48 protein-coding genes (1 of these 48 running past the window's edge) are annotated in these 57671 nt (G+C 51.5%); 32 read left to right on the top strand and 16 right to left on the bottom strand.

The features are described from left to right. Positions 1–139 carry the 3' end of a cupin domain-containing protein gene (locus LK536_RS44340; protein WP_025486145.1) on the top strand. 239 nt of this gene lie to the left of the window's left edge, so the window shows 139 of its 378 coding nt (coding positions 240–378); its start codon lies off the left edge, out of view; it ends in the stop codon at positions 137–139. A gap of 50 nt (positions 140–189) precedes the next feature. Here the strand turns inward: LK536_RS44340 and glgD are convergent, their stop codons facing one another. Together glgD and LK536_RS44330 are read right to left on the bottom strand one after the other, a co-directional pair. Further along, positions 190–1335, bottom strand: coding sequence for a glucose-1-phosphate adenylyltransferase subunit GlgD (glgD, locus tag LK536_RS44335; protein WP_008718864.1), 1146 nt, complete (start codon positions 1333–1335; stop codon positions 190–192). Next, on the bottom strand, positions 1329–2537 hold the full coding sequence (locus LK536_RS44330; RefSeq protein ID WP_227796284.1) for a glucose-1-phosphate adenylyltransferase: 1209 nt from the start codon (positions 2535–2537) through the stop codon (positions 1329–1331). The genes glgD and LK536_RS44330 overlap by 7 nt, the downstream gene beginning before the upstream one ends. 526 nt (positions 2538–3063) lie before the next feature. Between LK536_RS44330 and LK536_RS44325 the strand changes: the two genes are divergently transcribed. Continuing rightward, positions 3064–6939 carry a doubled motif LPXTG anchor domain-containing protein gene (locus tag LK536_RS44325; RefSeq protein ID WP_227796285.1) on the top strand — a complete coding sequence of 1292 codons (3876 nt, stop codon included), beginning with the start codon at positions 3064–3066 and terminating at the stop codon, positions 6937–6939. A gap of 323 nt (positions 6940–7262) precedes the next feature. Here the strand turns inward: LK536_RS44325 and LK536_RS44320 are convergent, their stop codons facing one another. Continuing rightward, the gene (locus tag LK536_RS44320) at positions 7263–8138 is read right to left on the bottom strand and encodes a LysR family transcriptional regulator (RefSeq protein ID WP_227796286.1); all 876 of its coding nucleotides are present in this window, start codon (positions 8136–8138) and stop codon (positions 7263–7265) included. 187 nt (positions 8139–8325) lie between these two features. Here LK536_RS44320 and LK536_RS44315 point away from each other — a divergent pair, with 187 nt between their 5' ends. The 17 genes from LK536_RS44315 (at position 8326) to LK536_RS44235 (ending at position 25773) form a co-directional block, all read left to right on the top strand. Continuing rightward, positions 8326–10101 carry an ABC transporter ATP-binding protein gene (locus LK536_RS44315; protein WP_227796287.1) on the top strand — a complete coding sequence of 592 codons (1776 nt, stop codon included), beginning with the start codon at positions 8326–8328 and terminating at the stop codon, positions 10099–10101. After that, positions 10101–12041, top strand: coding sequence for an ABC transporter ATP-binding protein (locus LK536_RS44310; RefSeq protein ID WP_227796316.1), 1941 nt, complete (start codon positions 10101–10103; stop codon positions 12039–12041). Before LK536_RS44315 ends, LK536_RS44310 begins: the two co-directional genes overlap by 1 nt. 158 nt (positions 12042–12199) lie before the next feature. Next, on the top strand, positions 12200–13330 hold the full coding sequence (locus tag LK536_RS44305; RefSeq protein WP_330507642.1) for a hypothetical protein: 1131 nt from the start codon (positions 12200–12202) through the stop codon (positions 13328–13330). Then, entirely contained in the window at positions 13327–13986 is a 660-nt protein-coding gene (locus tag LK536_RS44300; RefSeq protein ID WP_227796288.1) for a response regulator transcription factor, read from the top strand. The genes LK536_RS44305 and LK536_RS44300 overlap by 4 nt, the downstream gene beginning before the upstream one ends. Continuing rightward, positions 13983–15392 (top strand): sensor histidine kinase, encoded by a 1410-nt coding sequence (locus LK536_RS44295; RefSeq protein ID WP_227796289.1) that lies wholly within the window; start codon positions 13983–13985, stop codon positions 15390–15392. The genes LK536_RS44300 and LK536_RS44295 overlap by 4 nt, the downstream gene beginning before the upstream one ends. Position 15393: 1 nt before the next feature. Further along, positions 15394–16221: a hypothetical protein gene (locus LK536_RS44290; protein ID WP_227796290.1), complete on the top strand. Its 828-nt coding sequence runs from the start codon at positions 15394–15396 to the stop codon at positions 16219–16221. A 156-nt stretch (positions 16222–16377) separates the two neighbouring features. Continuing rightward, on the top strand, positions 16378–17463 hold the full coding sequence (locus tag LK536_RS44285) for a polysaccharide deacetylase family protein (protein ID WP_227796291.1): 1086 nt from the start codon (positions 16378–16380) through the stop codon (positions 17461–17463). Between the two features lie 153 nt (positions 17464–17616). Beyond that, positions 17617–18021, top strand: coding sequence for a hypothetical protein (locus LK536_RS44280; protein WP_025486161.1), 405 nt, complete (start codon positions 17617–17619; stop codon positions 18019–18021). Continuing rightward, the gene (locus LK536_RS44275) at positions 18021–18356 is read left to right on the top strand and encodes a phosphoglycerate mutase (protein WP_227796292.1); all 336 of its coding nucleotides are present in this window, start codon (positions 18021–18023) and stop codon (positions 18354–18356) included. Before LK536_RS44280 ends, LK536_RS44275 begins: the two co-directional genes overlap by 1 nt. After that, positions 18328–19146 (top strand): CheR family methyltransferase, encoded by an 819-nt coding sequence (locus tag LK536_RS44270; protein ID WP_130789736.1) that lies wholly within the window; start codon positions 18328–18330, stop codon positions 19144–19146. The genes LK536_RS44275 and LK536_RS44270 overlap by 29 nt, the downstream gene beginning before the upstream one ends. A 17-nt stretch (positions 19147–19163) precedes the next feature. Next, on the top strand, positions 19164–19529 hold the full coding sequence (locus LK536_RS44265; RefSeq protein WP_008718835.1) for a response regulator: 366 nt from the start codon (positions 19164–19166) through the stop codon (positions 19527–19529). Between the two features lie 19 nt (positions 19530–19548). Then, positions 19549–21225 (top strand): methyl-accepting chemotaxis protein, encoded by a 1677-nt coding sequence (locus tag LK536_RS44260; RefSeq protein WP_120057830.1) that lies wholly within the window; start codon positions 19549–19551, stop codon positions 21223–21225. Positions 21226–21248: 23 nt separating this feature from the next. Continuing rightward, positions 21249–21860, top strand: coding sequence for a chemotaxis protein CheC (locus LK536_RS44255; protein WP_120057831.1), 612 nt, complete (start codon positions 21249–21251; stop codon positions 21858–21860). Positions 21861–21864: 4 nt separating this feature from the next. Continuing rightward, positions 21865–22341 carry a chemotaxis protein CheD gene (locus LK536_RS44250; RefSeq protein WP_008718832.1) on the top strand — a complete coding sequence of 159 codons (477 nt, stop codon included), beginning with the start codon at positions 21865–21867 and terminating at the stop codon, positions 22339–22341. 17 nt (positions 22342–22358) lie between these two features. Then, positions 22359–23303 carry a GGDEF domain-containing response regulator gene (locus tag LK536_RS44245; RefSeq protein ID WP_330507645.1) on the top strand — a complete coding sequence of 315 codons (945 nt, stop codon included), beginning with the start codon at positions 22359–22361 and terminating at the stop codon, positions 23301–23303. A 15-nt stretch (positions 23304–23318) separates the two neighbouring features. Continuing rightward, positions 23319–25355, top strand: a complete 2037-nt coding sequence (locus LK536_RS44240) for a chemotaxis protein CheA (RefSeq protein ID WP_227796294.1) — start codon at positions 23319–23321, stop codon at positions 25353–25355. Continuing rightward, positions 25336–25773, top strand: a complete 438-nt coding sequence (locus LK536_RS44235) for a chemotaxis protein CheW (protein WP_227796295.1) — start codon at positions 25336–25338, stop codon at positions 25771–25773. Before LK536_RS44240 ends, LK536_RS44235 begins: the two co-directional genes overlap by 20 nt. A gap of 100 nt (positions 25774–25873) precedes the next feature. Here the strand turns inward: LK536_RS44235 and LK536_RS44230 are convergent, their stop codons facing one another. Together LK536_RS44230 and LK536_RS44225 are read right to left on the bottom strand one after the other, a co-directional pair. Beyond that, on the bottom strand, positions 25874–26212 hold the full coding sequence (locus tag LK536_RS44230; protein ID WP_008718828.1) for a hypothetical protein: 339 nt from the start codon (positions 26210–26212) through the stop codon (positions 25874–25876). A 23-nt stretch (positions 26213–26235) separates the two neighbouring features. Further along, positions 26236–27009, bottom strand: coding sequence for an SDR family oxidoreductase (locus LK536_RS44225; RefSeq protein WP_008718826.1), 774 nt, complete (start codon positions 27007–27009; stop codon positions 26236–26238). Between the two features lie 299 nt (positions 27010–27308). On the opposite strand from LK536_RS44225, the gene LK536_RS44220 reads away from it, so the two are divergent. Next, positions 27309–28019: a response regulator transcription factor gene (locus LK536_RS44220; RefSeq protein WP_008718823.1), complete on the top strand. Its 711-nt coding sequence runs from the start codon at positions 27309–27311 to the stop codon at positions 28017–28019. After that, the gene (locus LK536_RS44215; RefSeq protein ID WP_227796296.1) at positions 27991–30516 is read left to right on the top strand and encodes a sensor histidine kinase; all 2526 of its coding nucleotides are present in this window, start codon (positions 27991–27993) and stop codon (positions 30514–30516) included. The genes LK536_RS44220 and LK536_RS44215 overlap by 29 nt, the downstream gene beginning before the upstream one ends. 106 nt (positions 30517–30622) lie before the next feature. Here LK536_RS44215 and LK536_RS44210 read toward each other — a convergent pair whose 3' ends face one another. Continuing rightward, a complete protein-coding gene (locus LK536_RS44210; RefSeq protein ID WP_025486171.1) occupies positions 30623–32200 on the bottom strand; it encodes an SPFH domain-containing protein in 1578 nt (525 codons plus the stop codon). A gap of 608 nt (positions 32201–32808) precedes the next feature. On the opposite strand from LK536_RS44210, the gene LK536_RS44205 reads away from it, so the two are divergent. The 4 genes from LK536_RS44205 to LK536_RS44190 all read left to right on the top strand — a co-directional run bounded on the left by LK536_RS44205 (position 32809) and on the right by LK536_RS44190 (position 39149). Beyond that, positions 32809–33324 carry an NADH-quinone oxidoreductase subunit NuoE family protein gene (locus LK536_RS44205; RefSeq protein WP_008718813.1) on the top strand — a complete coding sequence of 172 codons (516 nt, stop codon included), beginning with the start codon at positions 32809–32811 and terminating at the stop codon, positions 33322–33324. Continuing rightward, positions 33324–36419 (top strand): NADH-quinone oxidoreductase subunit NuoF, encoded by a 3096-nt coding sequence (gene nuoF, locus LK536_RS44200; protein WP_227796297.1) that lies wholly within the window; start codon positions 33324–33326, stop codon positions 36417–36419. The genes LK536_RS44205 and nuoF (LK536_RS44200) overlap by 1 nt, the downstream gene beginning before the upstream one ends. Before the next feature lie 20 nt (positions 36420–36439). Then, positions 36440–38248: an NADH-dependent [FeFe] hydrogenase, group A6 gene (locus LK536_RS44195; protein WP_008718810.1), complete on the top strand. Its 1809-nt coding sequence runs from the start codon at positions 36440–36442 to the stop codon at positions 38246–38248. A 424-nt stretch (positions 38249–38672) separates the two neighbouring features. Then, positions 38673–39149: a CDI toxin immunity protein gene (locus tag LK536_RS44190; RefSeq protein ID WP_227796298.1), complete on the top strand. Its 477-nt coding sequence runs from the start codon at positions 38673–38675 to the stop codon at positions 39147–39149. On the opposite strand, the gene LK536_RS44185 is transcribed toward LK536_RS44190, so the two are convergent. After that, the gene (locus LK536_RS44185; RefSeq protein WP_227796299.1) at positions 39124–40371 is read right to left on the bottom strand and encodes an MFS transporter; all 1248 of its coding nucleotides are present in this window, start codon (positions 40369–40371) and stop codon (positions 39124–39126) included. The genes LK536_RS44190 and LK536_RS44185 overlap by 26 nt on opposite strands. Positions 40372–40507: 136 nt before the next feature. Here LK536_RS44185 and LK536_RS44180 point away from each other — a divergent pair, with 136 nt between their 5' ends. Beyond that, a complete protein-coding gene (locus tag LK536_RS44180) occupies positions 40508–40891 on the top strand; it encodes a nuclear transport factor 2 family protein (protein ID WP_227796300.1) in 384 nt (127 codons plus the stop codon). 68 nt (positions 40892–40959) lie between these two features. Here the strand turns inward: LK536_RS44180 and LK536_RS44175 are convergent, their stop codons facing one another. Genes LK536_RS44175 through LK536_RS44160 form a run of 4 tightly spaced genes read right to left on the bottom strand, consistent with a single transcriptional unit; the run spans position 40960 to position 46003 of the window. After that, a complete protein-coding gene (locus tag LK536_RS44175; protein WP_227796301.1) occupies positions 40960–42099 on the bottom strand; it encodes an iron-containing alcohol dehydrogenase in 1140 nt (379 codons plus the stop codon). 32 nt (positions 42100–42131) lie between these two features. Beyond that, entirely contained in the window at positions 42132–43322 is a 1191-nt protein-coding gene (locus LK536_RS44170) for an MFS transporter (RefSeq protein WP_227796302.1), read from the bottom strand. 33 nt (positions 43323–43355) lie between these two features. Next, complete coding sequence (locus LK536_RS44165) at positions 43356–44303, bottom strand: amidohydrolase family protein (RefSeq protein ID WP_227796303.1); 948 nt, start codon at positions 44301–44303, stop codon at positions 43356–43358. Between the two features lie 17 nt (positions 44304–44320). Continuing rightward, the gene (locus LK536_RS44160; protein ID WP_227796304.1) at positions 44321–46003 is read right to left on the bottom strand and encodes an amidohydrolase; all 1683 of its coding nucleotides are present in this window, start codon (positions 46001–46003) and stop codon (positions 44321–44323) included. A 242-nt stretch (positions 46004–46245) separates the two neighbouring features. Here LK536_RS44160 and LK536_RS44155 point away from each other — a divergent pair, with 242 nt between their 5' ends. Then, on the top strand, positions 46246–48672 hold the full coding sequence (locus LK536_RS44155; protein WP_506092160.1) for a LuxR C-terminal-related transcriptional regulator: 2427 nt from the start codon (positions 46246–46248) through the stop codon (positions 48670–48672). Between the two features lie 100 nt (positions 48673–48772). Here LK536_RS44155 and LK536_RS44150 read toward each other — a convergent pair whose 3' ends face one another. From LK536_RS44150 to LK536_RS44130, 5 genes are all read right to left on the bottom strand, one after another. Next, positions 48773–50563 (bottom strand): NADH-dependent [FeFe] hydrogenase, group A6, encoded by a 1791-nt coding sequence (locus LK536_RS44150; protein WP_008718808.1) that lies wholly within the window; start codon positions 50561–50563, stop codon positions 48773–48775. Between the two features lie 18 nt (positions 50564–50581). Further along, positions 50582–52372 (bottom strand): NADH-quinone oxidoreductase subunit NuoF, encoded by a 1791-nt coding sequence (gene nuoF / locus LK536_RS44145; protein WP_227796306.1) that lies wholly within the window; start codon positions 52370–52372, stop codon positions 50582–50584. A gap of 17 nt (positions 52373–52389) precedes the next feature. Beyond that, the gene (locus tag LK536_RS44140; protein ID WP_008718805.1) at positions 52390–52767 is read right to left on the bottom strand and encodes a (2Fe-2S) ferredoxin domain-containing protein; all 378 of its coding nucleotides are present in this window, start codon (positions 52765–52767) and stop codon (positions 52390–52392) included. A gap of 68 nt (positions 52768–52835) precedes the next feature. Next, on the bottom strand, positions 52836–53393 hold the full coding sequence (locus tag LK536_RS44135) for an ATP-binding protein (RefSeq protein ID WP_008718803.1): 558 nt from the start codon (positions 53391–53393) through the stop codon (positions 52836–52838). 4 nt (positions 53394–53397) lie between these two features. Next, a complete protein-coding gene (locus tag LK536_RS44130) occupies positions 53398–53892 on the bottom strand; it encodes an NADH-quinone oxidoreductase subunit NuoE family protein (protein ID WP_008718801.1) in 495 nt (164 codons plus the stop codon). A 225-nt stretch (positions 53893–54117) separates the two neighbouring features. Here LK536_RS44130 and LK536_RS44125 point away from each other — a divergent pair, with 225 nt between their 5' ends. Genes LK536_RS44125 through LK536_RS44105 form a run of 5 tightly spaced genes read left to right on the top strand, consistent with a single transcriptional unit; the run spans position 54118 to position 57465 of the window. Continuing rightward, complete coding sequence (locus LK536_RS44125; protein WP_008718799.1) at positions 54118–54465, top strand: DRTGG domain-containing protein; 348 nt, start codon at positions 54118–54120, stop codon at positions 54463–54465. A gap of 29 nt (positions 54466–54494) precedes the next feature. Then, entirely contained in the window at positions 54495–54917 is a 423-nt protein-coding gene (locus LK536_RS44120) for an ATP-binding protein (RefSeq protein WP_008718797.1), read from the top strand. 24 nt (positions 54918–54941) lie between these two features. After that, entirely contained in the window at positions 54942–56342 is a 1401-nt protein-coding gene (locus LK536_RS44115) for a [Fe-Fe] hydrogenase large subunit C-terminal domain-containing protein (RefSeq protein ID WP_008718795.1), read from the top strand. Further along, the gene (locus tag LK536_RS44110; RefSeq protein ID WP_227796307.1) at positions 56339–56746 is read left to right on the top strand and encodes a hypothetical protein; all 408 of its coding nucleotides are present in this window, start codon (positions 56339–56341) and stop codon (positions 56744–56746) included. Before LK536_RS44115 ends, LK536_RS44110 begins: the two co-directional genes overlap by 4 nt. After that, complete coding sequence (locus LK536_RS44105; RefSeq protein WP_227796308.1) at positions 56743–57465, top strand: PHP domain-containing protein; 723 nt, start codon at positions 56743–56745, stop codon at positions 57463–57465. The genes LK536_RS44110 and LK536_RS44105 overlap by 4 nt, the downstream gene beginning before the upstream one ends. The last annotated feature ends 206 nt before the right edge of the window (positions 57466–57671 follow it).

The raw sequence follows: 57671 nt of genomic DNA, 5'->3' as shown, positions 1-57671 counted from the left end.
GGACTGTATCTTCATCCCAAGTAATTTAAAACACGCCCTGCACAATACAGGAGAGGATGAACTTCACATGATGTTTGTCTATGCTCCCAGTATTGTTGTAGACCATTGGGCTAAAGAACAGAGCGGAGAATTGAAGTAAGGTTATGGAAAGGGGGCTGTTTTTGTGAACAGCCCCCTTGGTTCATGCTTTTAAACCCTCTGGTACTTAGCCACATAAACCGGGAATGTATCCGCTCCCTTCAGTTCCTTACCCGCCGTAATGGTCACATCCTTGTCCGTGACGACATATTCAATCTCTGCCCCGGCTTCCACGACCGTATCCTGCATGAGCACGCAGTTCCTGACTTTGGCGCCCTTGCCAATCTTGACTCCGCGGAACAGGATGCTGTTTTCAACCTCCCCTTCAATGACGCATCCGTCTGCGGCCATGATATTGGCGGCCTTGGAACCGTTTATGTAACGGGCCGGGTGGTCATCGCGGATTTTGGTGTAGATGGGGTTTCCGCCGGAGAACAGCGCGCTTACGTTGGCATCGTCCAGCATTTTCATGTTCTCATCAAAATAACTCTTCATGCTGCTGATGCGGGCCACATAACCGTCATAGCGGTAGGCGCGCACATCCAGCTTACTTAACTGGGGCGCAAGTATATCCCGTTCAAAGTAAACGTATCCGCGGACAAAGGCGGTGTTGATCTGGTCAATGAGAAGCTCGCGGTCCATGATGTAAATATTCATGGAGAAGTTCTGTATGCCTTCGTCACGGGCATTAATCTTCATCTTGGCCACGCGTCCGTCTTCAATGCCAAGGGTGTAATAGAAGTTGGTCCCTATGTTCTGGGCTTCCATGAAGCTTTTCGGAAGTTCGGCCTCCTGATAGGCAATGGTCACATCGGCGCCGCTTTCCATATGGGCGTTAATCAGCGCCTTGAAATCAAAGTTAACCGCCAGGTTGGTGTCTGCCATGACAACATATTGTTCCTTCTGTTCCTTCAGGAAATCCAGGATACTGGCAAGGGCCTCCACACGTCCGTTATAAATCTTAACTGTTTTTTCCGCAAAAGGCGGAACCAGGTTTAATCCGCCGTTCTTGCGGGTCAGATCCCATTCGCGGCCCGAACCCAGGTGGTCCATGAGCGAGTGATAATTCTTACGGACAATCACGGAAATATTGTCAATCCCGCAGTTTACCATGCTGGAAAGGATGAAATCCACCAGGCGGTAACGGCTTGCAAAGGGAATGGAAGCCATAAGACGCTCGCCTACCAGGTCGGGTACCAGGGAATCATAGCTGTTTGGGAAAAGGATGCCCAGGGCATTTGCATTGGAATTTACCATTGTTCTTCACCGCCTTTTACATTATTGTTAACCATGGCATTGGGACCGATTTTGGCGCCGGCTCCGATTGTAAGGCCGGAACCGATGGTAGCCACCCCGTTCTCATCACCGGAAGGCATGGCGCCTACCACGGCTCCTTCGCCGATCTGGACATTCTCAGCCACGATGCAGTGCCGGATTACGGCTCCTTCCTTAATGGTGGTGCCTCCCATGATCACGGCGTCCTCCACCACGGCTCCGGTCTCCACCTTGACGCCGGCGAACAGGATGGAGTGCCTGACCTGTCCGTCAATGCGGCAGCCGTCGGTAATCATGGAATTCTCCACCGATGCCCCGGCGCTGATCTTGTGTCCGGTCATACCGCTGTTGCGGCTGTAAATCTTCCAGTTCTCATCAAACAGGTTGATGCCGCTGTGTTCCGGGTCCAGGACTTCCATGTTGGCTTCCCATAAGGAGGAGATGGTTCCCACATCCTTCCAGTAACCGCTGAAATGATAGGCGTACATCCTGCGGCTGTCACGCAGCAGGTTGGGGATGATGTTGTTGCCGAAGTCATTTTCCGAGTCAGGGTCTTCCTCATCCTCAATGAGGTACTGTTTCAGGATGTCCCAGTTAAATATGTAGATTCCCATGGAAGCCAGGTTGGACTTGGGGTTCTTGGGCTTTTCCTGGAATTCCGTGATGCGGTCATCCTCATCCGTTACCATCAGGCCGAAACGGGGCGCCTCTTCCCACGGAACTTCCATGACAGCCACGCTGAACTCAGCCCCTTTTTCCTTGTGGAACCGGAGGAAGTCGCTGTAATCCTGCTTGCATATCTGGTCACCGGAAAGGATGATGACGTACTGCGGGTCATACCGCTCGATGAATGAGATGTTCTGGTAAATCGCATTGGCCGTACCCTTATACCAGTCAGAGCCGGAGGCTTTCTGGTAGGGCGGAAGCACATGTACCCCGCCGTGCAGGCGGTCCAGGTCCCACGGCTGGCCGTTGCCGATATACTCATTGAGTACCAGCGGCTGATACTGGGTCAGGATTCCCACGGTATCAATCCCTGAGTTTACGCAGTTGGACAGCGGGAAATCGATGATACGGTATTTGCCGCCAAAGGGAACTGCTGGTTTTGCCAGTTTCTGGGTCAATGCATAGAGACGCGACCCTTGTCCGCCGGCAAGAAGCATTGCAATCATTTCTTTTGCCATAGTATTACTCCCCCTAGATGATATTGGATGTATATGTTCAAATTGTACCATAAACAGGTAGAAAATGGTATCCAATTGTGCAGAATGATTGAAAGTATATTAGGATATCAGTATATTAATTTAATAGGCGCCCAATTCTGCTCCTGTGGGTATTTTAAGCTACTGGTTCAATGACATGGTTAAAGGCCCCAGGGCAATTCGAAGTAATGATATCATTCAATAAGGACTGTACTGGATGAATCTGCTATAACGGAATGATGTGCAGATTATAAAAAAATAAATAAAATAACATAAAAATGTAAAAAATGACCATCTGAAATCTAAAATAACGCATCACGTAACGCTTTGTATGTTATTATGTAATCATAATGGAAAAATAGACGATGGTTATAATTCGAAATATGTTAATTATTTAAAACAGGAAAATGTAACCAAAGTATATTTATTTATGATATAATCTTGTTAAAACTAATCATGATGCAACTGCACCTGGTTGGCAGGGGAGTTTATGAAAAGGAGAACGATTATGGAAAGACGGAGAAAATCCGGTACAATAACGAAATCCATGTATTACAGCCAGAAAAGGATTCTGGCATTTTTGCTGACAGCAGCCATGGTTTTCACGAATATAGGAACGGGCCTGAATGTATCCTATGCCGGTACGGCAGACCAGGTTACGTTTCAGATGAAAGGTGCAGATTTGGTAACTGCTGTGGAGGAGGCCATTGAAAGTGGCCATGAGATAACAGCAGATGATTTAGGGTTTACCAATGGCAGGACGGCCAAATTTGAAACGGTATTTTTTGGTACGAAAGGTGCCGTATATGAGGTGTATCCGGAGGTGGAAGGAAGCAGCATGGAAGCTGAACTGCGTGTGTTTGTGCGTCTTCCGGAGGATGCGGATGACATGTATATGGTAAGCGGGGATGAGGAAATCATCCTGCTCTATGTGAATAATGGCGAGGATAGCATAAGCTGCACCACTGAAATCATCAGGATGGATGATGGCGTGGAGAAGGTCAAGAAGACAAAACGTGTCACTATCAGAAGTTATGAGGATGCGTTTGGCGATGAGGAAGTAGATATCCTATCGAAGCCCGCCCAGGAGGAGACAGCAGCATCTGAGTCCGAGACCGCAGGTGAGAACGAGACAGAGGGAACTGCTTTGCCGGATGCCGGTATGACCGGCAGTACGGCAGATGATACGGCAGATGATACGGCCGGCAGTATAGCAGACGATGCGGATGACACCATGACCGACATCAGATTGATGCCGGCGGATAGCTCCCGGGAAGCTTCCGGGGAGGACGGTAATGCTACCGACACAAAGCAGGGTGTTTCTGTAAATGACGGTGATTCCGATGAGCAGGAAGAAAAAGACATAAAGCGGGAAAAAGAAGAGAAATCCGAAAAGGAAGAAGCGCCTGAAAAGGAAGAAAAATCGAATCAGGATAAGGCGGAAGATGACGCTGTACCGGTTGCCGCCATTACACGTCATGATGTGCCGGTGGTATCTGAGAAAGAGGATGGCGGACAGGCGGATTCTGTGGATGTAGATGAGAAGACAGATGTGCCGGAGAAGAAAGAGACACATGAGGAGAAGGAAACTGAGCCGAGGGAAGAAGTAAAGACCGGGGAAGAAGAGAACAAGGAAACCTTAGACCGGGAAACCTCAGATCAGGAAACATCAGGCCAGACAACAGAGCAGACCACCCGGACGGATATGACGGATACGGACGAAACCCATACAACGGAAGCCGTGGACGAGGGCAGTGTGCCTGAGGGTGCGGATGAAACTGGAGATATAGATAAGGACGAAGATGTATTTTTCGGGTCTTCAGAGGAAGTACCGTCAACCGACCCGTCCCAGCCGTCGGAGTCAGAACTGGAGATGACACAGGCGGCGGTGCCGGAAGACAACACTCAGAAGGCAAGTACCTCCGACCTGGTGGGGATAGGATATTGCTCCACTGCAAAGGTGTATACCACAAGTCTTAATCAGTTAAAGGCATTGGAGGATTTCGATGGATATAAGGTGACTTATGCCAGCTTCCCGGAGGCCAGCGCCCGCATCATGGAAGGCGTCAGAGGCGTGAAGGAGGGCGAAAGCCTGACCTTTGGTGTCAAGACCCAGGTGGGATATACAATCGACAACGTGACGGCCAATGATGAAGAGGTGGAAGCAGACTCAGTCACGGATGATCTGGACGGGTCACAGACAGCATGGTATACCATATCCGAGGTTTATGAGGAGCAGGACATACAGGTGTATACTCTGGAGACAATGGAACATCCTGCTTTTGACAAGTCGGTGGAGGTCAATGGGGTTACAATCAGGATAACCGCACCGGAAGGAGTGCTGCCTGCTGACACAGAGATACAGGCGGAAGAGATAACAGGGCAGGTGGAATCAGCGCTGACAGAAAAGGTGGCCGCTGAGTCAGATGACGGAGCAATGGTCAGCGCCATCATTGCATATGATATCAACCTTATGTATGATGGTGTGAAATTAGATAACAGCTGGGCGGAGGATGGCAGTAATCTCGTCACGGTATCGTTTAGCGGAGAACGGATTGAGAGGGCCAGCATGGAGGCGGATCAGATTGAAATTCTTCATTTGGAGACACCTACCCAGGAGGTCCAGGCAGTATCTGCAAAGGCGGAACTGGAAGGCAGCGGGGAAACAGAAGCCGTAGCCCAGGTGCCTGTACTGGACGGTATTTCAGCAAACGACATCACTGTTGACAGCGAAGGCCGTCAGGAACTGGATGTGAGCGGAAATGCGTCCATTGGACAGATTCATTTCCAGACCGACCATTTCTCAGCCTTCACGGCTATATTTAAGACATCTCCTTATCTGGTCATTGCCAATGAACGGCAGGAAGACAGCATAGGCACTGATGATAAATATACCTATGAAGTCAGCATCACGGACAGCAGGCCGGATAAGAATGAGAAGCTTTATCTGCTGACAGAAGATGGCGGGGCAGAGGAATACCAAAAAGCCGTTCAATTGAGTGATGGTGACACCAATACCTATACCTTTGAGTTACATCCTAACGGAAAAATGAAGATTGGAAATGTGGGGCCATCGGCAACCTATACAGTTACTCAGAAGGATAGATTGGATGAACTGGAGCGTGTAAGCAGGAAGAAGATTCTGTTTGATGGAGTATACCAGGAGGAATCGGAATCAGGCAATGGAGGCAATGAGGAAGAAAAGTTCCCTTATGGCTACGATTATAGTCAAGATGCATATGGAACACTGATGGAACGCGCTGCGGCATTGTTAAGGGCATATGGGAAATGTAAAAGCTGGGATGAAAGAAAAAGCATCACTCCCAATGCAATTGCAAATTATGCCAATAATGACAGGGTTATATCACAGCTTTTGTATGATCACACAGGTGGAGGTGATCAATGGCCCTTAGCTGAGGAGGAAGGCTTTGGGGATGTGGCGGATAAACTTAAGAATGCCCTCAAGGAAGCAGGGCTTGATGAAAAAAAATATAATCAAGAGTTTTATCTCCATATTTACTTTAAAGTTAATCATAATCAAGATACAAAGCTTGAGTGTGTGCCATATCTGACTACGAGCAATAAGTTGAAAGATTGGGCGGCATATGCTGTATATAATAGTGACAGTTCGGATAGCGGCTGGTTCCGCTATTATGAACCAAAGAATGGAGGAACCGTACAGTTATCATCTTCCATAGCTGGTTTAAACACGGATTCCACAAATATTGCTACGTATGTTACAAATAATTCCAACTGGATAAAGTTTATTAATGTGTCATTGGATATCCAAGTCGAGGAAGATTTAAACAATAAGGAGCTGGGAGGTTCATTCACCGAAACAGGCATTACTTGCGGAACAGAAGTTACCTTTGAAAATGTTTATAACAGTGCTTCCACAGGCGATGATTCCACAGGCGATGCTTCTACAGGCGATGATTTCACGGGTGATGATTCCTCAGGAAGCGATTCCACAGAAACGCCAGAGGAACCAGGCGGCGGTTCAACCAGCGGAAATGGAAATGAATCTACTGGCGATACCTCTAATATTTCTGGAGGTTCCGATGACTCCGGCAGTTTAGGCGGAGGCGGCACCACTGCAACGACTGGCGGCACAGGCAGATATCAGGCTGATGATGCCCAAAGCGGACCAGGCGTACAGCAGAATGTGATTGAGTCTTCCCAGGTTCCCCTTGCATCCCTTCCAGCGGATGCATCAGCAGCATTCAGCCAGTCAATGACCATCATAGACGATGGGGAGATACCGTTGGCTGCCATACCGAAAACCGGTGACAGAGGTAGCAGCGCCCATGAATTGTCATTCATACTTTCGGGGATGTTGATGGCAGTGTATATGGTTCTTGGAAAGAAAAAGAAGGAATCCTAAAAATTGTAACAGAATTGCGTAAGGACACTGTCCTATGATGGAGTTTCAGGAGCAGATTCAATGCCTGAATCACACATTATAGGATATTGTCCTTTTCTGGTTATGGCCATGATGTTCCCATGCAGGTCATATGAAGTATTTCATTATAGTGGTACAGATTGCATAAATGCGTTTTTTTTATTAAAAAATACCATACCCCCTCACTGGTTTATAGTAAAATTGAATTATTGGGAAACAGATTCACCATATCCATCAGAAAGATCATACCTATCATGAAGCTGACCAGGGACTAGGGATTGGTGCGCCATACATGCGGATGGTTCCTAAAAACCGCCTTCTGTATCCATCAGGCGTATGAATTCCTTTAACACCGGATTATCCTTCAGACTTTTGTAATACATACCAAAATGAATCGGGGACAGATCCTCCACCGGTATATACACCAGCCCGTCCTGGGCGCACCGGGGATAGGCAGGAAGCAGGGAACATCCAAGCCCTGCCTTTACCATGGCTAATATACTTTCATAGCTGTCCACAAAATAAAGCTCTGACGGATGGCAGGAAGATGAAATGCGTATCTGGGACTGGAGTATGGGCTGGGGCAGTCTCTGAGGGTCACAGAGGACCAGCGGCCCAACCAGATCCTCCGCGCAGAGTGTGGTCCGTCCGGTGAAGGGGTGATTGGCCGGGCACACACAGCATACGTTTAGCCCGCCCAGTTCATGGTATATGCCGATGGGCTTTTTCTGGTCATCATACTGGAACCCGAACATGACATGGATCCGTTCCTCTTCCAGCAGGTTTGCCATGGATTTAAAAGGAATCAGCTTAACGGAAGGATGAAGCGTGGGAAAATGCTTCACCAGCCGGCTGATGATGGGAGGAAGCAGATTAAGCTCGGACTGGTTGTGACAGCCAATGGTCAGATAAAGCAGGTCGCAGGCATCTGACCGCAGTCTTTTTTTGGCCCCGGAGGCGATTTTTATAATACTGGAGGCATCCTCGATGAACATAAGCCCGGCTTCGGTCAGGCTTACATTTTTGCTGGTCCGTATAAATAATCTGGAGCCCAGTTCATCCTCCAGGGATGTAATCTGATGGCTGACAGCCGGCTGCGTTATCTTCAGGGAGTTGGCTGCCTTGGAAAAGTTCAGGTATTCTGCCACTGCTAAAAAACATTCTAATTGCACCGTATTCATGATTTTCTCCTGCATAAATCCACAATAAAAAATAAATATGATAAATAACGATAAAAGATTTTTATAGATTATAACATTTTTGAATTTTACATTCAAGGAAATATGAGGTATAAAATATAAGTACCGTAATTGTTAGCTAGTTAATTAATTATACACCCCAATAAGGGTAAAGGAGATGAAAGAAAATATGGGAACAATATTCAGCCAGTTGAAACAATATAAAAAGGATTCCATCCTGACGCCGCTGTTTACGGCCCTGGAGGTAATCATGGAGGTCATGCTGCCGTTCATAACGGCATTGATTATTGATGAGGGCATACAGGGGGGAAATATGAAAAAGGTATGGACTTACGGCGGTATCATGGTCATCATGGCGTTTATCAGTCTTTTTGCAGGCGCCATGGCAGGAAAATATGCGGCCAGCGCATCCTCAGGCCTGGCCTGCAACCTGAGGAAAGGCATCTATGATAAGGTGCAGACATTTTCCTTTGCAAACATAGACAAATTCAGTACGGCCGGACTGGTGACCCGTATGACCACGGATGTGACCAATATCCAGAATGCATACCAGATGTGTATCCGTATCGCCGTGCGTTCGCCCCTGATGCTGTTGTGCAGCATGGGCATGTCATTTATGATAAATGCCAGGCTGAGCATGATATTCCTGGCAGCCATCCTGTTCCTGGGATGTATCCTGGGATGCATCATGTTGGCGGCCAGGAAAACATTCGACGTTGTTTTCCAGAAGTACGATGACCTGAATGCCGGCGTACAGGAAAATGTATCCGGCATCCGTGTGGTCAAGGCTTATGTGAGGGAGGAATATGAGAACCGGAAATTTACCGCGGCTGCAAAGAAGCTTTGCCGTCTGTTTGTAAAAGCAGAGGGAATACTGGCATTCAACAACCCTGTCATGATGCTGGCGGTTTACTGCTGTATCCTGTCTGTATCCTGGTTCGGCGCCCATTACATCGTGGCCGGAACCATGAGCACCGGCGAGCTGACTTCCCTGTTCAGTTACATCATGTCCATCATGATGTCCCTGATGATGCTGTCCATGATATTTGTCATGATAACCATGAGTTCAGCCAGCGTTAAGAGGATTGAGGAGGTGTTCAAGGAAGAACCGGAAATCAGGAACCCGGAAAATCCGGCAGAAGAAGTAAGGGACGGCAGCATTGACTTTAATAATGTAAGCTTTTCCTACAAAAAGGGAAGCGGCAGGCAGGTCCTTTCAGACATCCGGCTCCACATAAAATCCGGTGAAACCCTTGGCATCATAGGCGGCACAGGAAGCGGGAAATCCAGCCTGGCAAACCTGGTGAGCCGGCTTTATGACGTAAGTGAAGGCTCCGTCTGTGTGGGCGGCCGGGATGTACGGGAATATGATCTGGAGGCGCTCAGGGATGCAGTGGCGGTGGTCCTTCAGAAGAACGTACTGTTCTCAGGCACCATCCTGGATAACCTGCGCTGGGGCAATGCCCACGCTACGGAGGAAGAATGCAGGCAGGCGTGTGAGGCGGCCTGTGCGGATGAGTTTATTGAACGGCTCCCCAAAAAGTATGATACGTACCTGGAACGCGGCGGGACCAATGTGTCCGGCGGCCAGAAACAGCGCCTGTGCATTGCCAGGGCATTGCTTAAGAATCCCCAAATACTGATTCTGGACGATTCCACAAGCGCAGTGGACACGGCTACGGATGCCAGGATCAGGTCTGCCTTTGAAACCGCCATACCAGGAACCACGAAAATCATCATTGCCCAGCGCATATCGAGCGTGCAGCATGCAGACCACATCCTGGTGCTGGATGATGGACGGATGAATGGTTACGGCACCCATGAGGAACTGCTGGAAACAAACGGAATATATAAGGAAATATATGAATCCCAGAACAAGGGCGGGGGAGATTTTGACCAGCCCCAGGCGGATTCCGGCCAGCCGGGAGAGGAGGAAGTTGCATGATGGATAAGAAAAAAACAGGCAGGGCAGACGAATCCCTGAAGATATTAAAACGCGTAATCGGATACATGGTATCCAATTATAAAGGGGCCTCAGCTGCTGTGCTGGCATGTATCATTGTTTCGGCGGCAGCTACTTTAAAGGGCATGATGTTCATACAGTCCCTTGTTGACGACTATATACAGCCGCTGCTGGCGCAGGCAGTAAAAGGAAGGGCGGCAGGAAATACCCAGGCAGCAGGAACCGTGCTCCGGGAACTGGACTTTGCACCTTTATTTACCGCCCTGTGCGGGCTGGCCGCGCTTTACCTGATTGGCGTCATCACCGCTTACGCATATAACAGGATCATGGTTACCGTAAGCCAGGGCACCATGGAACGGCTGAGGGAAGAACTGTTCAGGAAAATGGAATCCCTTCCCATCCGGTATTTTGACACCCATGCCCATGGCGATATCATGTCGGTATATACCAATGATGTGGATACCCTGCGCCAGCTCATGAGCCAGAGCGTGCCCCAGGTGGTTAACTCAGCTGTTACCCTGGCGGCCACGGCCATCTCCATGCTGGTACTGAATATACCTCTGTCCTTCATGACATTTGCAATGGCATCTGTCATGCTCCTTGTGACCAGAAAACTTTCAGGAATGTCGGCCGTCCACTTTGGCCGGCAGCAAAAAGACCTGGGAACCGTGGATGGATTCATAGAGGAAATGATGGACGGGCAGAAGGTGGTAAAGGTATTCTGCCATGAGGAACAGTCAAAGGAGGACTTTGACAGCCTCAATGAACAGTTAAGGGATAGCGCGGACAAGGCCAACCGCTACGCGAACCTTCTGATGCCGGTCAATGCCAACATCGGTAACCTGAGCTATGTGCTGTGTGCGGCAGCAGGCGCCCTGCTGGCCCTGAATGGTATTGGGGGGATTACCATTGGAACCATCATTGCATTTGTGGGGCTGAACAAGAATTTCACCCAGCCCATTACCCAGATCAGCCAGCAGATGAACTCAGTGGTCATGGCCGCGGCAGGCGCGGCCCGCGTATTTGAACTGCTGGATGAAGAACCTGAAAAGGACGATGGGTATGTTGAATTTGTAAATGTCATGGAAAATCAGGACGGAACCCTTAAGGAAACCAAAGAGCGCACCGGAGTATGGGCCTGGAAGCATCCCCATAGGGCGGAGGGGACTGTCACCTATAAGAAGATGGAAGGCAGTGTTGTATTTGACGGGGTGGATTTTGGATATGATGATTCCAAGATGGTGCTGCGCGACATAAAGATGTTCGCAGAGCCCGGACAGAAGATTGCATTCGTGGGTTCCACCGGGGCAGGTAAGACAACCATTACCAATCTGATCAACCGTTTCTATGATATCCAGGACGGTAAAATCCGGTATGATGGAATTAACATAAATAAGATCAGGAAACCGGCCCTCAGACGTTCGTTGGGGATTGTGCTGCAGGATACCCATCTTTTCACGGGAACTGTAATGGACAATATCCGCTATGGCAAGCTGGATGCCACGGATGAGGAGTGTGTGAATGCGGCCAGGCTGGCCAATGCAGACAGCTTCATACGCCGTCTGCCTGATGGTTACGAAACCGTACTGACCGGGGACGGAGGCAGCTTAAGCCAGGGGCAGAGACAGCTCCTTGCCATTGCCAGGGCAGCAGTGGCTGACCCGCCTGTACTGATTCTGGACGAAGCCACTTCCTCCATTGACACCAGGACCGAATCCCTGGTCCAGGCAGGCATGGATGCCCTTATGAAAGGAAGGACCACATTCGTCATTGCCCATCGGCTGTCAACTATCCGCAATTCTGACTGTATCATGGTGATGGAACAGGGAAGGATCATTGAGCGGGGGTCACATGATGAGCTGATTGGGAGGAAAGGGAGATATTATCAGTTGTATACCGGGAATTTTACGGAGGCTTGTTAAGCAGGGCGTAAGTCAATGACCATATCTGGTTGAAATATCATTCTATTTGCGATACTATTAATTAGGATGCGGGATAGCATGGGGGTAATTGTGTGGTCCTGAGTTGTTTTTGGTGGCCAAAGGCCTGATTTTTACAAGAGAGAAGTGGAGGGATACGTTTGATTTTCAGAAAGAATAAGCTTTTGCCTGCCCTCCTGATTCTTTCGTTGTCTGTGGCGGTATTGGACAGCCGTGCCTTTGGGGCCGGGAGAACGGCGGATATCCCATCTTCCCGGGAATACCAGGATTACTGCCGCCGTTTTGAATCCATAGAAGTTAAGGATGACATAGGACCTGCGGGATTTCAGATAATTGAAGGCCAGATATTCCCTGTGGAGCTAAAAGGGCACGGGGAAGTTTCCTTTATCCCGGCTTATGATACACAGTACCGGCGGCTGGCCCTGTTCTTTGCAGGGCAGGACGGACGGCTGGTGTTTAAGACGGACCATCTGGAGACAAACAGCCAGCGCAGGGGCAGCCTTAGACAGCCCAATGAATGGCTGGCAGCGGTTTCCTTCCAGGACATGGATAACGATGGCCTGTCCGACATTGTCCTCATCACGGCTTGCAGCTATGGGGATGCGGACCAGCCTGTTAATCCGGAAGCGCCGGCGTCCGCCGGTTCCGGCATTTACAAAGTAGGCGATGTACTGTTCCAGAAGAACGGGGCATTTTACAGGGATTACAGGCTGTCGGACCAGCTTAACCGCTTTGGCATGAACAAGAGCATCCGGTTCATCACGTCCTTTATCCGGGATGGGTATTCCACGGAATTCCTGTACACCGCAGCCACCCAGAAGGAACTTCTGGACAATGGCTTTGAGATTGCCGCGGACCAGTATTATCCCAGGCAGTTCGAGAAGCTGGGCCGTCTTTTTGTGGTGCCTGGCACCTACCGCATGGCGGAATATACCGTGTTCATGATTTATCTGGTCAATGAACAGGGATATATTGTATGGAGCTTCCAGCCCATGGGGGATTATGAGAATCTTTACGGGCTTAAGGGAATCAGCTGCCAGGACATTGACGGCGACGGACTGAAGGATATCATGGTGCTGGCCAGCTACAGCTATGAGGGAAGCGGCGGACAGTCCGTGGTGGAAAGCGGGTATTCGGTCTATTACCAGAGGACGGCTGGTTTTTATGAGGATACGGATATCAAACAGACGGTAAAATGCAGCGATACCGACACCATGTCTGAATTGGTGGAGCGTGCGCGCGCATATTGGGGGTGGAAAACAGGGCAATGATAAGAATACTGATAGTGGATGATGAGAAACCGATCTGTGATCTGATTGATATGAACCTGAGTGCAAGCGGTTACCAGTGCGCTGCGGTCCAGGACGGGATTGCGGCGCTTAAGATGATTGAAGAAGAGGCATTTGACCTGATCCTTTTAGATATCATGCTGCCGGGAGCCGATGGCTATGACATCATGGAATACATACGTCCCCTTGGGATTCCTGTAATCTTCATCACGGCAAAGCACGAGGTGAAGGACAGGGTGAAGGGACTGCGGCTGGGCGCGGATGATTATCTGGTGAAACCATTTGACGTGGTGGAGCTTACGGCCAGGGTTGAGGCGGTCTTGAGGCGGTATAATAAGACAGAACACCCGTTAAGCGCCGGGGATGTGACCGTGGATGTGGAGGCGCGGATGGTCACCAAGGCGGGAAGGCCGGTGGTGCTGACCAATAAGGAATTTGGCCTTTTGGTCCTCTTCATACGGAATAAGAATGTTGCCCTTTTCAGGGAAACCCTTTATGAAAAGGTATGGGAAGGAGAATACTCCGGGGACAGCCGTACCCTGGATCTGCATGTCCAGAGGCTGAGAAGGAAGCTTGGCTGGGAAAACAGCCTGGTGGCAGTCTATAAAGTGGGATACCGCTTAGAGGTATCAGGATGAAATTTTCACTGAAACTGCTGTTATGCACCATGATTGTAATGGCCCTTGGCTTTGGCTTCAGCGGATTCTATTTTGTGAATTATGTGTTTGAGACAGCGATGGACAGGGAAGTGGCACAGGCGCTGGATGACAACAGCATCCTGCGGTTTGCATTTGAGACCGCGGCCCTGAATGTGCCGGCCAAATATGATGTCCTGCAGGATAACACGATTAGCGAGATTGCCTCCAATCTGGAAACAGGGGGACACAGCGCCAGACGGATGCTGCGCCTTTCTGATGAGCAGAAGCAGGTCCTGTATGCCAGCATCGGTTTTGACGCTGACAACAAAAGCCTGGACCAGACAGCCTCCGGCACCAAGACCTACCGGGTCATAAAGCTGGATGGCGGCTACTACATACAGGCAGGCACAATGGTCAATGCACTGGACCGGGCGCTCTACCTGGAGACCTTAAGGGATGTATCGGATGTGTTCCGGGAACGGGCCCTGGGCTTTTCCGTCTACCGCCAGGTGACCGTTGCCATGCTGGTATGCGGCACCTTCATCATGCATCTGATATCCTCCTGGCTGACCAGGCCCATCCGCCTCCTGACCCGTGCCACCAAGCGCATGGCGTCCGGGGATTACCATTACCGTGCCAGGAAGGTCAGCAGCGATGAACTGGGGCAGCTGACATCGGACTTTAACCAGATGGCCAATGCGCTGGAGGACAACATCGGGAAGCTGGAGGACGAGATACAGGCAAGGGAGGACTTTGTGGCTGCATTTGCCCATGAGCTGAAAACACCGCTGACCTCCATTATCGGATATGCGGACATGCTGCGCTCCCGCAAGCTGGATGAGGAAAAGCAGTTCATGTCGGCCAACTATATCTATACGGAAGGTAAAAGGCTGGAAACCATGTCCTTCCGTCTGCTGGACATCATGGTCACCCGGCGCAGCGAAGTGGAATTTACCGTGGTTTCTGCGGAATCCCTGTTTGTTTATCTTTACGATATGTATGTGCTGAATAAGAGCGCGAAAATATATTTCAACTACGATGAAGGATTTGTGTGGGCAGAGGCAAACCTGATTAAATCCGTACTCATGAACCTTCTTGACAATGCCTGCAAGGCATCGGAGGCAGACGGACTCATTGAAGTCTATGGCCGTCTTCAGAAGGACGGGTACCGGTTTGAAGTAAAGGACCATGGGGTAGGAATCCCCAAGGAGGAACAACACAAAATCACAAAGGCATTTTACATGGTGGATAAGTCCCGTTCAAGAAGCAGGAACGGGGCAGGACTTGGGCTGGCCCTGTGCGCGGAAATCCTTCTTCTGCATGGAAGCCGTCTGGAGATAGAAAGTGAACCGGGGAAAGGCACCAGCATGGGCTTTGTGCTTCCGGCCCGTCCGGAGGAGGGATGAGATGAGAAAGATAATGACAAACCTGCTCCTGATCCTGTTTACCGTCCTTGTCATGGCCCTGTCCATAGCTGGTCCTGAACTGTTTGCCAGGTACCGGGACCGGGCGGTGCTGGGTGCGGTGCACCAGGTGGATGCCCAGGAGGAAGGGGAGGGGTACCGTTATACCTTAAGCCGCGGTGAGAAGCTCTATATCCTGTCGGAAAGCCTGAGCAGCCAGGTATTGCCTGAAAGCGAACAGTATGCAGTCACCAGAAGCAATACGGAAGCGGGATATGGGGAGCTGGAAGGGAATTATGCATTTGTTGTAAACCACAGAGGGCCTTCCGGTGAAGAAATCACGGATGCCCAGATATACAGCACCTGCAACCAGGGACTGGCGGCGCTGAAAGAGCTTGGCATACTGCCGGATACGGTAAAGGATGTGGATGCAGGGACGTATGACGCGGTCCTCTACTCTGCCATTGATGTGCTGGAGCCGCGCAATAACGTAGCGGTATGGAAGATGGAAATGTCAAACATCCAGAAGAATGCGGACAAGGAAAACCATCTGATAAACGCATACATTGATGCGGATGATGGGAAAATGTACGAGTTTTACGTCAGGACCCCGCGCCGCTGGGAGGAAATGGATCCGGACAGGATAATGGAAACCTGGTGCAGCTACATGGGGCTTTTGCAGCCCCAGCCCTATGAGGAGGCCAACCCATTGATGGAGACCACTCCTTATTTTAAGAAATATGCATGCCCTGGCCCGGCAGGGGAGACGACCATTGTCACCGTGGGATTCTATGAAGGAATCAATGAATTCTTTTTGAAAATATCCAAATGATGCAACTATGATGCAAAAATGATGGTATTATGATGCCGCTCCTGTGTAAGATGGATGGTGTCCCGCAGAAGGATGGGCTGTGGGGCATGGGTATGGGATTATCCTGTACCTGCTTTCCACTTACACAGGAGTTTTTGCATGAAAGGGGCAGCCATTATGTACAGAAGATATCCATACCCCGGTAAACGGAGATGGAAAAGAAGGCGCAGGAAAAGTCTGATGGACATCCTGTTTACCGCGTCAACCGCGGCGGCGGGCATTCTGTCTGTCCTGGCGGTGCTCCTTGCCGTCCGGCTGGAGTTCCCGGGAATTGACAGGCTCATTGGGAACAGCATGGTTTCGGAAGGAGCAACCGGGGAGAAGGGTGGAAATGACGGATTCATGGTATATCCGGTTCCCTTGGCCGGGGATGTCCTGCAGATAGTGACAGGGTATCTATACCAGGCTGGAAATCCAGGCAGTGTACTGAAGCCGGATATAACCCAGGCAGTCCCCGGCGTTCCATCCGTCCCGGCCCCCCTATCCGCCTCGGGTAATACCAACACGCCGGATACCCTATCCACCCCGGATGGTTCCGCCACCTTGGACAGTTCCATCACCCCGGACACCCCATCCGTCCCGGACGATGTCCTCCCCCAGAACGTCATGTATCTGACCTTTGACGACGGCCCGTCGGAAGAGAATACAAACGCGGTCCTGGACGTACTGAAAAACCGGAATATAAAGGCAACATTTTTCGTGGTGGGGGAAAATGTCCTGAAACATCCGGAGACAGCCCAAAGGATAGTGGCGGAGGGGCATACCATAGGAATCCACTGTTACAGGCATGATTATGAAGCCCTTTATGAGAGTGTGGACAGCTATCTGGAGGACTTTGACAAGGCATACAGGGCTGTTTTGGAGGTGACGGGGGAGAAGGCAAGGCTGTACCGGTTTCCTGGAGGAAGCATTAATTCGCATAACCGGGAAGTTTACAGCGATATCATAGCAGCCATGGACGCCAGGGGATTCATCTATTTTGACTGGAATGCCAGCCTGGATGACGCCCTCAGGAAATCAAGCCCTGAGGAACTGCTTGACAATGCTAAAAAGACCATGATGGGAAGGCGGAAGGTGGTCCTTCTGGGCCATGATATCGTCCACAGCACATCCCTCTGTCTGGACCAGCTGATAAGCCAGTTCCCGGAATACCGTATGGAACCCCTGACGCCGGAGGTGGAGCCTGTGCGGTTCCGGCCATAAAATTCAATCAGGAAATGTTACAGAATCAGGAAAAATCATGCTCCTGGTTCTTTTTCTGTACTTTCAATATAGTAAATCTCTTCCATATATGTTAGAATATAAACAATATGTTAAGAAGGAATGTTAACTAAAAAGCTTGGAAAGGAGAATGGTATGAATGGTCTGACAGAGTCATACATGCTCTTTTTTTTGTCCGGGTTTCATTTTCTTCTTCCCCTTGAATGGATAGGCCGGGTTTCTGCGGCAGATGAAGCGGACCCGGAACTGCCGGAAGCCGTATTGACCGGATTGCCGGAGGGACAGGACAGCAGACCCTATATGGTGACTGTGGAATGCGGGGAACGAAAGGCTGGCATTCGGGCTGAAGGGATAACCGGGCTTGTGCAGGTTTTAAAGGAGCAGATATGGGAACTGCCCGGGGAAGTTAAGAGCCAGATGAACCGGTACATAAGCGCCATGGCGCTTCTTGACGGAACGGAGGGCGGGAGGATACTGGCATATGTGCTGGAACCGGCTGGTTTCCAGACTGCTTTGCGTGATGAAAGAGGTGTTGATTAATGGATTTTGTGATTGTCCGGGATGGATTAAGGGAGATATATGTGGAAAAGGGCTGTATTAAGGAAATCATCCTCAATCCCCGTATATATGGGGTGCCGGGAGCGCCACAGGATATCCTGGGCATCCTGTTCCATGAAGACATGCCGGTGGTTATCCGCCGCATAGGGGACGGGGAGCCTGTCTGCGCGGTCATCATGAATGGACAGCAGGAATCCCGCTGGGGAATTGCAGGAGAACCGGCAGGAGAGGAATCCATCCATTCAGAAGGACTGGTTCATGTGATGCCGGGAATATGGGAGAAGTGTAGTGATAAGACTGAACAACAGGGAATTTGAAGAGATTGTATCATATATACGGTCAAATTACGGAATCAACCTGGAAAAGAAACAGGTGCTGATTGAATGCAGGATGGCCAGGGAGATGGAGAAAAGAGGGCTCACCTCTTTTACCCAGTATATGGAACAGATGAGGAATGACAGGTCAGGTGAGATGGCGGGTGAGATGATTAACCGCATCACCACTAATTATACATATTTCATGCGGGAGCCGGCCCATTTTTCCGCGCTGTATAATGATATCCTGCCGGACCTGTTTGAGGACCGCGGCATGGGAATCTGCAATATATGGAGCGCAGGGTGTTCCACCGGGGAAGAGGTTTATTCCGTAGCCATGCTGGTCCAGGATTACAGGGAAAGGGGCACAAGGATGCCGGGAATCCGGATAACGGCCACGGATATTTCCGGGGAAGCCCTGAAAAAAGCAGAAGAGGGGATATACCCGCTGAAGGAGCTGGAAAGCCTGCCCGGACCATGGCAGCGCAAATACTGCCATGTGCGGGACGGGAATACATTTGCCGTGGATGAACGGCTCCGGTATAATATCCGTTTCAGGCGGCATAACCTGATGGAGCAGCCTCCGGGAGCGGATAAGTATGACCTGATATTGTGCCGGAATGTGATGATTTATTTTGACAGGCAGTCCAGGGGACGGCTCATACGGCAGCTGGAACAGTGCCTGAAGCCGGGCGGATACCTGCTGGTAGGGCACGCGGAACTGCTGGCAGCGGATGAGACAGGGCTGAAAGCGGTATATCCGGCGGTTTACAAAAATATAAAAACAAGGTAGAAACAGAGGGTGGTTAGATGGATAAAAAAATTCTGATAGTGGATGACGCAATGTTCATGAGAAGTATGATCCGCAGGATCCTGAAACAAAACGGATATGAGGATGTGGCGGAAGCCCAGGATGGGGAGCAGGCCCTTGACCTGTTTCGCAGGATCCACCCTGACCTGGTGCTGCTTGACATTACCATGCCCGGAAAGTCGGGGCTTGAGGTGCTTGAGGAAATGATAGGCATGGATCCGGGGGCAAAGGTTATCATGTGTTCCGCGGTCGGGCAGGATACGATGATTCAGAAGGCGGTGCTTGCAGGGGCATTGGATTTTATAGTGAAGCCGTTTAAGCCGGAAGAATTCAGCAAGGTTGTGAACTGCTACTTAAAACAATAAGAATGTGGGGAAGCATAAGATGAGAGAACGGTTCAGGAACTATAAGACAGGAAAGAAAATGATTTTGGCATTCATGCTTATCATCCTCTTATATATCATCACGGTTGCCATGGCGCTGTCTAACATCGAGACCATATCATCACGGATGGAAACCCTGTACAATAACCAGTTTGCCAATGTGCAGTCTTCCCTTAGGATGATAGCAAACCTCCGGGCGGTGGAACGGAATATAGCCGTACTGTCAGCCACGGAGGATATGGTGGATGAAAAGGAATATCTGAATAAGACAAAGGAGCTGATTGCCAGCGAGGAAGTGTCGTTGGCGGAGCTGACCACCGGTTATATCAGCGCTCCGGAGAAGGTAAAGGAACTTCAGGCGGAGTTTGACAAGCTGTCCGTTGAGCGGGAAGCCGTGATGGCGCTTCTGGAATCAGGAAAGGATGAGGAAGTCCTGGATGCATATATAAGCAGGTATCTTCCGCAGGCTAACATCGTGAGGAACGTCCTCAACGATGTCGTGGATATTTCCGTTGCCGATGCAGAAAACAGCCTGGCGGCAGGACATGAGGACAACCATCATATCATGTTCATGCTCATAACGCTGTCCCTGGTTTGTATAGTGATTACGGTTTTTGTCTGCATACTCATAACAAGGAATATTGTCCGTCCCGTCAATGAGGTTAAGAAGGCGGCCAATACCATATCCAACGGCAGGCTGGACATTGACCTTAAGTACCGGTCCAAGGATGAACTTGGACAGCTGGCAGATGATATACGCCACACGGCCAGGGCACTGTCCGGTTATATTTCCGAGGTGGAGCGGGGCCTGACAGCTCTTGGGAACGGCCAGCTGGGTTATAAGGCGTCAACGGAATTTAAGGGGGACTTTGTTGCCATCGGCAATGGCCTTAAGGAAATCGGAGGCCTGCTGCGCCAGTCCCTGCAGCAGATCAACAACAGCGCTGAGCAGGTATCACTGAGCGCTGAGCAGGTGTCCAACAATGCCCAGGCCCTGGCCCAGGGGGCTTCGGAACAGGCTGGTTCCGTGGAGGAACTGGCAGTGAGCATCAACGAGATTGCAGACAGTGTGAAGCAGAATGCGGACAGTGCAGTGGCTTCAAGCCAGCTTGCAGCTTCCGTGGGACATGGACTGGAGGCCTGCGATGCCCAGATGGCAGCCCTGATGGAATCCATCGGACAGGTAAAGAAGAACTCGGGAGAGATTACAGAGATAGTAAGCCAGATTGAAGATATCGCTTTTCAGACTAATATATTGGCGCTCAATGCTTCTGTGGAGGCTGCGAGGGCAGGGGAGGCAGGCAGGGGCTTTGCCGTGGTGGCAGAGGAAGTACGGCGCCTGGCGACAAAGGCAGCAGGGGCATCCAAGCTTACGGCGGAACTGGTTGAGAAGAATTCGGATGCGGCCAGGAACGGCGTGGACGCGGTGAACATAACGGCCCGCACCTTAAAGGAATCAGTGGAAGGCGCCCACAGGGTGAACCGGAAAATGGATCAGATTTCAGAGGTGTCCGTACAGCAGGCAGAGGCCATTGCACAGGTCCGGAAGAGCGTGGAGCTTATCTCAGAGATTGTCCAGGGGAATTCCGCAACCTCGGAAGAAAGCGCTGCCGCAAGCGAAGAACTTTCAGCCCAGGCCCAGATCCTTAAGGAACTGGTAGGGAAGTTCGAATTATAGGAATGATAAAGAGAGGTATGATAATGGACCATTACAGGGAGATGGACGAGATATCAAGGGATATACTGAGGGAAATCGGCAATGTGGGCGCAGGCAACGCGGTAACCTCCCTTGCACAGATGATGGAGCAGCCCGTCGAACTTGAGGTGCCGGTCCTGAGGATTATGGGATACCAGGATGTATATGATATATTGGAAAGGCCCGATGAGCCCCAGACAGGAATCCTTGTGGAGGTCACCGGACAGCTGAAAGGAATCTTCCTTTTCCTGCTCAGCGAAACATTTACAAAATCAGTGCTCAGCGCAATCCTTGGACAGGGAGAGCGGGACCTCATGGCATTGGATGACATGGAGCGGTCGCTTATCTGCGAGATGGGCAATATCATGTGCGGTTCTTATATCAGGGCCTTGTCCCGGTTCATGAACATGGAAATGGATGTATCGGTCCCGGAACTGTGCATTGATATGGGCGGCGCCATCCTCAGCTATCCCATGACCAAGTGGGTGATTGCGGGCGATGACATACTGCTGATAGAGAATATGTTCCATATGTCGGGCAGGGCATTTAAGGGAACAATCCTGTTTCTTCCGGAGCAGGAAGATTTGGGTAAAATGCTGCATAGGCTCAGGGAGTAATGACATGGATAAGATTATTGTAGGGATTGCAGAAGGAAAAATTGCAAAAGGAGACCAGGTGCTGGTTTCTTATGCCCTTGGGTCCTGTGTGGGGGTCTGCCTTTATGACTGGCAGGAACACATAGCGGGCATGGCCCATGTCATCCTGCCCTGCACGGAGTATGCTGCAGATAAAACGAACCTGTATAAGTTTGCGGACCAGGGCGTACGTGAACTGATACGGGAAATGGAGCGCCACGGAGCCAGGAAGGGCAGGATGACAGCCAAGATTGCAGGAGGCGCCAGGATGTTTGAAACATCCGGGAATACCATGGATATCGGCCAGAGGAATGTGGAGGCAGTAAGATGCAGCCTGGAGCAGGAGGGCATTAAGCTGACGGCCCAGGACACAGGAAGAAACTATGGCAGGACCATTTCCTTTCACGCAGGGGATGGGACGCTTAAAATAAGTACGGTAAGGCATGCGGATATCATGCTTTAAAACCAGGAGGTAGGTTTATGTATATGGAAAATGACGGCAGACAGACCGTGCTGATTGTGGATGACAGCCTTTTAATCTGCAATCAGATAAGACTGGCACTGAAGGAGGAAGACATCAATATCTGTGAAGCGCATACGGGCCAGGAGGCAGTGGAGCAGATAAAACAGCATCAGCCGGATTTAATCCTTTTAGATGTGGTACTGCCGGATGCAGACGGTTACGAGCTTTACGGTACACTTAAGGAGGCGGACCAGAAAAATGCGGTCATTATTTTCCTGACCTCCAAATCCAGTGATGAGGATGTGGTCAGGGGATTCTCTGTGGGCGCATGTGATTATATCAAGAAACCATTTGTGAAGGCGGAGCTGCAGTCCAGGATCCACGCCCACCTTCTTCAGAAAAAGCAGAAGGACGAACTGGACCGCCAGAACAGGGAGCTGCGCAACAGCATGGAGAAACTGAACTACATGGCTTACAGGGATGGGCTTACAGGACTGTATAACCGCCGCTATGTTGTGGGCGATTTACTGGAGGACATGCGAAGCTGTGGAAAAGAGGCGGTGGAAACCGTGTTTGCCATGGTGGACATTGATGATTTTAAGCGCGTAAATGATACATATGGCCATGATGCAGGGGATATGGCCCTTGTGTGCATTGCCAATATCCTGGAAAGCAACTGCCGCGAACACAGGGTGGTCCGCTGGGGCGGGGAGGAATTCCTCATCATCCTGTTCAATGTCACGGTGGATGAGGCATTTGACATCTGTGAAAGAATCCGCAGGCAGGTGGAACAGTTTGTGGTCCCTTATGGAAAAGAGTGGTTTTCCTGCACCATAACCCTGGGGCTTCATGTATTCAAACCGCATGAGGCGTTGGAAGAATGCATAAGCTGTGCGGATAAAGCATTGTATTACGGCAAAAGGAACGGTAAGAACCAGAGCGTCTGGTTTGAGGATTTATAATGGATGGAGCATATTATGGGATATTTTGATTCGGATGCCCGGGAAATGCTGGAGGTTTATCTTCTTGAGACAAGGCAGCTCAACAGCCAGATGGCAGATATCCTTTTAGAAGCTGAACGGACCGGGTACTTTGGCGAGGATGATATTCGCAGCATTTTCAGGGTCATGCATACAATAAAAAGTTCCTCTGCCATGATGGGGCTTGGAGGTCTGTCCTCCATGGCCCATAAGCTGGAGGATTTGTTCTCCTATTACAGGGAGCATCCGGAACGGCTGGAAGCCCCGGATTCCAGTCTGTTTGACCTGCTGTTTTCCGCCTCTGATTTTATTGAGCAGGAGCTGGAACAGATGACCCGGGCGGAATATTCCCCACGGGATACATCGGATATAGAAAAAAAGACCGATGCATTTCTGAACCTATTAAATAATATACAGCAGGAAGAAGTGTTACAGGAATCGGCGGGGAAGGAAGAAACGGAGGAACTGCCCCAGCTGCCGGAGATATTCCAATCAAAAAGCGGTATCGTGGCCAATGTGACCCTGGAGGAAGGATGCCGTATGGAGAACATCCGGGCATTCATGCTGGTCCGGTCCATATCCGGTCTCTGTTCCCTGATTGAGACCTATCCTGAGAACCTGGAAAGTCCGGGGGAAAGCGCGGAATATATCGGGAAGCACGGCCTATACATCCGCTTTGAGGCCAATGATAAGGAAGCGGTCCTGGATACCCTGGAAAAAGGACTTTTCGTGGCACGGTGCAGGGTGGTGGCGGACAGCCGCGCCGCGGATACCGTGAAGCAGAAGGATGGGGAAGAGAGGGAGGCACAGGAAAACGGGGATAAGGAAACCCTGGAGGGGGATTTCATGGAGGTGCGCACCGAACGTCTGGACCTCCTACAGAACATTGCAGCGGAGCTGCTGCTTCATATGCAGACTTTGGAGACAGAACTTGGCAGGCGCGGGCTGGATGAAATTGAAAGTGGGACGGCCCATCAGATCAGCCTTCTGGTCAGCCAGATTGAACGCTCCGTCATGGAAATGCGGCTTGTGCCGGTTGCCAGGATACTGCCAAAACTGAAGCGGGCCCTGCGGGACATCTGCCGCGACCAGAAAAAGGAAGCAGAGCTGGTCGTGCGCTGTGCGGATGTGGAAGCTGATAAAAGCGTTGTGGACTATGTATCGGAAGCGCTTCTGCATATTGTGCGCAATGCCGTGGATCACGGGATAGAACTTCCTGAGCAGAGGGAGGCAGCCGGAAAGGACAGTAAAGGTAAGATAACCTTTACGGCTGAGAACACGGCAGGTGAACTGCGGCTGACCATCAGTGATGACGGACAGGGAATTGATGAGGATAAGGTTCGGGAAAAGGCAAGGGAAAAGAGCCTGATGGACGGAAACCAGGAAGAAAGTGACTTCCAGAAAATCAGGGACGTCCTGCTGGTACCCGGTTTCTCAACCAATGAAACAGTAACCGAATATTCAGGCCGCGGAGTGGGATTGGACGTGGTCAAGAACATCATGGACGAGGTGGGCGGCAACCTGTACATCAAAAGCAAAAAAGGCGAGGGAAGCGCCTTTACCATTGCGGTCCCCTTAAACCTGGCCTCCATGGAATGCGTCAGGTTTAAGGTGGGGGACTACCGCTTTTCCCTGCCTGCCCGTCACGTATACCGTTTCCTTGACTACAACACGGTAAAGGATACGACCCGTGAAATCAGCGGGCGGGATTATATCCTGTATGAGGACAGGCTGGTGCCCCTTGTGGACCTGCGATGCTTCTATTCCCTTCCGGGGCACACACCGGAACGGGCTGTACTTGTTTACGTAAAAGGGGCTGAACAGGAAGGGTGCATCATCATGGATTCCATTTACGGACAGAAGCGGATTGTAATCAAGGCACTTCCGCCATTATTTGGAAACGGATTCAGGGGAAGGACTGGAATCTGCGGCTGCAGTATCATGGGAAGCGGCCATGTCTGTGCGGCCCTGGACACGGAGATAATCATTGACCTGTACCAGAAGGAGGGGAAAAATGCCGTCAGAAAACACTAAGACCGTACTCTGCATACCCGGAAGGAACAGGAGGTGCGCAATCGAATTCCCCTATATCAAGGAGATATGCAAGGACATGGTGATGTCCCCCATCCCCTGCCTGCCCGCGTATTTTGCCGGGGTCTGCAACTACAAGGGAACCGTTGTCCCAATTGCGTATCTGGAGGAGCCTGGGCTTCCTAAGGAAGGGGAAGAACAAAAGAATATCATCGTCATCCTTCAATATCAAAAATACAGCTTCGGAATCCTTACGGACCAGGAACCGTTCCTGACAGAAGCAACCCCGGACAACCAGATTAAAGGCCCGGAGAAATCCGAGACAGGACTCTGGATGGAAAAAGAATACTACATGTGCCAGGACGGACTTTATTTCCTTCTGGACCTGGAGGGAACCGTTAAGAAAATGGTACAGAAATGAGATATAATAACAAAATAAAATGGAAATGGAATCCGGATTCTGACTGAACCGGGGCAGGGGACACGTGTATTACGTCTGTCCCCTGCCCATGGATTCCCGCCTACAGCGGATAAATATTCAGCCTCTTAATCTTCCCCTTTTCATCCACCTCTGAAAGAAACGCGGTCACCGGGACAACGTGCTCATGATAGGTGATGAAGTACCATACGGTATTGTCATCCACGTATTTCACGCTGTGGATCGGGAAGGGTCCGCCGTTAAAACCGAATTTGTGGTGGAACATCATTTCCACGGCCATCCTGCCTTCCAGGTGGATGGTATCCATGCCGGCCTTGTATACGGAAGAGTCGTGAAGGACCCCGTATTCATTGAATAAATCAGCCAGGGCGGTTTCATCCCCCTTCTGCATACAGTCAATGTATTGTTCTAATATTGTCATATAATTATCCTCCTCACTTACAATTAGAAACGTTCTGAGCGCAGCAGTGCGTCGATGCCTCCGTCCACGAACAGGATGACGCCGTTAATGCCGCTGGCCATGGGGGATGCAAGGAAGACGATGCCGTTGGCAATCTCTTCCGCGTCCAGGAATTCCTTTCTGCCGTAGCGGGTCGGAATGGGAATCAATAAGGCGGCGTCCATCTGGGCATCGGTCATGTTCTGGGTCATGGGAGTGGTGGTGTTGCCCGGGGCAACGGAGTTGATGCGCAGCCCGTCCACTGCCCAGGATGGGGATATACGGCGGACCCAGCGCGCCAAAGCGTGCTTGGATGAGCTATAGCAGGAAGCAGTCTGGGTGCGGGGAATGTCCTTGACAAATTCCAGGATCCGTTCCTCGTCCATTACATTGGACAGCATATCCACCCAGTCCATGCGCACGGTCATGTTGGTAATGGAGTTGGATGAGGTGATGACACAGTTTCCGCGTTTTTTCTTTAACAAGGGGCGCAGGGCTTCCGCAATCCGCACGCTTGCGAAAAAGTTCAGTGCGAATATCATCTGGGGCGGCGCCGTGGGTCCCACGCCTGCGTTGCAGATCAGGACGTCAATCCCATCGGGGTATCGCCTGAAAACCTCGTCAATGGCGCCCTGGCGGCCCTCCTGCGTGGAAAGGTCGGCCAGGTAGTCGCCGCCTTTAAAGTCAATATTGAACACCTCGTGTCCCTGTGCCTGAAGCAGCTTGCGGGTTGCAGCGCCGATGCCTGTGGTACCGCCTGTTATAACATATGTACTCAATGAAATACCTCCTTTACCGTTTCTTTGCTAAATAAATAACAGTAATTATTATTATTGAATATAAAAACCATATCATTGGCAGAAGTATTTGTCAATTTAATTAAATAAATAACAAAGTCTTTCAAATTACGTGTTTTGCATTACAGGGGGGATGGAATGATTTTTCCAAACACGTCCTGCCCCCCGTTGAACATTATCCTTAGGAATGCTACAATAAGACTTTAGAAATTCTTTTATATTTTTTGCAGGTTAAATTTTGATTTAGTTGTTAGGATTATATGCACAAGGAGGAAATGTACATGAGTGGGGACCGGATTCTGCTGGTAGAGGATGATAAAGAAATCAGAGAGGGCGTTGAGATATTTTTAAAGAGCCAGGGATATGTGGTATTCCAGGCAGCTGACGGGTTGGAAGGGCTTAAGGCATTGGAGGACAACGAGATTGACCTTGCCATCGTGGATGTGATGATGCCGAAGATGGATGGGATCACCATGACCGCCAAGCTCAGGGAAAAGTATGATTTTCCTGTTATTTTCCTGTCAGCCAAATCAGAGGAAGTCGACAAGATACTGGGACTGAACATGGGGGCGGATGATTACATCACAAAGCCGTTTACGCCCATGGAGCTTCTGGCCAGGGTTAACTCACATCTGAGGCGCTACCACAGGTTTTTAGACAGACTGAGTTCCAAACAGGCTGAGGATCCAAGGATTCACAGGCTGGGAGGCCTGGAGGTCAATGAGGAGACAGTGGAGGTCATGGTAGATGACAAACCGGTAAAGGTGACTCCCATTGAGTTCAAGATTCTATTGTTACTGATACAGAACCCGGGACGTGTATTCCCCGCTGAGGAGATATATGAACGGGTTTGGAATGAACGGGCGATTAACACGGATACGGTCATGGTACACATCCGTAACCTGAGGGAAAAGATTGAAGTGAATCCCAGGGAGCCCAAATATGTAAAGGTGGTGTGGGGAGTTGGATACAAGATTGAAAAACAACCATAAAATCGGCGTATTGATAATTGTACTGACTGTTCTGGCCTTATCGGCGGCAACCATTGGGCTGTATCCGTATATGAAGGCAAAATCAGAGGAGTATATTTCTGACAGGACCGTGCGGATACAGGAACAGGGAAGTGATTACGGCGACCTGGCAACCCAGGTCATGAACTTCAGCTATGAGATATGGCACCAGCAGAAACAGGAGGAAGAGGGCGGCGTGCTCTCTTATTCACAGACCTTCCTTCCTGGCCTGGATGAGAAAATCAGGACGCTCAGGGAAGAAGAATACGGAGTGGCATCCAGCCATGTCATGATCCAGGATTCCGACACGGAAGATGGGGAAAATTATGAGGTGGCCATGGGCGCCCAGGACTATGTGGACTCTGAGTTTAATCTGGATTATTACCAGGAGCTGCAGTCCATGATGGATTCCCTGGGTAAGGACTGGGAGCGGTATTACCAGAGATATAACTCCTCTCTTTTCTATGCTGTAATAGATGAAAACGGAGGCTTTCAGAGAAGCAATGTAAATAAGCCCGGGGAATTTTTCCGTACGCCATTGGATTCCGCTAAAAAGGAAGTCGGTTTCACGGTAGAATTTACTTCCACAGGCAGCCTAAAGGTGTCGGGCTTTACCGGGGATGAGCAGGATGCGTCCAAGATCCTCCAGGCCATGGGCCGGTTCGAATTCTACGATCCCCTGGCCGTCCGCCTGTCTGACAGCTACCGGTACAGCGGCATGCAGTTCACCGGGCCAAGGAATATAAAAATCATGTTCCGCTGTGTGCCGGAAACATTTACCGGCAGTTCCTACAGTACATCGGACAACACGATGCTTAACGGACGGGCGCTGCTGTACGGAGGCGGTTACTATACGGTAGCTGGCGGGATGATGGCCATCCTCATGGTTCTTGCCCTTGCCCTGCCCGCGGTCCGTTCCTTCCGCCTGGGTAAAAGCGCGCTCTGCCGTCTGTCCTTTGAACCCCTGAGCCTTATAGGCGTGGGATGGATTAGTATAATGGGGGAAGGCGGTATACCGTCAAGCCTCATAGCCGCCACCCTGGACGGAACCTTGAAACAGGAAATCCTCAGGGCCGGATTCCTTTCCTGGAGCGCTGATATAGCGGTGCTTGTCATCAACCTGCTGTTCTGGGCAGTGGTATACGGGCTTTTCTGCTGGGGAATCATGTGTTACCGCGCAATCTTCTCAATGGGACCATGGCGTTATTTCAAGGAGCGCACCTGGCTTGGAAGGTTCCTGCGGTTCATCAAGCGCTGGTGCTGCAATGCGCTTAATGTATTCAATGAAACGGACTGGGAGAGCCGTTCCACCAGGATTTTAGGCAAGGCGGTCATCGGCAACTTCATCATACTGACCCTCATATCCTGTCTCTGGTTCTGGGGAATCGGCGCATTGGTCATCTACTCATGCGTGCTGTTCTTCATGCTGAATAAATATTGGGGACAGATGCAGAAGAAATACAGGATCCTGCTGGATGGTATCAACCAGATGGCGGAAGGCGACCTGAATGTGGAGATAGAAGAGGATCTGGGCATATTCAATCCATTTAAGGAACAGCTGTCAAAAATCCAGAATGGATTTAAAAAGGCGGTTGCACAGGAAGTGAAAAGCGAACGGACAAAATCAGAACTAATCACGAATGTGTCCCATGACCTGAAGACGCCGCTGACAGCCATCATCACCTATGTGAACCTGCTGAAGCAGGAAAATGTTACAGAGGAAGAGCGCAGTTCCTATATCCAGGTGCTGGACCAGAAATCCATGCGTCTGAAGGTGCTCATCGAAGACCTGTTTGAGGTAAGCAAGGCCAGCAGCGGCACCGTGACACTGCACCCGGAAAATGTGGATATCATCAGCCTGTTAAAGCAGGTGCGGTTTGAACTGTCAGACAAAATGACTGCCAGCGGGATTGAGTTCCGGTTCAACCTGCCTGAGGGGCGGGTAGTACTGTACCTGGACAGCCAGAAGACCTACCGTATTTTTGAGAACCTGCTGGTTAATATCGCAAAGTATGGCATGCCGGGCACCAGGGCCTATATCCAGGTGGCACGGGAACCGGAAGGATATGTGAATATATCCATGCGCAATGTATCGGCCCAGGAGCTGAATGTATCGCCGGAGGAACTGACGGAGCGGTTTGTGCGCGGGGATTCAGCCCGCAACACAGAAGGCTCAGGCCTTGGCCTTGCCATTGCAAGGAGCTTCGTGGAGGTCCAGGGCGGCACCATGAAGGTTGAAGTGGAAGACGACCTGTTCCGGGTAACCATACGCTGGAAGGAAAATGCGCAGGAGGAAAATCCAGGGATGGAGAGCCCCTGCAATCTGGAGGAGAACCAGGAAACGGGAGACATAAGCCCGTCTGAAAACAACAATCATGAAACGTTCTGGAACCCGGAGGACAACCGGATCATTACCGGAGAGTGGACTGAAACAGAAGAGGATGAAGCTGGACGTTTCACTGACCAGCCAGACAGATAAAAAGGTGGTGCTGCAGTTCCGGCAAAAGCTGGTTTCTGCAGCACCATCTTGTTTTTATATGACTTCAATCTTTTTATATGACTTCAATCCAGGACATCATGTAATCCTATGTTTCAGGCTGTACGGAATCAGATGCAGCATTGGCACCCAGTACGATATCCGGCGCTCCGGTCAGGTTGACGTTCCTGGTAACCTTGGCATCGTATGTATCCGCCTTCATGATTTCCGCCAGGTCCACTCCGGTTGTTTCCTTCATGGATTCGAAAAGCTTTGCCATGACAACCGGTACATTACCGGCAACCGTGCCGATACCATTATCCGAGTCACCGCTGCTGCCGATGATGGTAATCTTATCAATCTGGGACAGAGGTTCAGCAATCCTGCCTGCGATTTCAGGAAGCACCTGGATCATCATCTCAGCCATGGCGGCCTTGTTGTACTTCTGGTAGGCCTCGGCCTTTTTCTCCATACCTTCGGCCTCAGCCAGCGCCTTTGCACGGATGGCCGTGGCTTCCGCTTCACCCTTGGCGCGGATACCTTCTGCCTCCTGGACCATGGAGTACTTCTGTGCTTCTGCTATGGCTTTCTGGGCTTCCGCGTCTTTCTCGCGCTCATACTGCTCCGCATCGGCCTGGGCCTTCTTGGCCAGGGCTTCCTGCTCCTGCTCGTACTTCTTGGCTTCCGCCTCACGCTGGCGTTTGGTCAGTCCGGCTGCAGCCGCCTGCTCGATGGCATAACGGTCGGCATCCGCTTTCTTGTTAATCTCGGCTTCCAGCGCCTGCTGCTGAACCAGTACTTCCTGCTTGCGCAGTTCCGCCTCGCGCTCAGCCCTGGCAATCTGGGCATTGACCGTGGCGGTCTGGATGGTTTTCTGCTGTTCCTGCTTCTGGATTTCGTAAGCAGCGTCCGCCTCCGCCTTCTTGGTGTCAGACGCCTTCTGGAGTTCGGCCTTCTTAATGGCCAGCTCGTTGTTCTTCTGGGCAATCTCTGTCTCGGCAATTACCCTGGCGTCATTGGCAGCGTTATCCGCCGCTGCCTGGGCAATGGCGATATCCCTTTCCGCTTCCGCCTTTGCAATGGATGCGTCCTTACGGATCTTGGAGGTGTTATCCATACCAAGGTCCTGAATCAGTCCGTGTTCATCCGTGACATTCTGGATATTACAGGAAAGGATGTCGATGCCCAGCTTCTCCATGTCCTTGGAAGCCTTAATCATTACCTGGTCTGAGAAGGAATCACGGTCCGTATTGATGGCCCTCAGGGTAAGGGTGCCGATGATCTCACGCATATTGCCCTGGAGGGAATCCTGGAGGTCGGCCGCAATCTTTGCCGGTTCCTTGTTCAGGAAGTTCCTCATGGCCAGTTTCATCCGCCCGTCATCATCGGCAACCCGGACCTTGGCAACCGCGTCCACCATGACATTGATGAAGTCGTTGGTGGGGATGTATTCGTCCGTCTTAATGTCAACGGTTATCTGTCCAAGGTATAATTTATCCATCTGCTCAAAGAATGGGATCTTGATGCCCGCCCGTCCGATAAGGACCCGGGGCTGCTTGCGCAGGCCGGAGATGATGAAGGCGTGATCCGGCGGCGCCTTTACATAGCCCTGGGTTATGATGATGATGACCAACAGGACAGGAACAAGAATGGACAGTGCTTTAAGGATAAAATCAAGGTCAAACATAGAAGCTCCTTTCTGTGAAAAAAGTATAAAGATTTTGTTAACGATATTGTACCATATGTTGGAAAAAATGAAAATACGATTCAGAAAAACGACAGAAATCGACCGAAAAAATTCAGAATAAACTGAAAAAAATATAAAATACAGCGTATATACTTGCTTGTGAAAAATTTAATTGTATATTGACAAGTACAATCTTCTATGATATCATCAAAAATATACAAAATTATTTTGAGATAACAAAATTTTTTAGGTACAATAATAAAAGATTGGATGGCTGAACGGCAACTGATTGTATATATTAGTGAATCAGATATTTTTAATCAATTGAGGTGCGCGATGGATTTAGTGAGAGGGAATATCCGCCTGCGGCAGGGCAGGCAGGACATTTTTAAAAAGTCGGAAAAAGTTATACAGGGTCTTTTTGGCGGGAGCAGCCGGTAAGGTTGTTCCCGCCATTTCTTTGTATAATTTTTCACAATACATTCTTCCCAATATGGGAGAACCTGCGATGAGGGAGCCATCAGGCGGACTGCAGCCGCCTGCCAGGCCAGCACGCAACGCTTAATACAAATGGAAAACAAAAGCGGTAAAATAAAGGAGGTAAAGTTATGGGTGAACACACGCATACGTGCTGCTGTGACCACAGTGAGGAAGCGCTGTTAAAACGGATTGGTGAACTGGCGGCAGAGTATAGGGGCAGGGAGGGAAGCCTGATACAGGTCCTTCACATGGCGCAGGGAATATATGGATATCTGCCTCTTGAAGTACAGAAGGTGATAGCGGACGCGCTTGAGGTCCCGCTGGCGGAGGTGTCCGGGGTAGTGACATTTTATTCCTTCTTCTCCACACAGCCCAGAGGGGAGCACACCATCCGTGTCTGTCTTGGCACGGCCTGCTATGTGCGGGGCGGTAAGAAAATCGTGGAACGGATTAAGGAGCTGCTGGATGTGGAAATCGGGGAGACCACAGCTGACAGGAAGTTCACCTTTGAGGTGGCACGCTGTATCGGAGCATGCGGACTGGCGCCGGCCATGTCCATTGACGACCAGGTGTATAAGCAGGTCAATCCTGACAAACTGGAGCAGATTCTGGAGCGCTACTATGAAGAGGAGGGACAGCAGTGATGGAAGTGAAGAGACAGGAAGACCTGTTAAGGATAAAAGAAGAATACCTGGCCCGAAAGGAATCCTACAGGCGCCAGGTGCTGGTGTGCGGCGGAGCGGGATGTATCTCGTCTAACTGCGGGGAAGTGCGGGACGCATTGGTTAAGGCAGTGGAAAACTTCCAGCTGTCCGGTGAAGTCCAGGTCATGGTGACCGGATGTATGGGCACATGTGCCATGGGCCCGGTCATCCTGGTGGAGCCGGAGGGGGTTTTTTACACGAAAATGACTCCTGATAAGGTGGAACAGGTGGTGGCAAGACACCTTCTAAAGGATGAGATCTGCGAGGAGTTTACATATTTTAACGAGGAGACAGGCAAATATGTTCCCAGGATGGAGGACATTGATTTCTTCCAGGGCCAGGTGCGCATAGCGCTCAGGAACTGCGGCCATATGGAGTATGCCTCCCTTGAGGCATACATATCCAGGGACGGATATGGCGCCCTTGCAAAAGCGCTGTGCGGCATGACGCCCCAGGATGTGGTGGATGAGATGAAGGCTTCCGGGCTCAGGGGCCGGGGCGGTGCAGGTTTCCCCACAGGCGTAAAGTGGGAGGCAGGCCTTAAGGCAGTTTCAGAGGACGGCAGGAAGTTCATGGTCTGTAATGCGGATGAAGGCGATCCCGGCGCATTCATGGACAGAAGCATCCTGGAAGGCGACCCCCACAGCATTATCGAGGGCATGATGCTGGGAGGATACGCAATCGGGGCGTCCAAGGGATATGTGTATGTGCGCGCGGAGTATCCGATTGCGGTGGAGCGTCTGGGCAATGCCATTGACCAGGCCAGGAAGGCCGGGATACTGGGCGAGGATATCATGGGAAGCGGCTTCTCCTTTGATCTGGAAATCCGTATCGGCGCAGGCGCGTTTGTCTGCGGTGAGGAAACCTCCCTGCTGGCATCCATTGAGGGAAAGAGGGGAGAGCCAAGGCAGAAACCTCCGTTCCCATTTGAAAAGGGCCTGTTTGAAAGCCCCACCATCATCAATAACGTGGAGACACTGGCCAATGTGGCTCCCATCATCCTGAACGGTTCCGGGTGGTATCATGGATTCGGCACGGAAAAGAGCGCCGGCACAAAGGTATTTGCACTGGCCGGGGATATTGTCAATGCGGGAATCATCGAGGTCCCCATGGGTACGGTCCTGGGCGACATCATATACAGGATTGGCGGCGGGATCATTGGCGGCAAGCGGTTCAAAGCCATCCAGTCCGGCGGTCCCTCCGGCGGGTGCCTTACCAGGGAACACCTGAATACATCCGTTGACTATGAGTCCCTTTCCAAGCTTGGGGCTATCATGGGGTCCGGCGGCCTTATTGTCATGAATGAGGACACATGCATGGTGGATACGGCCAGGTATTTCATGGACTTCATCTGTGACGAGTCCTGCGGAAAATGTCTTCCCTGCCGCAACGGCACCAGGCGCATGCTGGAAATCCTGGAGCGGATTACAGAGGGCAAGGGAGAACCCGGGGACCTGGACCTGCTGGAAGAACTGGCTAAGACCATACAGCAGACAGCCATGTGCGGGCTTGGACAGACCGCTCCGAATCCGGTCCTGTCCACCCTGAGGTATTTCCGCAGTGAGTATGAGGCCCATATTTACGAAAAACACTGCAGCGCAGGCGTGTGCGCAGAGCTTCAGACCTCGCCCTGCCGCAACGCATGTCCGGCCAATGTATTCATTCCCGGCTATATGTCCATGCTGGCAGCTGGTAAGATTGACGATGCTTACCGCCTGATCCGCCAGGATAATCCGTTCCCGGCTGTCTGCGGACGTATCTGCACACATCCGTGTGAGGACCACTGCCGCCGTTCCCAGGTGGATGAGCCTCTGGCAATCTGCTCCGTGAAACGCTTTATCGGGGATTACGCGCTGCGCGATGAGTACAATATCCCTCTGATAGAGCCGAAACCAGCCACAGGAAAACGCATATCCATTATCGGGGCAGGTCCGTCCGGACTCTCCTGTGCCTATTATCTGGCTAATCTGGGCCATGAGGTCCATGTATATGAGGCTGAATCCGTGGCAGGAGGCGTGCTGTACTGGGGTATCCCTGAATACCGTTTGCCTAAGGCAGTGCTTCAGAAGGAAATCCATGCCATTGAGATGAGCGGTGTGGAAATCCATCTGAACACCAAGATTGGAACCGATATTTCCTTCGAGGATATGAAGAAGCAGTCCGATGCGGTATATATTGCATCCGGAACACAGGTGTCCAGACTTCTGGATGTGCCGGGTGAGGATTTAAAGGGCGTGGAAAGCGGCCTTGGATTCCTTAAGAGGATTGGTTTAAAACGTGATATGGATGTTCCAAATAAGTTGGTGGTAATCGGAGGCGGAAGCACGGCCATGGACGTGGCCAGGACCGCAATCCGTCTGGGCAGCACCGATGTGACCGTGATTTACCGCAGGTCTGAGAAAGATATGCCGGCAGGCAGGGACGAAATCGAAGAAGCCAGGGAGGAGGGCGTGAAGCTGATTACCATGGCATCCCCGGTCGAGTTCCTCGGGGCTGGCGGCAAGGTAAACGGAATCCACCTTGTGCGCAGGAAAGAAACAGATTATGGGAAGGACGGCCGCAGGCGTACGGCACATATCCCGGATTCTGATTTCTTCCTGGAGTGTGACGGCATCGTCACGGCCATCAACCAGGATGTGGACCATCAGGCATACAGGACCACCAATGTGGAAGTGGAGAAGAACGGCAAGCTGGCTATTGGCCGCTTTACATCCGAGACAGGCGAGGAAGGCGTATTCGCAGGCGGGGATGTAAGCCCGTGGGGCGCCAACGTGGTCATCCAGGCCATTGCGGACGGCAAGAAGGCCGCCGGTAAGATTGATAAATACGTGGGCGGCACCGGGGAACTTAACATGGGCGAATGGTTCGAGATTCCTGAGATTGACATAGAAGTAAGCGAGCCGCATAAACGGTTCCCCACCAGATGCCTGTCCGTGGAAGAGCGGAAAGACAACTTTAAGGAAGTGAACTGCGGCTACCATAAACTGGATGCTATGGGCGAGGCCCTGAGATGTCTTCACTGTGACCGGAGATAGGGAGAGGAGGAAATGATTGTATGATACATATAACCATAAATGGAAAACCGGTGGAGGCAGCGGAAGGCTCCACCATCATGGAAGCGGCAGAATCCGTGGGAATCAGGATTCCCAGTCTCTGTCATATGAAACATGTCCACCAGTACGGCTCCTGCCGTATCTGCGTGGTGGAAGTGGAGGGCATGAAGAACCTTCAGGCATCCTGTATGGCAAAGGTACGGGAAGGAATGGTCATAAGGACCCATTCCCCCAAGGTGCTGGAAGCCAGGAAGGTGCTCTATGAGCTGCTCCTGTCCAACCATCCCAAGGATTGCCTGAACTGCAGCAGGAATACCAACTGCGAACTTCAGGACCTGGGATATGAACTGGGCGTGGCCGAAAGCCGCTTTGAAGGCGCCATGACCAAACCCCATGTGGACATTTCCCCGTCCATCACAAGAGATACCAGCAAATGTGTCCTGTGCCGCAGGTGTGTCACCGTGTGTAAGCAGATACAGAAGGTAGGGGCCATTGAAGCCCAGAACAGGGGATTCGACACAGTGGTCAGCCCGGCCATGGGCCTGCCGCTTAATTCCACGGCCTGCGCAATGTGCGGTCAGTGTACGGTTGTCTGTCCCACCGGGGCATTGAAGGAGACGGACGGCCTCACACCTGTATGGCGCGCCCTGGCTGACCCGGATAAGCGCGTGGTTGTCCAGGTGGCTCCGGCCGTGCGCGCGGCCCTGGGCGAGGAATTCGGCCTTCCGGTGGGCACCCCCGTCACCGGGAAAATGGCATCCGCCCTTCATGAAATCGGTTTTGACGATGTATTTGACACCCTGTTCTCAGCCGACCTGACCATCCTGGAGGAGGGAACGGAACTGTTGGGACGTTTAAATGCAGTGCTTAAGGGCGATGGGGCGCAGGGAGAGGACGGCCATGGGGTCAATACGGCCCTTCCCATGATTACAAGCTGTTCGCCGGGATGGATCAAACACATTGAGCACCAGTTCCCGGATGAACTGGACCACCTGTCCAGCTGTAAAAGCCCCCATACCATGATGGGAGCCGTGGTGAAGACATTTTACGCGGAGCGTACAGGCACGGCCCCCAAGGATATGTTCGTGGTGTCCGTGATGCCGTGTACGGCCAAGAAATACGAGATCCAGCGTCCGGAGATGGAAGTGGACGGACAGCGCGACGTGGACGCGGTCCTGACCACAAGGGAGCTGGCCAGGATGATCAAGACAGCCGGTATCGACTTTGTGAACCTTCCAGAAGGTGAGTTTGACGCGCCTCTTGGCCTGGGAACCGGAGCAGCCGACATTTTCGGCGTAACCGGAGGCGTGATGGAGGCGGCCCTGCGCACGGTATACGAAGTGGTGACCGGAAATGAACTGCCGTTTGAAAAACTCCATGTAACGCCAATCGTTGGACTGGACCAGGTGAAGACAGCCTCCATTACGATAGAAGAGACGCTTCCTGAGTATGGACATCTGAAAGGGGTGACTGTGAATGTAGCAGTAACCAGCGGCCTGGAGGGGGCATCCATGCTGATGAAGGAAGTGGCGGAGGGAACCTCCCCTTATCATTTCATCGAGGTTATGGGATGTCCCGGCGGATGCATCAACGGAGGCGGCCAGCCACGCTGCAGTGAGGAGAACTACCGCGAGAAGCGCGCCAAGGCCCTGTACAGCGAAGATGAACGCAAGGTACTGCGCAAGTCCCATGAGAACCCGGATTTGATGAAGCTGTATAACGATTACCTGGGAACGCCCAACGGGCACCTGTCCCATCACCTGCTGCATACCCATTATGTGAAGCGCGGGAAGTATAATGAATTGGTATGATGGCGTGTGATGGACGGACTGTTTGGGTGGCGGGCCAGCCGGGTAGATATAAATAGGAATGGATATATAGGAATAGCTATAATAGAAATAACTATATAAGAATAACAGGAATCTGCATTCCGAAAAAGCAGTGTATTGGGCTTTTGGGACGCGGGTTCCTGTTTTATAATCATCTTTGTGGATATTGTTACGCCGGTTTGCAAAAAACATGCGGCAGACTGTAGCCTATCATAGGAATAGGTATCCCCGCTATTGTCCATCCGCTTTAAAATAAGTATAATGGAATAAATGGAGGGACGGATTAAAAACGGAAAAATAAAAGCGGTAGAATTAAAAGCGGCAGGGTTCAAGCAGCAGGATTTAAGCAGTCAAGGAAATCATATAGAATGTCTGCATATAATTCACAGGAAGCACAGGTGGCCATATGAATGAAGTACAGAGAAAACGATATGAGGACCTGAAGAAGGGAAACAGGGATAAGGTAAAGGAAAATGAGCGTAAAAGGAATGTGCTTTTGCAGGAATGCCTTGCAGCCCTTGGAGAACAGGCCGTGACATTGTCAACGGTTGAAGAGGAAGCAATGATAGGCAGATTGAATCAGATGCTGAAGAAGTGCCTGGCGGACCGACACCGGATGGGAGATGTCCGGACAGACAGGTTTAAAAGCGTCCCGGTGCGCTGCCTGGACGATATAAATCCCCTGTGGGCAGGCCAGAGGATTTATATTGTCTGGGACCAGGCAGGGCTGCCGGTCATCCGGAGTGATTTTGAAGCAGTAACAGATAACATGGACGATGTAAAGGCGGTTTCATTTGACACATATCTTGTGTCAGAGGATTGCCTTAGGTGGATTGAGCTGAATCATGAGGGAGGAATCATTTTCCGGTTTCCTCAATCCTGAGGGCGCATACCAGCGCTGCTATGTTGGTAAAACCAAAGAGGAAGAGGCTCCATTTAAGCCCAAACACGTGACGGAGCACCGGGTCCTGCAGGGGAGCCATGCCCATTATGGTGTTTGTCAGGCCTCCCCCAAGGATTGGGGAGATGAATCCCATGAGAAAGCCGCAGGAGGACATGAATGCAAAGGCAGCGCCCACCCGGCTGTCGTCCATCCCATCCATTTCCATCGGCATGGTATACATCACGGGCATCCACATGCCGTTTCCCAATGCAAACACAATGATTCCGGCAATCCCCATCATCAGGGAATGCTCCAGGCAGAGGGTCAGCACAAGGACCCCGGCCAGCTTAAGTACCTGTCCGGCTGCCAGGATGGGTTTGCGTCTTCCTGTTACGGACATCAGGATTCCTCCGGCCATGCTTCCAAGGATTCCGATGGCCGGGAATGCGGCTGCTGCCAGAAGGCCTGCGGCGCTTGCCTCCATTTGTGCTGCCTCCGCAAGATAGGTAGGCAGAATGACCACCATGTAGGAGTAGCAGAAGAAGTCCATCATGAATATGATGCAGAGCAGGCGGATACCCTGTTTTTTCCAAAGATACCCATAGACCCCCTTATCCTGGGCCTGATCCTCCCCGGGCCTTGCAGGTATGTCCTGCCTGCGTACCCCCATTACCCAGAACAGTAAAAGGACCACCAGGGGAACCGCCCATATGGCGAATGCATGACATAAGGAACCCAGCTGCCTGCTTAAGGGGGTGAGGCAGGAGAAGCTGATGAGGGTCCCGATAAATGGGAACATACCGTTGAGCGTGTTCATCCGTTCCCTGGCATTTCCCGTGTACCAGCTGGTAATGGCTGCTCCGATAAATGGGATCCCCAGGCCGAACCCGGCGCTGTAAACCACCCTTCCGGCCAGGAAGACCATATAGTTCCCGGCAGCCAGATTCATAAGTATTCCGGCGGCCAGCAATACCTGGGTCCAGATGAACATGCGGTACAGGCCCATCCGTCTGATGAGGACGCCTCCGCACAGGGATGCACCGATGGTCAGGGGATGGACAATGGATACGGCCAGGTTTAACAGGGCCTCGTTCCCGATGCCGTACCTGTCCTTAATCTGTCCCAGGACAGGCGAGGGCGCCATCTGATATATGTATCCGATTCCGATTACAAGAATCACGCACAGCGTAATGAATGTCTGTTTTCCGTTTTTTCTTTCCACGTTGAATCCTTCCTATTATATTTTGTCATGAAATCCTATCACTTTCTATAGTTGAACCTTCCTTTCTGCTATTTATAATAGAAATATACGGATTATAAATGAGCGCCGCCCCTGCGGCAGAAAAGGAGAGATGCATATGCTTAAACCAGAGAACTATATGAAAATCCAGGAGGTCCTTCTCAATTACATAAACGGGACCTATGAATCCGATATCCCCCTCCTAAAATCCTGTTTCCATGAAAATGCCAAAATGACCGGATACCTTGGGGACACGCTGGTGGATGGGACGCCGGACCCTTTTTTTGAGGATATGGCCTCAGGTCCTTCCATGGCTTTAAGGGAAGACCCCTATAAGGCGGAAATCCAGTTCATCCATATCACAGGGCGTACCGCAAGCGCGGCCATCCATGAGACTGGATTCAGGGGGGACACATGCCTGACTGATTATTTCCAGCTGCTGATGATTGAGGACGGTTCCTGGAAAATCGTTTCTAAGACCTTTACAACCACAGGACAGTAATTCCTATAAAATAACCGTGATGCTTATGGATGCGTCACGGTTATTCTATATATTGGAATCAGATGCAGTCAGGCAAAAATCTTATTTAAGATATCCAGGGCATCCCCAGGCTGCATTTTCCTGGGATTAAATACCTGGAACAGTTCCCCGGCGATATCGTCTGCCGCTGAAGGAAATGTGTTTTTATCCACTTCATATCTGGTGATATCCAGCTTTCCCAGTATTTCACCGCTAAAGCGGATGAACGCATCCCTGGCAATGGCGCCGATTTCCTCCGGGGTCTCATCACCCTTAAAGGAAGCGCCCAGTATGCGGCCGATTTTCATGACCCGTTCAGGCATGGCGGCTGCATTGAACTCCAGCACCCATGGGGTGGCATAGGCACATGCCTCGCCGTGAGGGATGTGGTAATGGGAACCAAGGATGTGGGCAACGGAGTGGCCTGCGTTGGTATGGGAATACTGGAGCATCCATCCGGCCATGGACGCACATACTGCCATCTGCTGCCGGGCCTCTATGTCCCCGCCGTTTTCCACTGCTTTTGGAAGCCATTCCACAATGGTGCGCATCAGGGACTCGTTGATGATGTCCGTGGCAGTGTCCGCAGCCGTGGAGGTGTAGCCTTCCATGGCATGGCTCATGGCATCCAGCCCCGTTGCCTGGGTCAGCCTGGGCGGGATTCCTGCCATAAGTTCCGGGTCAATGATGGCATATTGTGCGCCGGCCAAAGGAGCAAGGATGGGGTGCTTTACGCCGTCCGAACTGATTACAAGCCCGTCTGACATCTCGCTTCCCGTGCCGGAGGTGGTAGGAATCACAATCAGTCCCGGAGCAGGCTCCATGACGGTTTGGGGGTCCGCATACCTGAGTATGGGTTCCGGATTAAAGCGCAGGAGGTTAATGGCTTTGGAGGTATCCATGGGGCTTCCGCCGCCCATGCCGATTACCAGGTCGCACTGGTGGTCCGCGCACATTTTATATCCATCCGCCACATTCTGGGCAGTGGGGTCTGGAACCACCCCGTCAAAAATAACACACCCGATTCCGGCCTGTTCCAGTGAATCCACCACCCGGTTGTGGATGCCCGTTGCAATAATCCCCTTATCCGTTACAAGAAGGGCTTTTTTCTTACCGAGCATTGCTGCCAGGGCGCCGGTTTCACTTGCCTTTCCAGGTCCGCACAGCAGTTTTACTTTTTGTTCTAACATGTATTCTCCCATTGTATCATAACTCCTTTTCTTTATTTTACATTTGATGAAGCTTCCTTACTGCCCATGGAGGCCACCACAAACAGCAGTACCACGGCTCCTGCGGCTGCGGCCGTCATGATTAGGGATGCGCCCTTCCAGGAACTGGCTGCGGCGCCCACAATCACAGGGGTGGAGGCAAATACGCCGATGTAGTACAGCATGTTGATGATTGACATGGAATATCCAATCAGCGCAGGCCGTTTGCTGAGCATTGGCGCAAGGCAGAAGATGGAGGTCATCACCAGGCCGCCGGGGCAGATTGCGCTGACCAGCACATGGACGATGTAGGTGGACGGCCCAAGATAAGGCATGGTATAGCACAGGAGGGCGGTGCCCACCGCGCCAATGATTGCAATCACAAAGGGCTTGCCTGTTTTCTCCACCAGGACGCCGCACAGGATGCAGAAGGGGATGCCGAACAGTCCGTTGAGGCTGGAATAGAAGTTTGCTGTTTCAGCCGTCAGTCCATAATAGCCCTGGAACAGCTGCGGATAACAGGTGATGAAGCCGAACAGCACAAAGGCAATACAGAACATGGCCAGGGACAGTACATCCACCCTCAGGTTTGAGAATGCCTCGCCAATTGTGGCCTTCGAATTATCCCCGCCGTCCGCAGCTGCCCGGGGCACCTGGATAAACAGGGCTACCAGAAGAAGACACAGGACGGACAGACCGGCCACCACCCACCACAGGGCCCTAAGCCCCATGGTCTTCATGATAGGGATGCTGGCATTCATGGCAATGAAGTTGGCAACCGCCGCAAAGGTGTTAAAGATACCGGTAGCCGTGCTGGCGCCTCCGTCTGCAAACCAGGTGTTGATCATGGTAACGCCTACCATGATGATCATTGCATAGGAAATGCCCTCGATGATACGGCTGACCACGACCACTGCAAAGCTGCCGCTGACAGCGCCCAGGATATTGCCCGCAGCCAGGCAGGCCATCAAGAGAAGCAGCAGGTTCTTGGGGCCCATCTTATCCTGGATGGCTGCGCCGGGAATGGCCAGCACGATACCTGCAATGGTAAATACGGACATGAGCAGGGCTGCCTGTGTGGTGCTTACGTTCAGCGCGGATGCCACGTCCTGCATCACGGCCGCAATCTTTAACTGTGACACGCCAACCGTGATGGCGCTGATGAGAAGGATTAAAAACATCAACCATTTATTATTCTTTTTCATACGCTTTCCTCCAGTCTGTCTCTGTGCTGCGGATTAAAATTCTTCCAGATGCAGGATCCGGGCCGCATTTTTGTAGAAATACTTATCCATGGCAACCGGGTCGCCGCCAAGGGCTTCCTCGCCGCACCGTATGTTGCAGTCGCAGGTGTCAAAAGGCCAGTCCGTTGCATACATGACCCTGTCCTCGCCAAACAGTTCCACTGCCTTTACAATATCCGCGGCGCCCCTGTGGCTGGTCTCCACGTATACGTTTTTATAATCATGCTTCCTGACCTCAGCGGAAAGGGCTTCCAGTTCGCCGCCGCAGCTTCCGCCGCCATGGGCAGGCACGATGATATAATCCGGGAATTTCTTCAGCAGTTCAAAGGTGTAGTCCAGTTTCCCGTAGTTTAAGTTGGTCATCTTAAGGTATGGGGAATCCGGCTTATAATAGTCATTGACCCCGCAGTGGTATGTAATGGGTAGTCCAAGCTCACCAAAAAGCTTGATGGGACGTTCGCAGCGCTTATCCGTAATCTCGATGTTCTGTATGATTGGATGGATTTTCAGACCCTTGGCGCCCATTGCAATGTCACGTTTCAGTTTTTCCATCATTTCATCATCCGTAAGGTCAAAGTCAGGGCAGGTAAAGGGGATGTACCTGGAATCCAGCCTGGACGCTGCCAGGGCCTCCTCAAAGCTGGTATTGGGCATGATGGGCAGGGATACCACATAGTTAATCCCGCAGCGGTCCATCATTTCCCCGGTGGTGTAGATGTTGGCCCTGTCCCAGATACGGTATTGGCCCGCGTCTATGAGCACATTCTGGGCCTCCTGGTCCGGCACGATAAGGGGCCTTGTAAAACCGGATTCCTCCAGGTCCTTAAATGGGTCAAAGCCGTCCTCATGAGGCACGATGCCCGGGCGCTTAAACGCAATGTTCTTGTTTTCGTGGAAAATGTCCCCCAGATGGGTGTGGAAATCGATGATCCTGTGTTTCATCTTAAAATCCTCCTGTATTAATTTTCTTTTTCATAAACAACCTTGCCGCCGCAGATGGTCATGTCAATCCCTGCAGTGCCAATCTCATCTGCCGGGCAGGTCATTACATTCTTGTCAAGAATCTGGAAATCAGCCACCTTGTTGACTTCGATGGAACCGCGTCTGTGCTCCATATGTTCCTGGAAGGCGCCGTTGATGGTGTACATGCGGATGGCGTCCTCACGGCTCATGCCCAGGTCGGTCCTTGCGGATACGCCGGCAGGCGTGGTCCTGGTAACCGCAAACTGCATGCCCTGGCGCCAGTTAAGGGAGAAGCAGGTGGAGTCCGAGCCGCCGGTCTGGATGGCCCCCAGGCCGGCGTAGGCCTGATAGTTGAAGATTTCCTCCCTGTCGCTGAGGACCGGCGTGTTCCAGCCGAACACGATATTGGCTGCGGTTGGCTGGATGGCTGCCAGGATACCGAACTTTGCCATTTTGGCAGCGCATTTCCTGGTCTGGTCATCACAGTGAATGAGGAAATGTCTTAGATCCTTTCCCGGATAGAGCTGTTCTGCCTCGGCAATGGCGTCCACACAGACATCCATGGATCTGCCGCCCATGGAATGGATACCCATCTGCCAGCCTTTCCGGTGCAGCTCAATGATGGTGCGGCGGATTTCATCAGCCTGTTCCTCATCGCTGCCATTCCAGGCAGAGCCGCCGGCCCCGTCCGGACGGTCGGATTCCTTCCTCAGCCAGTGTGGACCGTCCGTATCCACAAAGAACTTGACCGCGTCTGCCTTAACCCATTCCCGGTCGCCCCACTTGGGGGTGCGGATCCGGTCCGTGCCCCGGATGATGGCATCATAGCTGGCTTCGCCCATGATGGCGGAGAAGATGTTGATGTCAACCCTGGCTGTCAGCTTTCCTTCCTGTCTCAGCTTTTCATAAATCCACATGGGCCTGGTGCCCCATGTACCCCGGTAGAGGTATTCCCCTCCCTCGCCCAGGATGTCATTGTGGGAGGTAATGCCCTGACGGTTACATTCCCGCTGGACGCGCAGGATACAGTCTTCCAGCTCCTGGTCACTTAAGATGGGGCAGGCTTTAAGAAGGAGGTTTTCAGCGCCCCACTCATTGAAGCGTCCGGTCAGCTTACCATCCGGCGTGCGTCCGATGGTACCCACGCTGTGGGGGACCTGGGGATAGGAGTCATCCATTCCCGCCAGCTTTAACGCCGCGCTGTTGCAGACCAGGGAATGTAGGGAAAAGTCCGTGAGTACCACGGGAACATTGCCGGATACAGGATCCAGGTCCCAGCGGTCCATCATGCGTCCCTCATCCGCCAGTTCCTTTATATTGCTGTCCACGAAACCGCATCCAAATACCCATTCCCCAGGGCCTGCCTTTGAAACTGCAAGCGCAACCTTGTCCTGGATGATCTTAAGGGAGTCATAATCCGGCCCGTTCAAATCCAGGAAAGAGGGGGACATGGTAAATCCGGTATGGCATGCGTGCATGTGGGAATCATTGGAGCCGGGAAGCACCAGCCTTCCCTGGGCATCAATTACCTTTGTGTCCTTTCCGATGTAAGCCCTCATCTCTTCCGTGGTGCCCCGGTCGATGATGGTGCCCTCCCTTACCGCCACGGCCTCGCAGTAGGAAAACAGCCGGTCCACGGTGCAGATGGTCCCGTTCAGTATTACTAAATCAGCAGACATAATCAGATACCTCCAGTTTTTTCGTATTTCTATTGCAATTTGATTGTTTATAATTTATCATGATTATAGCTTCTTATACGGAACCTATATACTATCAGTATTGATAGTCTGAGTAATAGTTATAAAATTACCCATACTATCAGCTGATTTTTGGTCATTTTAGAGTAAGGTGGTTAAGCATGCAGCCTGTAACTAAAAGAATTTATCTTCGCCGTCCCAGAATAGAACGTGAATTTAATAACATGTCATCCTATCCTTTGACCATCCTTCAGGCGGCCATGGGGTTTGGGAAGAGTTCATCCATCCAGGCCTATATGGCAGCCAGGGAGTACTCGCCCATCTATATCCCGCTGTCAGGCAGCTGCGGCTCCATTGCCTATTTCTGGGAGCGGCTCACCAGCCTGATTGAAAAGCGCAATGCAAGCCTGGGCAGCCGCCTTAAGAACCTGGGCCTCCCCATGGACATGGCTCAGCTGGCCAAGATTGTGAACCTTATCAGCGATACCCGGTTTGATACCCCGGTCTGGGTCATACTGGATGATTATCAGTTTATTGATGAGGCGGATACAGCTAACCTGCTGACAGCCATTGTGGCGGAGAACATCCCTAACCTTCACATCATCCTCCTGACACGCAGCATCCGCGCGCTTCCGGTTACCGAGCTGCTGTCCAAGGGGCTGTGCCATATCATTTCCCAGGACACCCTGCGGTTTAGGAAGCCTGAGATAAACCAGTATTTCCGGCTTCAGGACATGGAGGTATCTGGGGAGAATACGGATAAGATATTCCAGTGGACCGGGGGATGGATTACAGGGATTTATCTGTTGAGCCAGAGACTTAAGAACGGGGAGATGACCCTTAGCAATGAGCCTTTGGAAGTGCTTTTGGAGAATAATTTTTATAAGACCTATTCTCCTGAGGTTCAGAACCTTCTGGAGGAATGTTCGTTCCTGGACAGCTTTACATCGGAACAGGCTGTCTGTATTACGGGAAATACAGAGGCCCCCGCAATCCTGCGTGGACTCCTTACCAGCAATGCGCTGATTGTCCTCCATGAGGAATCATCCCATTATCAGATTACGGATATCTTTAAGGCATTTTTACAGAAGAAGGCAGAGAGCAAAGGCTGTGCAACGGCCCAGCTTTACCTGAGGATGGCGGAATGGTTCATAGGGCATGGGAACCAGTTCCGGGCATATAATTATTTTTATCTGGCAGGGGATCATGACAGGATATTAAGGGATTTGGATTCGGACCAGGACCTGGATATCGGAGCCATCCAGTATCATATGATAAAAGAAATATTGGAGGAAATCACCCAGGACAAGGAATTCACCTATCCGCTGGCCATGCTCCGCTATCTGCGGGCCAGCCTGCTCTGGTCCCATGACCTGGTCCAGACCAAGAAACTGATTGTGCAGAAGCTGGGGACCATGGAATGTTATTTTAAGCAGGGCGCCCTTCCCGTTCCAAGAAAAAGCAGGATTCTGGGGGAAATCCATAACACCTGGATTTTCTGCGCATTTAATGATCCATATGAGATTGTGGAACATGCGAAAAAGGCAGTGGGGTATTTTAACGGGAGATATTCCTGTATCGTAAGCAACCGGACCGAGTTTACCTATGGCGCGCCCAGCATGCTTTACACCTATTACACGACCCCGGGACGTCTGACAGCGGATGCCTCCTTTATATCGGAGAATTATGCCTGGCTGGAGCGGGCCGTACAGTACTGCGGCCATGGATACCGCAACCTGATTCAGGCAGAACTTTCCCTGGAAACCGGTGATTTTGACGCGGTCAGGCTGCCTGCCCGCAAATCAATCATTGAATCCAGGATGTATAACCAGCTATCCATTGAAATCTGCGCCGTGTTTGCCCTGGCAAGGCACGCCTTAATCAGCCGGGAGCCAGTCAAAGCCAGGCAGCTTATGCAGGAACTGATGGATAACAGGGGACTGGAGGAACAGCCTGTGCTTAATACAACGGCTGAATTATGCCATGCATATATCAGCCTGCTTACCGGGCGGACCGATGAAGTCCCGGTCTGGCTGAAGAACACGGATAATGCACAGACCAACCTGATATTTGATGGAATCGGTTTTACGTATATTGTGGCTGGACGGCTTCTCATGATGGAGCAGGATGACATCCGCCTGGAAATCATGTGCCAGGAATATCAAAGGCGGTTCGATATCCATTCCTGCCAGTTTGGGTACATTTTCAACGATATATACTGTTCCGTTGCAAAGTATCGGCTTTACGGAAGGGAGGAGGGAATCAGTACACTTAAGAAAGCCCTGGATATTGCATCCCAGGACGCGGTATTCATGCCCTTCATTGAAAATGCAGCCTTTATCTCGGAATATCTGAAGGATGCGCTGGAGGCAGGTTCCTATCCGGAGGATTACAAAAATAAGCTCCTGTCCCTGTGCAGCAGCCAGCTCAAGGCCGGTCCGTCCCAGGCGCCGGGTACTCTTTTAACGGACAGGGAAAAGGAAGTCCTGTCCCTTCTGGCACAGGGCCTTAAACATGGGGAAATGGCGGAGCAGCTGTGTGTGTCAGTGCCCACCGTACGATATCATATACAGAATATTTATAAGAAACTGTCGGTCAACAACAGGACCAATGCCATTGCAAAGGCCAAGGAGACAGGCTTACTGACATAAGGCCACAATAAGGCCACATAAGGAAAAACGCCAAAACAGCGGATGCAGGGGCAAGCCTGCAATCCGCTGTTCTGTATATTAATATTGCTTGCAAAAAACCTTAATAATCTCCAACCTCTATGGCAATGTTGGGTACTTCCCTGGTAAACTGCTTATTGATGGTCCTCTTCACATAAGTGGTGTGAAGGAGGTGGTGTGCTACCTCGCTTCCAGGCTCGCCCAGGTAAGCTGCATAGAGTTCCTTGATTGCAGGATTCTCATGGGACTTACGGATTGGGTTGGCGGAGTCGATGTTATAAAGGACTTTTGCACGCAGGCCGCGGATATCCGTCGTGTTGCGCACATGTCCTGGCTGCTGGGGCTGTCCGCCGCCGTTTACACAGCCGCCCGGGCATCCCATGATTTCGATGAAGTGGTAGTCTGCTTCGCCGGATTTTACCTTTTCAAGCAGCTCTTTTGCATTGCCAAGGCCGGAAGCAACAGCAACCTTCACATCCATGCCGGCTACATTGTAGGTGGCTTCCTTGATGCCCTTTGTGCCGCGGACTTCCTCGAAATCCAGCTTAGGAAGCTCTTCCCCGGTCAGTGACTCAACGGCTGTCCTCAGTGCTGCCTCCATGACGCCTCCGGTTGCGCCGAAGATAACGGCCGCGCCCGTGCCAAGACCCAGGGGATCGTCAAACTTCTCATCGGGAAGGTCTAAGAACCTGATGCCGGCTTTCTTTATCATGCGGGCCAGCTCCCTGGTGGTGATGGAAATGTCCACATCCGGTACGCCGTTGGCATCCTGGTCCTCACGTCCAATCTCAAACTTCTTGGCAGTACATGGCATGACGCTTACGCTTACGATGTCCTTAGGGTCGATGCCGGCCTTCTCGGCATAGTAGGATTTGGCGATGGCGCCAAACATCTGCTGAGGAGACTTACAGGTGGAAAGGTTCTCGGTCATATCCGGGAAATAGTGCTCGCAGTACTTAACCCAGCCTGGTGAACAGGAGGTAATCATAGGAAGCACGCCGCCATTCTGTACGCGGTCCAGGAACTCATGGGCTTCTTCCATGATGGTTAAGTCAGCGGAGAAATTGGTGTCAAATACCTTGTCAAAGCCAAGGCGGCGCAGTGCGGCAGCCATCTTGCCTTCCACATCGGTACCGATTGGCAGGCCGAATTCCTCGCCCAGTCCCGCACGTACGGCAGGAGCTGTCTGTACGATTACATGCTTGGACGGGTCGGCGATTGCCGCGAATACATCCCCGGTGTAATCCTTTTCTGTCAGGGCGCCCGTAGGACATACGGCGATACACTGTCCGCAGGAAACACAGGAGGTTTCACCCAGGCCCATCTCAAATGCGGAGCCGATATCAGTTGCAAACCCGCGGTGGTTGGCGCCAATCACGCCAATGCCCTGTATCTGGTCGCACACGGCCACACAGCGGCGGCACAGGATACATTTGCTGTTGTCACGGATCATGTGGGCAGCGGAGTAGTCAATCTCAGAGGGTGTCTTTTCACCGTCATAGAAAGCCTCGTCCTCAACGCCCAGTTCATGGGCCAGTTCCTGAAGCTCGCAGTGTCCGCTGCGCACACAGGATAAGCAGGAGCGGTTGTGGTTGGATAACAGGAGCTGTAAGGTCTTCTTCCTGGAATCCAGGACCTTTGGTGTATTGGTAAATACCTCCATGCCTTCCTCAACCGGGTATACGCAGGAAGTTACCAGTTTTCCATTCTTTAATTCTACAATACAGATACGGCAGGCACCGATTTCGTTGATCTCCTTCAAGAAACACAGAGTAGGAATCTCGATATGTGCCAGTCTTGCTGCCTCCAGGATAGTGGATCCCTTGGGAGCGGTGACTGCAATGCCGTTGATTTTAAGATTAATTGTCTCCATCGTCTATTCCCTCCCTTATTATTTCTTGTAGATTGCGCCAAACTTACATTTTTCCATACAGGCGCCGCACTTGATACACTTGTTAAGGTCGATAACGTGCGGATTCTTAACGCTTCCCACGATTGCACCTGCAGGACAGGTACGTGCGCACAGGGTACATCCGCGGCACTTGTCGCGGTCAATGACATAAGACAGAAGCGCCTTACATACGCCGGCCGGACAGCGTCTTTCCTTGATATGTGCCTCGTACTCGTCACGGAAGAAATGAAGGGTGGACAGTACAGGGTTGGGAGCGGTCTGGCCCAGACCACACAGGGAGTTGGCCTTTACGTAGTGGCAGAGTTCCTCCAGCTTATCAAGGTCCTCCATCTCGGCAGTGCCCTTGGTAATCTTCTCCAGGATCTCCAGCATACGCTTGGTTCCGATACGGCATGCAGTACACTTGCCGCAGGATTCCTCAACCGTGAATTCCAGGAAGAACTTGGCAATATCCACCATACAGTCATCTTCATCCATGACAATCAGGCCGCCGGAACCCATCATGGAACCGATGGAGAGCAGGTTGTCATAGTCAATGGGGATATCGAAGTGCTCAGCCGGGATACATCCGCCGGAAGGACCGCCGGTCTGGGCAGCCTTAAACTTCTTGCCGTTTGGAATGCCGCCGCCGATTTCATCGATGACCGTGCGCAGTGTGGTTCCCATGGGAACTTCCACAAGACCTGTGTTGTTAATCTTGCCGCCCAGGGCGAATACTTTGGTACCCTTTGATTTCTCGGTACCCATGGAAGCAAACCACTCAGGTCCGTTGAGGATGATCTGAGGAATGTTTGCATAAGTCTCAACGTTGTTTAAGATACTTGGCTTGCCAAACAGGCCCTTCTGTGCTGGGAACGGAGGCCTTGGCCTTGGCTCGCCGCGCTTGCCTTCAATGGATGTCATGAGGGCGGTTTCCTCGCCGCACACGAATGCGCCTGCGCCCAGACGGATATCCACATCAAAGTCAAATCCGGTTCCGAAAATGTTCTTGCCTAACAGCTCCATCTCACGTGCCTGCTTGATGGCGATGTTCAGACGGTCCACTGCGATTGGGTACTCTGCACGCACATAGACATAACCCTGGTTGGAGCCGATTGCATAACCGGCAATGGCCATTGCCTCAAGGAGCGCATGAGGGTCGCCTTCCAGAACGGAACGGTCCATGAATGCGCCTGGGTCGCCCTCGTCCGCATTACAACAGACATACTTCTGGTCAGCGTCATTCTGCTTACACAGTTTCCACTTTAATCCGGTTGGGAAGCCTGCGCCGCCGCGGCCGCGAAGACCGGCGTCAAGCAGGGTCTGGATTACATCGTCAGGAGTCATTTCCGTTAAAACCTTACCAAGGGCCTGGTAGCCGCCGGTGCCGATGTACTCCTCGATGTTCTCAGGGTTGATGACACCGCAGTTGCGCAGTGCGATACGGTGCTGTTTCTTGTAGAAATCAGTATCCCTTAATGCCTTGATGCCGCCGGTAGGGCTGACGGTTTCCTGGTAAAGAAGACGTGTTACCACACGGCCCTTTAACAGGTGCTCGGATACAATCTCCGGTATATCGCTTGGCTGCACCATGGAATAGAAGGTGGCATCCGGATATACAATCATAATGGGACCTAAAGCGCAGAGTCCGTGGCAGCCTGTCTCAACAACAGCCACTTCCTCTTCCAGTCCCTGTTTCTTGATTTCATTGTGCAGGGCTTCCATGATTTTTGGACTTCCAGAGGAAGTACAGCCGGTGCCGCCGCATACTAAGACGTGTGAACGATACATGGTACTTTCCTCCTTTATTATTTAAGGCCTGCTGCGCCCATGGTGTACTTCTCTACCGGGTGGCCGCCGATTAAATGGCGCTCCATCACCTCAAGGGCTTTGTCAGGGTTCATTTTAACGTATGTAATCTTATCTTTGCCTGGCTCGATTACCTCCACAATCGGCTCGTACTGGCATAAGCCGATACAGCCTGTCTGTGTTACGGAAATTTTGTCAGTCAGTCCTCTGGACTGGACTTCCTGTGCCAGTGTATTCAGAACCGGTCTTGCACCGGCTGCAATACCGCAGGTAGCCATGCCTACTACCACGCGTGTATGGTTGTGGTCCTCGGCGCGCAGGTTGACCTGGCTCTGCATTTTCTCTCTGATTGCCTGTAATTCAGCAAGAGTTTTCATGCGATTATCCTCCTAATTATGAGTGGCTCATTATGAGCACTTACATGGTTGTGGGACGTGTGTCCGGTTTAGAGCTGGACCCCGCCGTCAGTTTCCCGTTGATTCTCTTTCAGATATTCCAGTATGTAATCGGATATCTCGGGGGCATTTAAGGGGATTCCTCCAAGAATCTCCCGCATTTCCCGGGTATCCAGCGTGAATGATGCATCATTATACGTATATGTATAGACGAAATCTGTATCAGGATGGTACACAATCAGGTTATGTATGGTCAGATTCATATCACCCAGGGGCATCCTGTCTATGTGGGACAGTCCGAAGACTGCTGTTACGGTGGTTCCCTTACCTGGTTCCGATTCAATATGGAAGTTGCCGCCCGTACTTTCAGCGGCGTATTTGAAAAATGGAATCCCAAGTCCTACTTTTCTTGTGGTCCTGGTGGTAAAGAAAGGGTCCGTTACATGGGCCACCTGTTCCTCTGTCATTCCGCAGCCGTCATCCGCTATGACAATGGTCAGCTTGTCATCGGCCGTGTCAGCTGTGACCAGAATGGTAACGAGGGAAGCGCCTGCCCGTGTGGAATTCTCTGATACATCCAGTACATTCAGGGAAATCTCTGTCATCATAGGCTTAATTGTACTTTGCTAAGATGCCGGGTATATCGTCCACCGTAAGACGTCCGTATACCTCGCCGTTGATCATCATGACGGGAGCAAGTCCGCAGGCGCCGACACACCGACAGGAATCCAGGGAGAATTTGCCATCTGCTGTGCATTCACCATTGGTGATGCCCAGCAATTCTTCCAGTTTGCTGAAGATTTCGCCGGAACCTTTAACGTAACATGCTGTACCGAGACAGACAGATACCTTGTACTTGCCCTTTGGCTGTAGAGCGAACTGGGCATAAAATGTGGATACTCCGTAGACTTTTTCCAGCGGAATACCCATTTCGTCAGATATCATGGTCTGCACTTCGATAGGAAGATAACCATAAATGTCCTGGGCCTTCTGCATTACCGGCATCAGGGCACCAGGCTGGTCCTTAAGCTGGGCAATCACTGATTTCAGTTCTGCCTCCTGCTCAGGTGTTCCCGCAAAGGGAACGGTTTGTTTTTTGCAAGCCATCTTTTTATTACCTCCTCATAGGTTGTACATTGTGCAATGTATCAATATTTTATCATGAAACACTAAAAAAATCTACCTTTAATGTGAAAAATCTAACGATAAAAAACATGTAAAAAATCGGAATTGTATTGAAAATCAACAAGATGGATGGTATGCTATATTGTATTAAATTGTATACAATTGTCTGAGGTAACTAATCAAATTTTCAATGAGGAGAGGCAAGGTATGACGGTAAGGGATGCAAGGGACATTTTAGGCGCAAGGGTACTGGTAGGGGAAGAGTATCTGGACAGGGAAGTGAGGTCGGCCTGCGGCTCGGATATGATGAGCGATGTGCTGGCATTTTCCAAGGACCACTCCATCCTGCTCACAGGACTGTGTAATCCGCAGGTCATAAGGACGGCGGAAATGCTGGACATCGTGTGTCTTATTTTCGTAAGAGGGAAGAAGCCGGACGAGGCCATGCTTGAGATGGCAAAGGACAGGGGCCTTGTGGTCATGGCCACGGGGCACAGGATGTTCTCTGCCTGCGGCATGCTCTATGAGGCCGGGCTGCACGGCGGGGCCATATAGTATAATATAATGAATGAAGGGAACCAATTATGGAGGACGCAATTGTTTTAACATATGACATATCAGCTGATGATTTCACCAGGGCAGGTGAGGCAAGCAGCGATGTGAAACGGAAATTAAAGCAGATGGGTGTTGACCCTGAGGCCATCCGGAAGGTGGCCATTGCTATGTATGAGGGGGAAATCAACATGGTAATCCATGCAAAAGGGGGATTGATTACCGTGGAGATAACGCCTCAGCAGATTAAGATGATACTGGCGGACGTTGGTCCAGGTATCCCTGATGTGGAGCTGGCCATGCAGGCCGGATATTCCACGGCTCCGGACGAAATCCGCTCCCTGGGCTTTGGCGCCGGTATGGGACTTCCCAACATGAAGAAATATTCGGATGACATGGAGATTGACACCAGGCTGGGCCAGGGAACCACCATTACCATGACAGTGAAGATATAAGGTATAGCAAGGGAGTAGGTTGATATGGATAAATTTTACCATTCTGTGAGGCTGGACGAATCCCTGTGCAAGGGATGCATCAACTGCATCAAACGCTGTCCCACAGAGGCCATACGGGTGCGGGGAGGAAAAGCCAGCATTAACAATAAGTTCTGTATTGACTGCGGGGAATGTATCAGGGTCTGCCCACATCATGCAAAGCTTGCCACCTATGACAAGATGGATGTGATGAAACAGTATGAATACACGGTGGCCCTTCCGGCGCCGTCCCTTTACAGCCAGTTCAACAATCTGGACGATGTGAACATCGTGCTCAACGCCCTGGTGAAGATGGGATTTGACGATGTGTTTGAGGTGAGCGCGGCAGCGGAACTGGTGAGCGAGGCCACCAGACAGTACATATCCGAGCATGAGGGGCAGCTGCCTCTTATCAGTACTGCCTGTCCGTCCGTCGTACGCCTGATCCGCGTGCGTTTCCCTAACCTGATTCCCCATCTCCTGCCCCTCAATCCGCCGGTGGAGGTGGCGGGTATCCTGGCGGCGGAGAAGGCCATGAAGGATACGGGGCTTCCCAGGGAGAAGATTGGAATCATGTTCATTTCCCCATGTCCGTCCAAGGTGACCTATGTAAAGTCGCCCCTTGGGACGGAAAAAAGCCAGGTGGACCATGTGCTGGCCATCAAGGATGTTTATCCCAAGCTTCTGGCCTGCATGAAGGCAGTGGCCGGGGAGGATTATCCTGTCATCGGCACTTCGGGGAAGATAGGCATCAGCTGGGGACACAGCGGCGGGGAGGCCAGCGGCCTGTTCACGGAGAATTATCTGGCAGCGGACGGGATTGAGAACGTGATCCGGGTGCTGGAGGACATGGAGGACCAGAAGTTCACCAACCTGCGGTTCGTGGAGCTGAATGCATGCAACGGCGGGTGCGTGGGCGGCGTGCTGACCGTGGAGAACCCTTATGTGGCGGAGGTGAAATTAAAACGCCTGCGCAAGTACATGCCGGTGGCCAGGAGCCACATGCATGACAGCGAGGAGCGGCTGATCAAGTGGACCACCGGGGTTGAGTATGAGCCTGTGTTTAACCTGGGTAACAATATGATGGAGAGCTTTTCCAGGCTGAACCAGGTGGAGCGGCTGATGAAGAAGTTCCCCGGGCTGGACTGCGGTTCCTGCGGCGCGCCTACCTGTAAGGCGCTGGCAGAGGATATTGTCAGGGGCAATGCCATTGAGACGGACTGCGTCTACTATCTGAGGGAGAACCTGCACAAGCTGTCCGAGGAGGTGTCGGTACTGGCTGACGACCTCCATGCCGGGGACAGGGGAGGCCAGGAAACCCTGCGCATCCTGAAGGAATATATACAGAGGATATCGGATGAGATGTCCCTGCTGGATAAAAAGGACGAGGAGGAGGATTCACCGTGACAGTACAGGGATTGATGGAACAGGGAATATTTAATGTAGTGAATGAGGGGGACGGCCTGGAGCGTGAGATTACCACGCCTTTCTGCTGCGACCTTTTGAGCATTGCCATGGGCCGTGCGCCTGCCGGGTGCGCATGGGTGACGGTCATGGGGAACATGAACACACTGGCGGTGGCCGCGCTGACGGATGCGGCCTGCGTGGTCCTGGCGGAAGGAGCGGTCCTGGATGAGGTGGCAAAGAAGAAGGCGGCGGACCAGGAGATTACCGTGATGTCCACGGATATGCCTATCTTTGAGGCGGCGCTTCAGATATATGGGCTGCTGGGCAATGGCTGTCCGGCCGGAGGCTTTGGGGACAGCGCATCTTCGGACAACGCCCCTGCGGCAGGTGATTCCCGGCAATGATGAGCCTGACCTATGACCTTCATATCCATTCCTGCCTGTCGCCCTGCGGGGATGATGATATGACGCCCGCCAATATCGCGGGCATGGCTGCCCTTAAAGGTCTTGAGGCGGTGGCGCTGACCGACCATAACACCTGCCGCAACTGTCCTGCGTTCATGGCAGCGGCTGAAGAATACGGCGTGCTGGCAGTGCCTGGCATGGAGATCAATACATCGGAGGAGGTCCATGCGGTGTGCCTGTTTCCCAACCTGGAAGCAGCGCTTGGTTTTGATGCCTATGTCTATGGGAAGCTGATTCCATTCCCCAATAATGAGGCCATATTCGGCAAGCAGCAGATATACAACGAGCAGGATCAGGTGTGCGGGACAGAGCCAAACCTTCTGATTAATGCTACTGAGATTTCCTTTGACGGACTGTGGGAACTGGTGCGCTCTTACGGGGGCGTCATGTTCCCTGCCCATGTGGATAAGACGGCCAACAGCCTCATTGCAAACCTGGGCTTCATTCCTCCGGACAGCAGGTTTAAGACGGCTGAGGTAAAGGATTTAAAGAAGCTCCATCAGCTGAGGAAAGACAACCCGTATCTGGATAAGTGCAGGATTATCAGTAATTCGGATGCGCATTATCTGGAGCATATCAACGAGCCGGAACTGACGCTGCAGGTGGAGGAGAAGACGGCGCAGGGGATTATTGACGCGCTGTTGGGGGAGACAGGATAAATCATGCCAGGTCCAACGGGACTGCCTGCAAATATTTCCTGATAAGGTAAAATTTCAAAGTGAATTCGTGATTTCTACAAAACATTGATTTTGCAGCACTTAATTCACCTCATTTCAGTTTACGTGTGACAAAAATAGAGCTATAATGACCTTACAGGAGCCTGTTTTCATGAGTACAAGCATGGTAAACAGGCATCTGGGTCAGT

This window comes from Clostridium pacaense (assembly GCF_020709765.2).
In the GTDB taxonomy this organism is placed as follows: domain Bacteria; phylum Bacillota; class Clostridia; order Lachnospirales; family Lachnospiraceae; genus Enterocloster; species Enterocloster hominis.
The sequence above is the reverse complement of the archived record's forward strand: the minus strand, read 5'-3'. Positions and strand labels throughout refer to the sequence as shown.

What these genes read in the sequence shown, in the direction of transcription:
- glgD (WP_008718864.1), bottom strand. Translation starts at nt 1,335, where the DNA reads ATGGTAAATTCCAATGCAAATGCCCTGGGCATCCTTTTCCCAAACAGC.
- LK536_RS44330 (WP_227796284.1), bottom strand. Translation starts at nt 2,537, where the DNA reads ATGGCAAAAGAAATGATTGCAATGCTTCTTGCCGGCGGACAAGGGTCG.
- LK536_RS44325 (WP_227796285.1), top strand. Translation starts at nt 3,064, where the DNA reads ATGGAAAGACGGAGAAAATCCGGTACAATAACGAAATCCATGTATTAC.
- LK536_RS44320 (WP_227796286.1), bottom strand. Translation starts at nt 8,138, where the DNA reads ATGAATACGGTGCAATTAGAATGTTTTTTAGCAGTGGCAGAATACCTG.
- LK536_RS44315 (WP_227796287.1), top strand. Translation starts at nt 8,326, where the DNA reads ATGGGAACAATATTCAGCCAGTTGAAACAATATAAAAAGGATTCCATC.
- LK536_RS44310 (WP_227796316.1), top strand. Translation starts at nt 10,101, where the DNA reads ATGGATAAGAAAAAAACAGGCAGGGCAGACGAATCCCTGAAGATATTA.
- LK536_RS44300 (WP_227796288.1), top strand. Translation starts at nt 13,327, where the DNA reads ATGATAAGAATACTGATAGTGGATGATGAGAAACCGATCTGTGATCTG.
- LK536_RS44295 (WP_227796289.1), top strand. Translation starts at nt 13,983, where the DNA reads ATGAAATTTTCACTGAAACTGCTGTTATGCACCATGATTGTAATGGCC.
- LK536_RS44290 (WP_227796290.1), top strand. Translation starts at nt 15,394, where the DNA reads ATGAGAAAGATAATGACAAACCTGCTCCTGATCCTGTTTACCGTCCTT.
- LK536_RS44285 (WP_227796291.1), top strand. Translation starts at nt 16,378, where the DNA reads ATGTACAGAAGATATCCATACCCCGGTAAACGGAGATGGAAAAGAAGG.
- LK536_RS44280 (WP_025486161.1), top strand. Translation starts at nt 17,617, where the DNA reads ATGAATGGTCTGACAGAGTCATACATGCTCTTTTTTTTGTCCGGGTTT.
- LK536_RS44275 (WP_227796292.1), top strand. Translation starts at nt 18,021, where the DNA reads ATGGATTTTGTGATTGTCCGGGATGGATTAAGGGAGATATATGTGGAA.
- LK536_RS44265 (WP_008718835.1), top strand. Translation starts at nt 19,164, where the DNA reads ATGGATAAAAAAATTCTGATAGTGGATGACGCAATGTTCATGAGAAGT.
- LK536_RS44260 (WP_120057830.1), top strand. Translation starts at nt 19,549, where the DNA reads ATGAGAGAACGGTTCAGGAACTATAAGACAGGAAAGAAAATGATTTTG.
- LK536_RS44255 (WP_120057831.1), top strand. Translation starts at nt 21,249, where the DNA reads ATGGACCATTACAGGGAGATGGACGAGATATCAAGGGATATACTGAGG.
- LK536_RS44250 (WP_008718832.1), top strand. Translation starts at nt 21,865, where the DNA reads ATGGATAAGATTATTGTAGGGATTGCAGAAGGAAAAATTGCAAAAGGA.
- LK536_RS44245 (WP_330507645.1), top strand. Translation starts at nt 22,359, where the DNA reads ATGTATATGGAAAATGACGGCAGACAGACCGTGCTGATTGTGGATGAC.
- LK536_RS44240 (WP_227796294.1), top strand. Translation starts at nt 23,319, where the DNA reads ATGGGATATTTTGATTCGGATGCCCGGGAAATGCTGGAGGTTTATCTT.
- LK536_RS44235 (WP_227796295.1), top strand. Translation starts at nt 25,336, where the DNA reads ATGCCGTCAGAAAACACTAAGACCGTACTCTGCATACCCGGAAGGAAC.
- LK536_RS44230 (WP_008718828.1), bottom strand. Translation starts at nt 26,212, where the DNA reads ATGACAATATTAGAACAATACATTGACTGTATGCAGAAGGGGGATGAA.
- LK536_RS44220 (WP_008718823.1), top strand. Translation starts at nt 27,309, where the DNA reads ATGAGTGGGGACCGGATTCTGCTGGTAGAGGATGATAAAGAAATCAGA.
- LK536_RS44210 (WP_025486171.1), bottom strand. Translation starts at nt 32,200, where the DNA reads ATGTTTGACCTTGATTTTATCCTTAAAGCACTGTCCATTCTTGTTCCT.
- LK536_RS44205 (WP_008718813.1), top strand. Translation starts at nt 32,809, where the DNA reads ATGGGTGAACACACGCATACGTGCTGCTGTGACCACAGTGAGGAAGCG.
- nuoF (WP_227796297.1), top strand. Translation starts at nt 33,324, where the DNA reads ATGGAAGTGAAGAGACAGGAAGACCTGTTAAGGATAAAAGAAGAATAC.
- LK536_RS44195 (WP_008718810.1), top strand. Translation starts at nt 36,440, where the DNA reads ATGATACATATAACCATAAATGGAAAACCGGTGGAGGCAGCGGAAGGC.
- LK536_RS44190 (WP_227796298.1), top strand. Translation starts at nt 38,673, where the DNA reads ATGAATGAAGTACAGAGAAAACGATATGAGGACCTGAAGAAGGGAAAC.
- LK536_RS44180 (WP_227796300.1), top strand. Translation starts at nt 40,508, where the DNA reads ATGCTTAAACCAGAGAACTATATGAAAATCCAGGAGGTCCTTCTCAAT.
- LK536_RS44175 (WP_227796301.1), bottom strand. Translation starts at nt 42,099, where the DNA reads ATGTTAGAACAAAAAGTAAAACTGCTGTGCGGACCTGGAAAGGCAAGT.
- LK536_RS44170 (WP_227796302.1), bottom strand. Translation starts at nt 43,322, where the DNA reads ATGAAAAAGAATAATAAATGGTTGATGTTTTTAATCCTTCTCATCAGC.
- LK536_RS44165 (WP_227796303.1), bottom strand. Translation starts at nt 44,303, where the DNA reads ATGAAACACAGGATCATCGATTTCCACACCCATCTGGGGGACATTTTC.
- LK536_RS44160 (WP_227796304.1), bottom strand. Translation starts at nt 46,003, where the DNA reads ATGTCTGCTGATTTAGTAATACTGAACGGGACCATCTGCACCGTGGAC.
- LK536_RS44155 (WP_506092160.1), top strand. Translation starts at nt 46,246, where the DNA reads ATGTCATCCTATCCTTTGACCATCCTTCAGGCGGCCATGGGGTTTGGG.
- LK536_RS44150 (WP_008718808.1), bottom strand. Translation starts at nt 50,563, where the DNA reads ATGGAGACAATTAATCTTAAAATCAACGGCATTGCAGTCACCGCTCCC.
- nuoF (WP_227796306.1), bottom strand. Translation starts at nt 52,372, where the DNA reads ATGTATCGTTCACACGTCTTAGTATGCGGCGGCACCGGCTGTACTTCC.
- LK536_RS44140 (WP_008718805.1), bottom strand. Translation starts at nt 52,767, where the DNA reads ATGAAAACTCTTGCTGAATTACAGGCAATCAGAGAGAAAATGCAGAGC.
- LK536_RS44135 (WP_008718803.1), bottom strand. Translation starts at nt 53,393, where the DNA reads ATGATGACAGAGATTTCCCTGAATGTACTGGATGTATCAGAGAATTCC.
- LK536_RS44130 (WP_008718801.1), bottom strand. Translation starts at nt 53,892, where the DNA reads ATGGCTTGCAAAAAACAAACCGTTCCCTTTGCGGGAACACCTGAGCAG.
- LK536_RS44125 (WP_008718799.1), top strand. Translation starts at nt 54,118, where the DNA reads ATGACGGTAAGGGATGCAAGGGACATTTTAGGCGCAAGGGTACTGGTA.
- LK536_RS44120 (WP_008718797.1), top strand. Translation starts at nt 54,495, where the DNA reads ATGGAGGACGCAATTGTTTTAACATATGACATATCAGCTGATGATTTC.
- LK536_RS44115 (WP_008718795.1), top strand. Translation starts at nt 54,942, where the DNA reads ATGGATAAATTTTACCATTCTGTGAGGCTGGACGAATCCCTGTGCAAG.
- LK536_RS44105 (WP_227796308.1), top strand. Translation starts at nt 56,743, where the DNA reads ATGATGAGCCTGACCTATGACCTTCATATCCATTCCTGCCTGTCGCCC.